General features: G+C 41.2%; 51 protein-coding genes and 7 tRNA genes (1 of these 58 running past the window's edge). 31 read left to right on the top strand and 27 right to left on the bottom strand.

Going from position 1 to position 57,671, the window contains the following annotated elements; genetic code table 11:
- From ald to ilvA, 4 genes are all read left to right on the top strand, one after another.
- Positions 1–220, top strand: partial view of an alanine dehydrogenase gene (gene ald, locus PE36_RS14050; protein WP_006032702.1) — the 3' portion only. 896 nt of this gene lie to the left of the window's left edge; 220 of the gene's 1,116 nt are visible here — the last part of the coding sequence; its start codon lies beyond the left edge, outside the window; the stop codon is at positions 218–220.
- Between the two features lie 61 nt (positions 221–281).
- The gene (locus PE36_RS14045; protein ID WP_043994544.1) at positions 282–1,253 is read left to right on the top strand and encodes a glucosaminidase domain-containing protein; all 972 of its coding nucleotides are present in this window, start codon (positions 282–284) and stop codon (positions 1,251–1,253) included.
- 496 nt (positions 1,254–1,749) lie between these two features.
- Positions 1,750–3,033, top strand: coding sequence for a dicarboxylate/amino acid:cation symporter (locus tag PE36_RS14040; RefSeq protein WP_006032700.1), 1,284 nt, complete (start codon positions 1,750–1,752; stop codon positions 3,031–3,033).
- Between the two features lie 163 nt (positions 3,034–3,196).
- A complete protein-coding gene (gene ilvA / locus PE36_RS14035; protein WP_006032699.1) occupies positions 3,197–4,762 on the top strand; it encodes a threonine ammonia-lyase, biosynthetic in 1,566 nt (521 codons plus the stop codon).
- 34 nt (positions 4,763–4,796) lie between these two features.
- On the opposite strand, the gene PE36_RS14030 is transcribed toward ilvA, so the two are convergent.
- On the bottom strand, positions 4,797–5,552 hold the full coding sequence (locus PE36_RS14030; protein ID WP_157517792.1) for a DUF4852 domain-containing protein: 756 nt from the start codon (positions 5,550–5,552) through the stop codon (positions 4,797–4,799).
- Between the two features lie 198 nt (positions 5,553–5,750).
- Here PE36_RS14030 and PE36_RS14025 point away from each other — a divergent pair, with 198 nt between their 5' ends.
- From PE36_RS14025 to PE36_RS14015, 3 genes are all read left to right on the top strand, one after another.
- Positions 5,751–6,593, top strand: a complete 843-nt coding sequence (locus PE36_RS14025; protein WP_006032697.1) for a 23S rRNA (adenine(2030)-N(6))-methyltransferase RlmJ — start codon at positions 5,751–5,753, stop codon at positions 6,591–6,593.
- A 69-nt stretch (positions 6,594–6,662) separates the two neighbouring features.
- Positions 6,663–7,529: an alpha/beta fold hydrolase gene (locus tag PE36_RS14020; RefSeq protein WP_006032696.1), complete on the top strand. Its 867-nt coding sequence runs from the start codon at positions 6,663–6,665 to the stop codon at positions 7,527–7,529.
- A gap of 6 nt (positions 7,530–7,535) precedes the next feature.
- On the top strand, positions 7,536–8,612 hold the full coding sequence (locus tag PE36_RS14015) for a potassium channel family protein (protein WP_006032695.1): 1,077 nt from the start codon (positions 7,536–7,538) through the stop codon (positions 8,610–8,612).
- A gap of 99 nt (positions 8,613–8,711) precedes the next feature.
- On the opposite strand, the gene PE36_RS14010 is transcribed toward PE36_RS14015, so the two are convergent.
- From PE36_RS14010 to ilvY, 3 genes are all read right to left on the bottom strand, one after another.
- Positions 8,712–8,948, bottom strand: coding sequence for an accessory factor UbiK family protein (locus PE36_RS14010; RefSeq protein WP_006032694.1), 237 nt, complete (start codon positions 8,946–8,948; stop codon positions 8,712–8,714).
- A gap of 93 nt (positions 8,949–9,041) precedes the next feature.
- Positions 9,042–9,653, bottom strand: coding sequence for an LA_2272 family surface repeat-containing protein (locus tag PE36_RS14005; protein WP_043994543.1), 612 nt, complete (start codon positions 9,651–9,653; stop codon positions 9,042–9,044).
- Positions 9,654–9,776: 123 nt separating this feature from the next.
- Positions 9,777–10,655, bottom strand: coding sequence for an HTH-type transcriptional activator IlvY (ilvY, locus tag PE36_RS14000; protein WP_006032692.1), 879 nt, complete (start codon positions 10,653–10,655; stop codon positions 9,777–9,779).
- A 340-nt stretch (positions 10,656–10,995) separates the two neighbouring features.
- On the opposite strand from ilvY, the gene ilvC reads away from it, so the two are divergent.
- Positions 10,996–12,471, top strand: coding sequence for a ketol-acid reductoisomerase (gene ilvC / locus PE36_RS13995; protein WP_006032691.1), 1,476 nt, complete (start codon positions 10,996–10,998; stop codon positions 12,469–12,471).
- Between the two features lie 133 nt (positions 12,472–12,604).
- Here ilvC and glpQ read toward each other — a convergent pair whose 3' ends face one another.
- From glpQ to PE36_RS13940, 10 genes are all read right to left on the bottom strand, one after another.
- On the bottom strand, positions 12,605–13,699 hold the full coding sequence (gene glpQ / locus PE36_RS13990) for a glycerophosphodiester phosphodiesterase (protein WP_006032690.1): 1,095 nt from the start codon (positions 13,697–13,699) through the stop codon (positions 12,605–12,607).
- Positions 13,700–15,312: 1,613 nt separating this feature from the next.
- The gene (locus PE36_RS13980) at positions 15,313–16,551 is read right to left on the bottom strand and encodes a RidA family protein (protein WP_006032687.1); all 1,239 of its coding nucleotides are present in this window, start codon (positions 16,549–16,551) and stop codon (positions 15,313–15,315) included.
- A 677-nt stretch (positions 16,552–17,228) separates the two neighbouring features.
- Positions 17,229–17,978 (bottom strand): glutathione S-transferase N-terminal domain-containing protein, encoded by a 750-nt coding sequence (locus PE36_RS13975; protein WP_006032686.1) that lies wholly within the window; start codon positions 17,976–17,978, stop codon positions 17,229–17,231.
- Positions 17,979–18,065: 87 nt separating this feature from the next.
- Positions 18,066–18,560, bottom strand: a complete 495-nt coding sequence (locus PE36_RS13970) for an arginine repressor (protein WP_043994542.1) — start codon at positions 18,558–18,560, stop codon at positions 18,066–18,068.
- A 153-nt stretch (positions 18,561–18,713) separates the two neighbouring features.
- Positions 18,714–19,178, bottom strand: a complete 465-nt coding sequence (pyrI, locus tag PE36_RS13965) for an aspartate carbamoyltransferase regulatory subunit (RefSeq protein ID WP_006032684.1) — start codon at positions 19,176–19,178, stop codon at positions 18,714–18,716.
- 15 nt (positions 19,179–19,193) lie between these two features.
- Positions 19,194–20,123 carry an aspartate carbamoyltransferase gene (gene pyrB, locus PE36_RS13960; RefSeq protein WP_006032683.1) on the bottom strand — a complete coding sequence of 310 codons (930 nt, stop codon included), beginning with the start codon at positions 20,121–20,123 and terminating at the stop codon, positions 19,194–19,196.
- Between the two features lie 299 nt (positions 20,124–20,422).
- Entirely contained in the window at positions 20,423–21,427 is a 1,005-nt protein-coding gene (gene argF, locus PE36_RS13955; RefSeq protein WP_006032682.1) for an ornithine carbamoyltransferase, read from the bottom strand.
- A gap of 81 nt (positions 21,428–21,508) precedes the next feature.
- Positions 21,509–22,420, bottom strand: a complete 912-nt coding sequence (arcC, locus tag PE36_RS13950) for a carbamate kinase (RefSeq protein WP_006032681.1) — start codon at positions 22,418–22,420, stop codon at positions 21,509–21,511.
- Between the two features lie 27 nt (positions 22,421–22,447).
- Positions 22,448–23,668, bottom strand: a complete 1,221-nt coding sequence (gene arcA, locus PE36_RS13945; RefSeq protein ID WP_006032680.1) for an arginine deiminase — start codon at positions 23,666–23,668, stop codon at positions 22,448–22,450.
- A gap of 796 nt (positions 23,669–24,464) precedes the next feature.
- The gene (locus PE36_RS13940; protein ID WP_006032679.1) at positions 24,465–25,910 is read right to left on the bottom strand and encodes a YfcC family protein; all 1,446 of its coding nucleotides are present in this window, start codon (positions 25,908–25,910) and stop codon (positions 24,465–24,467) included.
- A 626-nt stretch (positions 25,911–26,536) separates the two neighbouring features.
- On the opposite strand from PE36_RS13940, the gene tcdA reads away from it, so the two are divergent.
- Positions 26,537–27,337 carry a tRNA cyclic N6-threonylcarbamoyladenosine(37) synthase TcdA gene (tcdA, locus tag PE36_RS13935; RefSeq protein ID WP_006032678.1) on the top strand — a complete coding sequence of 267 codons (801 nt, stop codon included), beginning with the start codon at positions 26,537–26,539 and terminating at the stop codon, positions 27,335–27,337.
- A 265-nt stretch (positions 27,338–27,602) separates the two neighbouring features.
- Entirely contained in the window at positions 27,603–28,814 is a 1,212-nt protein-coding gene (locus PE36_RS13930) for an acetyl-CoA C-acetyltransferase (RefSeq protein ID WP_006032677.1), read from the top strand.
- Positions 28,815–28,915: 101 nt separating this feature from the next.
- Here the strand turns inward: PE36_RS13930 and csdE are convergent, their stop codons facing one another.
- Together csdE and PE36_RS13920 are read right to left on the bottom strand one after the other, a co-directional pair.
- Positions 28,916–29,404 carry a cysteine desulfurase sulfur acceptor subunit CsdE gene (csdE, locus tag PE36_RS13925; protein ID WP_232286589.1) on the bottom strand — a complete coding sequence of 163 codons (489 nt, stop codon included), beginning with the start codon at positions 29,402–29,404 and terminating at the stop codon, positions 28,916–28,918.
- Between the two features lie 32 nt (positions 29,405–29,436).
- Complete coding sequence (locus tag PE36_RS13920) at positions 29,437–30,657, bottom strand: cysteine desulfurase (RefSeq protein ID WP_006032675.1); 1,221 nt, start codon at positions 30,655–30,657, stop codon at positions 29,437–29,439.
- A 347-nt stretch (positions 30,658–31,004) separates the two neighbouring features.
- Here PE36_RS13920 and rpmB point away from each other — a divergent pair, with 347 nt between their 5' ends.
- The 3 genes from rpmB (at position 31,005) to rep (ending at position 33,549) form a co-directional block, all read left to right on the top strand.
- Entirely contained in the window at positions 31,005–31,241 is a 237-nt protein-coding gene (gene rpmB / locus PE36_RS13915) for a 50S ribosomal protein L28 (protein ID WP_006030956.1), read from the top strand.
- A gap of 11 nt (positions 31,242–31,252) precedes the next feature.
- Complete coding sequence (gene rpmG / locus PE36_RS13910; protein ID WP_006030957.1) at positions 31,253–31,408, top strand: 50S ribosomal protein L33; 156 nt, start codon at positions 31,253–31,255, stop codon at positions 31,406–31,408.
- Positions 31,409–31,533: 125 nt separating this feature from the next.
- A complete protein-coding gene (gene rep, locus PE36_RS13905) occupies positions 31,534–33,549 on the top strand; it encodes a DNA helicase Rep (RefSeq protein WP_006032674.1) in 2,016 nt (671 codons plus the stop codon).
- 42 nt (positions 33,550–33,591) lie between these two features.
- On the opposite strand, the gene PE36_RS13900 is transcribed toward rep, so the two are convergent.
- Positions 33,592–34,923, bottom strand: a complete 1,332-nt coding sequence (locus tag PE36_RS13900; protein WP_006032673.1) for a bifunctional diguanylate cyclase/phosphodiesterase — start codon at positions 34,921–34,923, stop codon at positions 33,592–33,594.
- A 182-nt stretch (positions 34,924–35,105) separates the two neighbouring features.
- Positions 35,106–35,525: a cytochrome c5 family protein gene (locus tag PE36_RS13895; RefSeq protein ID WP_006032672.1), complete on the bottom strand. Its 420-nt coding sequence runs from the start codon at positions 35,523–35,525 to the stop codon at positions 35,106–35,108.
- A gap of 241 nt (positions 35,526–35,766) precedes the next feature.
- Between PE36_RS13895 and PE36_RS13890 the strand changes: the two genes are divergently transcribed.
- The 8 genes from PE36_RS13890 (at position 35,767) to PE36_RS13855 (ending at position 40,285) form a co-directional block, all read left to right on the top strand.
- Positions 35,767–35,843: transfer RNA gene (locus tag PE36_RS13890), tRNA-Arg, on the top strand.
- A 39-nt stretch (positions 35,844–35,882) separates the two neighbouring features.
- Positions 35,883–35,958 (top strand) — tRNA-His (locus tag PE36_RS13885).
- A 27-nt stretch (positions 35,959–35,985) separates the two neighbouring features.
- A tRNA-Pro gene (locus PE36_RS13880) sits at positions 35,986–36,062 on the top strand.
- Between the two features lie 172 nt (positions 36,063–36,234).
- The gene (locus tag PE36_RS13875; RefSeq protein WP_006032671.1) at positions 36,235–39,603 is read left to right on the top strand and encodes a DUF6701 domain-containing protein; all 3,369 of its coding nucleotides are present in this window, start codon (positions 36,235–36,237) and stop codon (positions 39,601–39,603) included.
- A 279-nt stretch (positions 39,604–39,882) separates the two neighbouring features.
- Positions 39,883–39,959, top strand: a tRNA-Pro gene (locus PE36_RS13870).
- Between the two features lie 5 nt (positions 39,960–39,964).
- Positions 39,965–40,040, top strand: a tRNA-His gene (locus PE36_RS13865).
- Positions 40,041–40,119: 79 nt separating this feature from the next.
- Positions 40,120–40,204, top strand: a tRNA-Leu gene (locus PE36_RS13860).
- 4 nt (positions 40,205–40,208) lie between these two features.
- Positions 40,209–40,285 (top strand) — tRNA-Pro (locus PE36_RS13855).
- Positions 40,286–40,354: 69 nt separating this feature from the next.
- Here PE36_RS13855 and PE36_RS13850 read toward each other — a convergent pair.
- Positions 40,355–41,191, bottom strand: a complete 837-nt coding sequence (locus PE36_RS13850) for an HDOD domain-containing protein (RefSeq protein ID WP_198138618.1) — start codon at positions 41,189–41,191, stop codon at positions 40,355–40,357.
- Positions 41,192–41,448: 257 nt separating this feature from the next.
- On the opposite strand from PE36_RS13850, the gene PE36_RS13845 reads away from it, so the two are divergent.
- On the top strand, positions 41,449–41,691 hold the full coding sequence (locus PE36_RS13845) for a hypothetical protein (protein ID WP_006032669.1): 243 nt from the start codon (positions 41,449–41,451) through the stop codon (positions 41,689–41,691).
- Positions 41,692–41,859: 168 nt separating this feature from the next.
- Entirely contained in the window at positions 41,860–42,579 is a 720-nt protein-coding gene (locus PE36_RS13840) for a hypothetical protein (protein WP_006032668.1), read from the top strand.
- A 58-nt stretch (positions 42,580–42,637) separates the two neighbouring features.
- Here PE36_RS13840 and PE36_RS13835 read toward each other — a convergent pair whose 3' ends face one another.
- Both PE36_RS13835 and PE36_RS13830 read right to left on the bottom strand, forming a co-directional pair.
- The gene (locus PE36_RS13835; RefSeq protein ID WP_006032667.1) at positions 42,638–43,147 is read right to left on the bottom strand and encodes a CreA family protein; all 510 of its coding nucleotides are present in this window, start codon (positions 43,145–43,147) and stop codon (positions 42,638–42,640) included.
- A 151-nt stretch (positions 43,148–43,298) separates the two neighbouring features.
- Complete coding sequence (locus PE36_RS13830; RefSeq protein ID WP_006032666.1) at positions 43,299–43,679, bottom strand: TraR/DksA C4-type zinc finger protein; 381 nt, start codon at positions 43,677–43,679, stop codon at positions 43,299–43,301.
- A 560-nt stretch (positions 43,680–44,239) separates the two neighbouring features.
- Between PE36_RS13830 and rmuC the strand changes: the two genes are divergently transcribed.
- Positions 44,240–45,598: a DNA recombination protein RmuC gene (gene rmuC, locus PE36_RS13820; protein ID WP_006032665.1), complete on the top strand. Its 1,359-nt coding sequence runs from the start codon at positions 44,240–44,242 to the stop codon at positions 45,596–45,598.
- Between the two features lie 15 nt (positions 45,599–45,613).
- Here rmuC and PE36_RS13815 read toward each other — a convergent pair whose 3' ends face one another.
- From PE36_RS13815 to def, 5 genes are all read right to left on the bottom strand, one after another.
- A complete protein-coding gene (locus PE36_RS13815; protein WP_006032664.1) occupies positions 45,614–47,059 on the bottom strand; it encodes a TrkH family potassium uptake protein in 1,446 nt (481 codons plus the stop codon).
- A 21-nt stretch (positions 47,060–47,080) separates the two neighbouring features.
- Positions 47,081–48,457, bottom strand: a complete 1,377-nt coding sequence (gene trkA / locus PE36_RS13810) for a Trk system potassium transporter TrkA (RefSeq protein ID WP_006032663.1) — start codon at positions 48,455–48,457, stop codon at positions 47,081–47,083.
- A 138-nt stretch (positions 48,458–48,595) separates the two neighbouring features.
- Positions 48,596–49,891 carry a 16S rRNA (cytosine(967)-C(5))-methyltransferase RsmB gene (rsmB, locus tag PE36_RS13805; protein ID WP_006032662.1) on the bottom strand — a complete coding sequence of 432 codons (1,296 nt, stop codon included), beginning with the start codon at positions 49,889–49,891 and terminating at the stop codon, positions 48,596–48,598.
- Positions 49,892–49,943: 52 nt separating this feature from the next.
- Positions 49,944–50,897, bottom strand: coding sequence for a methionyl-tRNA formyltransferase (gene fmt, locus PE36_RS13800; protein WP_006032661.1), 954 nt, complete (start codon positions 50,895–50,897; stop codon positions 49,944–49,946).
- 22 nt (positions 50,898–50,919) lie between these two features.
- Positions 50,920–51,423 carry a peptide deformylase gene (def, locus tag PE36_RS13795; RefSeq protein WP_006032660.1) on the bottom strand — a complete coding sequence of 168 codons (504 nt, stop codon included), beginning with the start codon at positions 51,421–51,423 and terminating at the stop codon, positions 50,920–50,922.
- Positions 51,424–51,528: 105 nt separating this feature from the next.
- Here def and PE36_RS13790 point away from each other — a divergent pair, with 105 nt between their 5' ends.
- From PE36_RS13790 to aroE, 7 genes are all read left to right on the top strand, one after another.
- Positions 51,529–52,620, top strand: coding sequence for a LysM peptidoglycan-binding domain-containing protein (locus PE36_RS13790; protein WP_006032659.1), 1,092 nt, complete (start codon positions 51,529–51,531; stop codon positions 52,618–52,620).
- A gap of 22 nt (positions 52,621–52,642) precedes the next feature.
- Positions 52,643–53,749 (top strand): DNA-processing protein DprA, encoded by a 1,107-nt coding sequence (gene dprA, locus PE36_RS13785; RefSeq protein WP_006032658.1) that lies wholly within the window; start codon positions 52,643–52,645, stop codon positions 53,747–53,749.
- A complete protein-coding gene (locus PE36_RS13780) occupies positions 53,749–54,225 on the top strand; it encodes a DUF494 family protein (protein WP_006032657.1) in 477 nt (158 codons plus the stop codon). Before dprA ends, PE36_RS13780 begins: the two co-directional genes overlap by 1 nt.
- A 106-nt stretch (positions 54,226–54,331) precedes the next feature.
- Positions 54,332–54,901 (top strand): type I DNA topoisomerase, encoded by a 570-nt coding sequence (locus tag PE36_RS13775; protein WP_006032656.1) that lies wholly within the window; start codon positions 54,332–54,334, stop codon positions 54,899–54,901.
- A 61-nt stretch (positions 54,902–54,962) separates the two neighbouring features.
- Positions 54,963–55,472: a 5-(carboxyamino)imidazole ribonucleotide mutase gene (gene purE / locus PE36_RS13770; protein WP_006032655.1), complete on the top strand. Its 510-nt coding sequence runs from the start codon at positions 54,963–54,965 to the stop codon at positions 55,470–55,472.
- Between the two features lie 77 nt (positions 55,473–55,549).
- Positions 55,550–56,137 (top strand): L-threonylcarbamoyladenylate synthase, encoded by a 588-nt coding sequence (locus PE36_RS13765; RefSeq protein ID WP_006032654.1) that lies wholly within the window; start codon positions 55,550–55,552, stop codon positions 56,135–56,137.
- Positions 56,138–56,235: 98 nt separating this feature from the next.
- Positions 56,236–57,048, top strand: coding sequence for a shikimate dehydrogenase (gene aroE / locus PE36_RS13760; RefSeq protein WP_006032653.1), 813 nt, complete (start codon positions 56,236–56,238; stop codon positions 57,046–57,048).
- Positions 57,049–57,098: 50 nt separating this feature from the next.
- On the opposite strand, the gene PE36_RS13755 is transcribed toward aroE, so the two are convergent.
- Entirely contained in the window at positions 57,099–57,641 is a 543-nt protein-coding gene (locus tag PE36_RS13755; RefSeq protein ID WP_043994545.1) for a gamma carbonic anhydrase family protein, read from the bottom strand.
- Positions 57,642–57,671 lie beyond the last annotated feature (30 nt).

Here is a 57,671-nt window from a genome sequence, read left to right as displayed (position 1 = left end):
TAACATGCCTGGTGCTGTTGCGAAAACATCTACGTTCGCATTAAACAATGCAACACTACCGTACATCATCAAGCTTGCTAACCTAGGTTGGAAAGAAGCATTAGTACAAGATGAGCATCTACTAAACGGCCTAAATGTAATTGCTGGCCAAGTAACTGTTCAAGATGTTGCTGAAGCACATAACTTACCGTTTGTTGCACCAAAGAGCATGATTTTATAATCTAGCTTATTGCAATAACGTGTTAAATTAGCACCATTATTTATTAATGGTGCTTTTTTATATGCAAAAGAAAATAACCGCTTTCGTCCTTATTGCTGGACTGGGTCTGTTCGGACTTTCTACCTTCCTCCAATCTGATGACTCTGTTGACGTCGAAAAATCAGCTGTGCCAGACTTTGCTGCTATCAGTGATGTGAATGCCAAAAAAACTGCATTCTTTAATTATCTACAACCCGCATTTGATACCGTGACTGCTGAAGTATTAGCTGAGCGTGCACTGCTAACTCAATGGCAGGCTAAAACAACATTAACCCCACAAGAGCAAACGCAACTGCAAGATATGGCCAGTATGTATAAAGTCACGGCTGATAATGACCAGGCCTTGGTTAGTGTGTTGTTGTTACACGTTGATGTGATCCCAGAAGAGCTGGTATTTAGTCAGTCAGCGAATGAGACGGGTTGGGGCACATCACGCTTTGCGAAACTTGGACATAACTTTTTTGGCCAATGGTGCTTTAGCAAAGGTTGCGGCATAGTGCCAAACCAACGCGAGCAAGGCGCTGCGCACGAAGTTGCCAGCTTTGATTCGATAGAAGCGTCGGTGCGTTCGTATTTCCGTAATATCAATAGAAACCAAAGTTATTTACCGTTACGTGAAATCCGTTCTGAGTTACGTAAAAACGGCGATGTCATTAATGCCTGCGCACTCGCGGCTGGGTTAATTAATTACTCGGAAAGAAAAGAGGCGTACATTGCAGAGATCCGCGCGATGATCCGCCATAACCGTAAATTTTGGCGTAATAACAAGAATGCGGACTATGCGCTGTGTGCTGCGCCACAACCTGTGGTGACTGAGATTATTGTCGAAGATACTATTGAGTTACCAGAGACCATTAATCTGACTCCCGATTCAACTTTTGTTGAAGCGAAAAATAGTGATTCAACAAAAGTTGAGCCTAACAAGCCTGTGGATGTTATTGAAAATGACACTGTAACGGCAGAAGAACCAATAAAAACTCCTGTAGCAGAATAATTACCTAGTTTACATTTCGGGTGCTCAGAGCCTTTCTGAGTGCCTTCTTTACTTTTTATTCTCATCAATACTCTGCTATTTTTTACTCTGTTAGTCCGCAAGGGTAACTTAGGTTAAATTTACGCTATAAATCACTACCTTTGTTAATAAACGCTAGTTTTTTCTATTTACCCCATTGTCGATATACTGCCTACTTTTGAGTATATAAGGGTTTTTGGCGGTTTTATCCCAGTAAAATTGCTGTTTCTTAATTTAAAGTGGCTTTTATTGATGATTATATAGATGTTACATAGTCGTAAAAGCATAAAAAATGCTTGGATATGTGACCGACCTCAATTTTCCTAGCACTAGATGATTGAACTGCTTCCCATAGCTAATAGAGTTGTAATACTCTCCACCCATCAAATCTTGCAGTGCAAAGAATTGTAAAAATATAAAAAAAATATATAAGTAAAAAAACACACACTACTATGATAATTGAAAGGCTGAGTTTGTTATGGATAAATCACTAAGTTCGAAAATATTTATATCCCTATTTGTGGGCTTGTTACTGGGTACAATCGTTCAGTACGGCTTTGGTGCAGGATCGTTCCTTGATACTTATTTCGTCGGTACTGCTACAGCAGTCGGTACTATGTTTGTATCACTAATCAAATTAATGGTTGTTCCGCTAGTATTCATCTCTATTGTATGTGGTGTATGTGAACTGAAAGACATCAAAAGTTTTGGTCGCCTAGGTGGCAAAACGTTCTTCCTTTATCTAGCTAATACAGCAATCGCAATCACAGTTGCACTTGTTGTGGCAATGATCGTACAACCTGGTGTTGGCGCTAACCTGGCTGAACTAGGCGGAACTGCAGTACACCTGGCATCAACAGAAACACCTGATATCGGTCAAATGATTGTAAACATCGTACCAAGCAACCCTGTGCAAGCATTTGCTTCTGGTGACATGTTACAAATCATCTTCATGGCAATCATCACTGGTCTAGCAATTCAAGCGCTAGATACTAAAGGTGGCCCAGTTGTTAATGCATTCCAAATCGCGAATGACGTGATGATGAAGCTAGTTAGCCTAATCATGAGCTTTGCGCCAATCGGTGTATTTGCCCTAATGATTCAATTAGGTGCGACATTAGACGGCGCTACACTGGCTTCAGTAGCGGGTTATGTGGGTCTGGTTGTTTCATTACTTCTAGTATGGATCCTAATTGTATACCCACTAGCAGTATGGGCAACAACGGGTATCCGTCCAGCTACATTCCGTCGCCAAGTTCGTGAACAGTTCCTATTTTCACTATCTACAGCAAGCTCAAACGCAACTATCCCGGTAACTATGCGTACCCTTACGGATAAGATTGGTGTTTCGAAAACAGTTGCTGGCTTTGGTGTGCCACTAGGCGCAACAATGAACATGTCTGGTGTATCTATCTACATCTCAATTGCGACAGTATTTGCTGCCAACGCATACGGCACTCCACTGCAAGTTACTGATATGTTCACTATGGGTCTAACTATCCTACTACTATCTGTTGGCGCAGGTGGTGTACCAGGTGGCGGTATCGTGATGATCGGTGTGTTACTAACACAACTTGGTCTACCCGTTGAAGCACTAGCAATTATCGCTGCGGTTGACCGTATTAACGATATGTTCTGTACTTCTGCTAACGTAATCGGTGATACAGCAGTAAACACGATTGTTGCTAAGAGTGAAGGTGAACTTAACCTTGAAATAGCACATGCATCTGAAGAAACAAATGCAGTAGCTAAAACAGCTTAATCAATTAATATAAATAGTCAAAAGGGAGCTTAATGCTCCCTTTTTTATTTACTGCTAAAAGTTATCCTGAGTTAAACCTTTTTATCTGTTTCGATTGTTGCTATAACTAAATCATAGCGTTAACGATGGCATGCCAAACCGTTAACTTGTCAGTTATAATTCAATGGATGATCGAGTGACAGATAACGAACCCCAACAACCCCAATCGCTACTTACAGCAAATGATTATTTGTGTAAGATCTTATTATCACCAGTCTATGAAGCTGCTGTGGTCACCCCGTTACAACCATTAACTAAATTATCTGAACGTTTGGGCAATAGTATTTTACTGAAACGTGAAGATCGCCAACCCGTGCACTCGTTTAAATTACGCGGTGCATTTAATAAGTTGGTGCAATTATCTGAAGAACAAAAATTACGCGGTGTCATTGCTGCCTCTGCGGGGAATCATGCCCAAGGCGTCGCTATGTCAGCGAAGAAGTTGGGCATTAAAGCGATTATTGTCATGCCTGTTATTACGCCTGAAATTAAAGTGAGCGCTGTGCGTGGCTTTGGTGCGGAAGTTTGTCTGCATGGAGACAGTTTTGATGAAGCGTCACATCACGCTAAAAAACTCGCCATCGAAGACGGTTTGACACTGATCCCGCCGTTTGATGATCCGGATGTGATCGCGGGTCAAGGTACTATCGCGCGTGAATTACTCGAGCAGAATGCCCATTTAGATTATATCTTTGTGCCGGTGGGCGGTGGTGGCCTTGCCGCTGGTATTTCTGTGTATATCAAACAATTAAAACCGTCGATTAAAGTGATTGGTGTTGAGCCGCGAGACTCTGCCTGTTTACGTGCGGCGCTCGATGCCGGTGAACCGGTGACACTTGATCGCGTGGGTATTTTTGCCGATGGCGTGGCGGTAAAACGCATCGGTGTCGAAACCTTCCGTTTGTGTAATGAATTTTTAGATGATGTGATTACGGTGAGCAGCGATGAAATTTGTGCGGCGTTAAAAGATATTTTTGAAGATACCCGTGCCATCGCCGAACCATCGGGCGCATTAGCGCTAGCAGGGTTAAAGAAATATACCGAATTGAATAGTTTACGTGATCAGAACATGACCGCGATCTTAAGCGGTGCCAATGTTAACTTCCACTCCTTACGTTATGTATCAGAGCGCAGTGAATATGGTGAGAAGAAGGAGGCGGTGCTCGCGGTAACTATTCCGGAACGCCCTGGCGCATTTTTAAAATTCTGCGAGTTAATCGGCAACCGTGCGGTGACAGAATTTAACTACCGTTATTCTAATCGTGCCGCGGCGAATATCTTTGTGGGTCTGCGTACACCGCAAGGCACCACAGAACTCGCTACTGTGATCAAGCTATTGCAAGATGCAGAGTATCCAGTGGTAGATTTATCCGAAGATGAAATGGCCAAACAGCATGTGCGTTATATGGTTGGCGGTCGTCCTGCGGAAGCGTTGCAAGAACGCTTGTTTAGTTTTGAATTTCCTGAGCATCCAGGGGCATTACAAAAATTCTTATTAACCCTAGGTATGAATTGGAACATTACCTTATTCCATTACCGAAATCATGGCGCAGCTTATGGTCGGGTATTAACAGGATTTGAATTACCTGACGGTGAGATGAAAGCCTTTTCAGCGTATCTGGTTAAATTAGGTTATCAGTATAAAGAAGAAACCGATAACCCGGCCTATAAATTCTTTCTTGCTCACTAGCCAGTACTATTTATAAAGAGCTATTTAGTAAGTGTTATTGACTAAAATTCGCTATATTCGCCACTGAGAATGAATCAATTCTCAGTGGTACCTCTCTATTTTCATCACTATAAAAAATTACCCGGGTCATTATTGCCCCTAACCCCTGTCCCTGTGCGCCAGCAATTTGATTGATGCGGACTTCGATATCGACGGGTAGACTATTCATATGCCCTTGCTGAATATTATTAATGGTTAATAACCGCGCCAGATCGGGGGCTAATTTTAATTGCTTAAGTTGGGTTATGTTACTTATATAGAGATAGAAACTCTCGGGGAAGCTGCTGTTAATAGGTGACTTTTTAGTGAATTGATACTGGTAAGTTTGTTGCTCATTAACCAATTTTAAGATTTGTATTGGAAATGCCTGGCGTTGATTATCATAAGCCCCGAGACTCACGTTGGTCTGCAGCAGCAATGCTTGATTGCGTTGTTGTTCATTGTTGCTTATCCAGCTGCGCCGTAATTTAATTTTTTTCAATGCCAGTAATGCGGCGTCATCTTGATAAAGCTTTAATATATCGGGATGGTAAAGCGCTGTGTAAGCATCCATGTGTCGGCTAAAAGGATAATCTTTAGTTAATAAGACCGATGCTGTTAAGGCGCGATCCCAATTCAGATAGTGCTGGGGATTGGTGGTTAATAATGGATTTTTATTAAAGGCAGGCGACGATACGTTGAATAGCGTCAGGGGGTTAAGACTACAGGCCGATATTAAGCATGAAAATATGAGTATTAAGGTTCGCTGCATCGTCATCTCCTTGGGGTAAATTAATCAACAAATAGCGCAACGCCTGATTTTAGTCATCACTATAACAACTGCAAAGTTAACGAAAGTATGAATAAAGCATACTATTGCGGACTTGAAATATAGAATAAATAACCTAGTTTTAAGCAAATAGTGATACTCTTTACCGTATTAATTTATCTTTTTATATTGGAAAATATTATGCTGAGCTACCGCCACAGTTTTCATGCTGGCAACTTTGCAGATGTACTTAAACACGCTGTTGAAGTACTGATCTTAGAAGCGTTAAAACAAAAGGAGTCGCCTTTTATTTATCACGATACCCATTCTGCAGCGGGTCGTTATAGCTTATCGAGTGCACATTCAGAAAAAACAGCTGAATACGTTGATGGTATCGCCCGTATTTGGCAACAAGGTGAAGTTCCTGCGCCACTGATCCCTTATTTAAATGTGATTAAGCAGTTAAATAGCACGTCTACCTTGAAGCATTATCCGGGCTCACCATTAGTTGCGCGTTTACTGCTACGTGAACAAGATCGTATGCAAATGACGGAATTACACCCTGCAGATGTCAAATTATTAGAGCAAGAGTTTGCTGGTGATCGTCAAGCGCGGGTGTACAAGCAAGATGCTTACGAAGGGCTGAAAGCCTTGTTACCTGGACGTAATAAACGTGGTTTAGTACTGCTTGATCCATCTTATGAAATCAAAACCGAGTACCGTCAGGTAGTGCAAGAGATCGCACAGACTTACCGCCGTTTTGCAACGGGTACTTATGCACTTTGGTATCCGGTGATTGAACGTCGCACGATTGATCGGCTTATGCGTGACTTTGTGGGCACCGGTATTAAGAAGATTTTAGTTATCGAGCTCTGTGTTACAGGCGATAGTGCAGAACGTGGCATGACCGGAACTGGGATGGTGGTGATTAATCCACCGTGGAAACTATACTCGCAAATGGAAGAGTTATTACCTTGGTTAACCAAAGAGTTAGGCCAGGATAACCACGCGAACTTCCGTCTGGAATGGTTAGTACCTGAATAACTTAGGTTAATATCGAGTTATGATATCGGTGTGATATTGTAACTCGTGCAAGCATCAAATAGGTAGATTATGAAGCAATGGATAGCAGCACAATTATCAGCGCAGGGCGCTGTCGCGGCAGGATTACCCGCTAAGCATATTGGTGGTGACGGTGAACATGTGGTGTTTTTTCATGCCAATGGTTTTCCGCCCGCTATGTATCAACAAATGCTCCAACCCCTGACTGACACGTATAAAGTCAGCGCTGTTTATCAGCGTCCACTTTGGCCATTGCCGGTTCCCGATGATTTTGATAATTGGCGATTAATGATTGATGACGCTTGTCGTTTTATTGCTGCGCAGCCAGAACCCATTACCTTAGTCGGTCATTCGATGGGCGGCTTGATTAGTATCATTTGTGCGGTACGTGAACCTGACAAAGTAAAACAACTTATCCTGCTCGACCCGGTGATTCTGGCTCCTCACCTGATTTGGGTTATGCGTAATCTGCCCGATTTTCTACGTAAAAAACTGCCGTTAGTGGAAAAAACATTAAGACGTCCCGATACCTTCGTTAATATTCAGCAAGGTTTCGATTTTCATCGTAAAGTACGTGGATTTAAAGGCATTTCTGACAGCGTATTAGCAGATTACATGGCCGAAGGTTTGTACCAAACCGATGATGGTTTTAAACTGAGTTATAGCCGTGAGTGGGAAGCCACTATTTATCAGACCGTACCTTGGGTCTGGTCGAGCATTAAACATTTAACCACAGATACCGTGGTGATCAGAGGACGTGACTCCGATACGTTATCGACAGAAGCCGTCGCCAGATTATTGCGTAAGCAGCCACACATTAAACTGGTTGAAGTGGACGGTGGACATTTGTTCCCGTTAGAGCAACCGTTGCAAACGGCTGAACTTATTCGCCAACAGTTAGTCAATCATAAGCATTAGGTTAATATGTATATATCCCGACTCATTAGTTTAGCCTTACGTAAGCTCACTGCAGAGCTACGTTGGACTAATTTATTTTTGATCTTTTGTAGTTACTTGGCCGTTGTTTGGGGATTATTATGGCTGAGTAATGAAACTGCGTTAACCGAGCCGCTGACCTTCTTTTATTATACTGTGGTGGTGATCAGTACGGTTGGCTTTGGCGATCTTTCGCCAAGTACGGCCAATGGGCAATTGGTTGTTGCGCTAGTTCAGATCCCGTTTGGGTTGTTAATTTTTGGTGCGGCGATTGGTAAAACAACGCAAGCCATCGTTGCTATTGCAAGGAAAGGTATGGACGGAAAAAAAGATTTTAGTACTTATAGCGATCATATTTTAATTTTAGGTTGGCGTGCGCAGCGCACTAAACGTATTTTAGAATTGATATTGGCTGATAAAAAGCGTCATAAACGCAAGATAATTTTGTGTGTTGAGCGTGATATGAGTCATCCGTTCCCACAAATGCTGGATGTCGAATTTGCTAAACTGGAATCATTTACCCATCAAGTTGAGTTAACGCGTATTGCCATGGCGCAAGCGAGTTCGATTATTGTTGATGGCGAGAATGATGAAATGACGCTATCAATGGCATTAAGTGCGTCTTCAAATGCATCGAAACAGGCGCATATCAGTGCTTATTTTCATGACGAAAGCAAAGCTGAATTATTGCGTGCACATTGCCCTAATGTCGAATGTGCCAGTTCACGTCATGCTGAAATATTAGTGCGCACCATGCAATCACCAGGTGCCAGTATTTTGCATGAACAACTGTTTTCAACTTTGGATGAAGCGACGTTATATTGCTTAACATTAGAGAATGTACCAGCAATGACCGTGGGTGACGTATTTCAGCCGCTGCGAGAAAAATACAGTATGACTTTAATGGCGGTTGCGGATAATGAACAAGGATCTGGTTTTAAATTAAATCCAAGCATGGATACCCAACTTCACGCAGGGCAAGTATTGCATTATATCGCCAATGAACGTGTTCGTAAGCACGAGATCAACTGGGTCGATGTGTTACTGCTGAAAATAGATAAATAGATAAGTAAGGGAGTGGTGGGGAAGGCTCTCACATCTAAAAACGAGCCTGATACTGTCATCGCCAACGGCTGTCGTGGTTAACAGTATCAGGTCAGTGAACTATTTTTCTAGTTCTGTTAAACGTGCTTCTAACGCCGCTAATTTTTCACGCGTACGTAATAGCACTTTTGTTTGTACTTCAAATTCTTCACGGTTAACCAGATCAAGTTTGTTCAGTTGCGATTGCAATACTTGATGGATCTTTCTTTCTACTTCTGCACCTAACGATTTAACGCCAGATGGTAATGATTCATGTATTTGCTTGGCGATTTCTTCTAACTTTTGTGGTTTGATCATACGGCACCTATACGAGTGAGTTTAACTGGTCTTTAACTAGGATGTTAATTTTGCTTGATGTTAGTCTAGCATTTTAATTATCGATTAATCGATCTAAAATGAATGCTTAAAATTGATCAGGGGTAATATTTTAACCACCCCATTTTCAGCATAATTTAATAACCCGATCTGTAAACCTTGTAAATTTTCGGTGATATTAAACAGTCCAAATTGAAATTTCGCTGTTTTTGCGTAATTCATCACCCCAAAATCAACCAATGATAGTTTTTCACTGTAGTTAACCAAGCCGATGTTTGCGCCTGCGACTGTCTTGGATAAATTAACCATGGCGAAATTAACGCCTTTTACATGGGTAGTATTATTCACTAATGCCATGTTGAAACCAGTATCATGGCCTAAATGCCAATTGAGTAAACTAAATGATGCCCCAGAGAATTCATTATTTACCTTGCTGGCACCGAGTAATAAATTGAAACTTATACCCTCGAGTTTATCCACTTCAGATAAACCCAGTACCGCCATGTCAAAGCCTTGTACTGTTTCTGTTTGACCGTGGAACAGGGAGAAACGGAAACCATTAACTTGTTGGCTGGCTGGGGCATTAAGGCCAACCGTTGAAAATTGCGCGGCTACTTCATTCGCAACGGCTGGTTGACTTAAGCTTAGCGTGGCAAGCATTGCCAGGCATATTTTTTTGAATCCCATTAAAAACTCCATAGTGATCATGATGAGGGGAAGTCGTGTAGGCGATTATAACGGAATTAGGGCGCTAGTTTTAATCATATTTGACTTAGTTTACTCATATTTAATTTAGCTCCAAATAATGAATCAGTGCTTGATCATGGTAAAAAAAGCCGCAATCGACGGTTCGTCAAAGCGTTTACGCTGACAACATAACCCCAGATCGAAAGGGTCTATTTTATTGCTGTTCTCAAAGGTTAATACCCGATCGCGAACCGGGCTGTTATCCACCACGACCGCGGGCGCAATCCCAACCCCCAATCCTAACGCCACCATACTCACAATCGCTTCGTGTCCGGCCACCGTGGCATAAATACGGGGTTTAATTTTCATCTGCTTAAACCATTTATCAATACGCTTACGGGCGGGACCATGTTCAGGCAAAATAAACGGTACCGAGTTCCAATCAATCGGCACCTGCATGATCTGTTGCTGGACTTGGCAAGAGATCACCGGCGTAATAATTGATAATGGTACTTTGGCAATTTCGACAAACTTTAAGCGATTGGATATTTTGTCTGGATGTGCAGCAATGGCAATATCAATTTTTTCTTCATCAACGAGTTGCATGCCCATCGCGGCATCACCAGTAATCAGTTTTAGTTCAACATTTGGGTGTAGCAAACGGAATTTATCTAATATCGGTGGTAAATGACTATAGGCGGCGGTCACTGAACAGAAAATAGTAAGTTCACCATCAAGCTCGCCACTGTGGCTGTTTAGGTCTGCTTTAAGCTGTGTCCAATTTTCGAGGGTTTGTTGGGCGAAGCTGCGCAAGCGTTTTCCACTTTCGGTGAGGGCCACAGAACGATTATCGCGGGCGAATATTTGGCTGCCAACGGCTTCTTCTAACCGCTGCATGGTGCGAGTGAGTGTCGAGGTACTGACATGCATAGCGTCGGCGGTTTTACCAAAGTGTAATGTCATGGCCAAATGTAAAAAAAGTTGTAGTGAACGAATATCCATATTGCCATTTTCCTTACGGTATAGTTTATCTGTTGTTATTGTTACGGTTATTACTGCTGTTATTCATAATTGTGAAATATTAACCGAGTCCAATTCAGGCCAATAAGCTGCTTTTTATGTTTTATTTCGAAGTATTGGGTATTAGAACACTATTTTTCTGCTTTAAATTCTGACTTATTTCTAAATTGTACTGGATAAATGGTCACGTTGCATATAATGCAACACTGTATTGTAAATATATCATTTCCAGCAATGTGTAACTTAGCATATAGTGAATACATAGCGCATCACTGGATTGGTGATGGCACATTTAAATTACAAAATTCTCATGGAGAGCAACATGGCTAACTATTTTAACACTTTAAACTTACGCCAGCAGTTAGAGCAACTTGGTAAATGTCGTTTTATGGATCGCAGTGAGTTTGCTGACGGTTGTAACTTCATTAAAGACTGGTCAATTGTTATTGTAGGTTGTGGTGCACAAGGTCTAAACCAAGGCCTAAACATGCGTGACTCCGGCCTTAACATTTCTTATGCATTACGTGCTGCGGCGATCTCAGAAAAACGTCAGTCATTTCTAAACGCATCAGAAAATGGTTTCACTGTTGATACTTATGAGAATTTGATCCCACAAGCAGACCTAGTACTAAACCTTACGCCAGATAAGCAGCATTCAAATGTGGTTGAAACGATCATGCCACTCATGAAGCAAGGTTCAACACTGTCTTATTCTCACGGTTTCAATATCGTAGAAGAAGGCATGCAAGTGCGTGATGACATTACCGTGGTTATGGTTGCACCTAAGTGTCCTGGTTCGGAAGTACGTGAAGAATATAAACGTGGTTTTGGTGTTCCAACACTGATCGCGGTTCACCCTGAAAATGATCCAAAAGGCGATGGCCTTGCCATTGCTAAAGCATACGCATCTGCCACGGGTGGCGATCGCGCTGGTGTACTTGAGTCTTCGTTTGTTGCGGAAGTTAAATCTGACCTGATGGGTGAGCAAACTATCCTATGTGGTATGTTACAAACCGGTGCTATCCTTGCATTTGACAAAATGGTTGCTGATGGTAAATCACCAGCATACGCAGGTAAATTAATTCAGTTCGGTTGGGAAACCATCACTGAAGCACTTAAGTATGGCGGCATCACTAACATGATGGATCGTCTATCTAACCCTGCGAAACTTAAAGCATTCGACATGGCTGAAGAAATGAAAACTACGCTTCGCCCATTATTCGAAAAACACATGGATGACATCATCACGGGTCACTTCTCATCAACGATGATGGTTGATTGGTCAAACGATGACGTTAACCTGCTTAAATGGCGTAAAGAGACTGGCGAAACTGCATTCGAAAATTATCCTGAATCAGATATCGTGATTGATGAGCAAGAGTTCTTCGACAACGGTACCTTATTCGTTGCGATGATTAAAGCCGGTGTTGAACTTGCTTTTGAAAGCATGGTTGCATCAGGTATTGTTGATGAGTCTGCATACTATGAGTCATTGCACGAAACTCCGTTAATCGCTAATACTATTGCCCGTAAGCGTTTATACGAAATGAACGTTGTTATCTCTGATACCGCTGAATACGGTTGTTACCTATTTTCTCATGAAGCTGGACCACAATTACGTGACTACGTAAATGCGCTACCTGCTGAATTAATGGGTTCTGCATTCGCTGCTGAATCAAACGGCGTTGATAATGCGCGTTTAATCGAAGTTAACGACGAAATTCGTAATCACCCTGTTGAAGTTATCGGTAAGAAATTACGTGGTTACATGTCAGACATGCAAAAAATTGTTGGCTAATACCTGATGTGATCATCATGGTGTAAGTTGCTAAGCCCGGTAAACATGATGATGTTTACCGGGCTTTTTTATTTAATTTACAGTGTAGTATTACATTTGGTAATCTTGGCTACGTTTGTAAATACAGTTTAAATTATTGCTTATTGAGAAATTTCACTGCTTTATCTGTAAAGTCAGTAAACACCCCGTCAACACCGACTTTGTTATAGAATACATCCAACATATCATCAAAGTCTTTTGCATAAGCAGGCGTCCGACCATTATCTGCACGGAATGTGTACGGGTGTACTTCTAAACCGGCTATTTTAGCTTCTTTCATTAATGGTTTAACAATAATATTGTCATAGGTTGATTTATCATCAACCAGCATAGGCTTCCAAGGTCCGATACCATCTGCATACTTTGCAACCTCGGCCATTGCCCCTGGCTTAAACATCCAGTCATAGTTATACGGTTCAAATTTCCCCTGCTTATTCTGAACCATGGTTTCATTCCAGCTTGTCTCTGCCATCAGCTGAATAACTTTCAGGTCAATTTTCAACTCTGGCATAAGAACGTTCGCAATACGCTTGTTTTCAATAGGATCGAAACACTGTACATACACTTGATCATCAATTGAATCATAACCATATGCTTTTAGCATCGTCAATACGGCTTTCGAAATGTCTTTGCCTTCACTGCGGTGTAGCCAAGGGGCTTTGATTTCAGGGTAAATACCAACATTACGCTGAGTTGATTTGTTTAGCCCTTGGATCAGCTCAATGGCTTCTGCAAATGTGGCTATTTCAAAATTTGATTTCCACAGCGGGAAGCGCTGAGGGAAACCAGCCTGAGTCAGATCTTTAATCTGATTTTTTTCAGAATTATCAGGGATTTTAAAGCCTTCTGTGACACGCAATGTTTTAATTTCAGCTAAGGTAAAATCAATGGCAAACCAGCGTTTATCGCCATCAACCACACGGTAACGACTTGGGAACTTAGCCATAACATCTGTGGTACGATCCAGTGTATGATCATGCAATATGACCAATTTGTTATCTTTGGTCATCACCACATCTTGTTCAATGTAGTCTGCCCCCATAAAATATGCCGCTGAATACGCTTCAAGCGTATGCTCCGGAAGATAACCACTGGCACCACGGTGGGCAATTACAATTTTATCATTAGCTGCGAACACAGAGCCTGCCATACCGACCAATATGGCGGCAGTAATAAGCTGTTTTTTCATTTGTTATCCCTTGTTGTTTTAGGCTGATCAAACTGAAAATAATTCGGTTCAGCAAGAGCAGTACTTGTTAATTCCTGAATATAATTTATGTATAAAAGGCCACAATGTTTAGCCTTTCATTTGTGGACTAAATAAAGCGAAGTCTTTATGCCGTTGCCGAATTTTCAATAGTCCAAAGAGCTTATTACTGAACTCTCTTTGCTTCTTAGGTAAAGATACTATGTGCTCTTTGGGCTTGAAAATACCAAATGTTTATAACCTCTATGTTCAACGTAATTATGATTTTAAAGAACCATTTTAAATGGTAAAACACTCATTTATGGACAATATCATGAAGATAATGCTCGAATGTGTTCATTTATGACTAAGAGACGAAGGATGATGCTCGAATGGAGCCTGATTTTCTGTGACGAGGCTCTAAAAAACATCTTGTGTACATAAATATAATAAAATCAACATGATGGGCAACACGATTAGAGTCAATTATCATCTTTATTTTAGCTACGACAAAATAGCTTAATTTAGTGTCAAAAAATTGTAGTTGGTGATTATGAAGCGAGTCATGAAATGTTCTAAAAAACGAAAATTTAAGTCTAACGAATTATTGTTTGTGACATACTTTATTGAAGGGTATTTGCTTGGTGATAGTCAGGTAAATCGTTGTACCTGACTTATTAATGTTAGTTTAATTTAGATAATCTAAAGTGCAAACGTCGTAATTAAATACTTCACGATCGCTTTTGACTCAAACATATCAACATCGTGTTTGGATCTTTCAAGAACGACACTTGCACTGTGCCGTTTTCGGAAAAATGTACTACGTTTGGTTTCTGGTAACTGCGTGTATTCACCTGGATTGAGACGCTGGGTAGCCGGGCCGAGTTCGCCAAATTGTTGTTTACCTAAATTGATCAACAAATACGGCAGCTCTAATTAACATAACGTCTCCCGGACAGGGCGAGAATAAGGGCTACTTTCAAAGCTATATAATACTAATGGATCAGTTGGTTCTAATGCCGGTTTTTTGGTTTTACCCGCGTTCCAACGGTTCAGTGAGGCACTGGTTGAAGTGACATAATTAAAAATATTAGCGCGTAATCGGATCGGCGCACTGCTATTGGCGTAATGTTTGTATAAATAGTCGATGATCTTTGACGTTGAATTTAAGATGGTCTGGGTATTTTTATCGTTCAGGAACGGAATTTATCTGTGCTATACATTTCTCGTAGCTGTTGCTTATGACGCTCTCCACCTTTTGGACAAGGAATAATAAGCACATCTAAATTCAATTCTGAAATCGCTTCACGTACTAAGCTACACATTGGGCGGGCTTCGTTGTCATACATAATTAACGTATTTTTTATTTTAAATTTCGGTTGATTACAAAGATACTTTACATTGAAAAAGCTTAAAGTGAGGTTTGGTTTCAAACTGCAGAGTAGTTGATATTCATTGGATAGGCTTGATGGAAACATTAATCTTGAGATAGACGGTGAATCTAGAATCCTTTCCAGACTCTCACCTCAAGCCAATAATAGAGACTGACTCTCTCTTTGTAAGCAGCATTCAATTTATCGTAATTGCATTATTATTCAGCGGCAATTAAATGCCTGTTAAGCTTGTGGCGGTGTACTTTCAGCGTTAGAAACAACGGCATCAATTTGCACCAATGCATCCATCGGGATAGCTGAAACGCCAACTATGGTTCTTGCAGGAAGATCGCTGTTAAAGAATGCTGTGTAAATTTCATCTACAGCATCAATGTCTTCAATATTTGTAAGTTGGATATTAACTTTAACGACATCATCCATAACGTGGTCAACACTTTCTAGAATTGCTTTAATGTTGTTTAAGCATTGCGTAGCCTGTGCTTTCACATCTCCAGATACCATTGCATTGGTTTTTGGATCTAAAGGTAATTGACCTGCAATATGGTTGTAATGAGAAAACGCGACTGTGTGTGAACATGGCATTGTTGGTGCATTTTCTGTGTTGCTTGCTTCTATAACTAGAAAGCGAGTGTCTTCAGGAAGTTGTGGCGGGGTACCATCTCCGTGTGATATCGATGTATCAATTTGTACTAAAGCATCCATCGGTAAAGCTGCTGCATTAACTACTGTTCGTGCAGGAACATAGTTTGGAAAAAACGTGGCACAAACGTCGTTTACAACTTCAACATCTGCGATGTTTTTAAGGAATATAGTGGTTTTAACTATATCGCTCATATCATGATTGATACTTTCTAAAATGGCTTTGATGTTGTTTAAACACTGTGCAGCCTGCTCTTTTACACCACCTGCTACCAATACACCTGTTTTTGCATCGATAGGTAATTGCGATGAAATATTGTTGTAATGAGAAAAAGCTACAGTTTGTGTCGAGGTTGTACTTATTGGCGCATTTTCTGTATTTCTTGCCAGTTTTATAAGTGCGCAGGGAGCTTGTGGCGCTGTACCTTCACCGTTGGAAATCAGGGCTTCAATTTGTACTAAAGCGTCATTCAAAGGTAAAGCTGCTATTGCTACTGTTGTCCGTGTTGGAAGGTAGCTTTGAAAGAATGACGCATAAACTTCGTCTACAGCGTCCATATCTGAGATATTCTTCAGGAAGATAGTGAGTTTAATTACATCGTCCATCACATGGTCAGTACTTTCTATAATCGCTTTAATATTCGTTAAGCACTGCTTTACCTGATCTTTTATATTACCCACTACAATTTCACCCGTGTTAGGATCTACTGGTAATTGCGCTGAAATATTATTGTAATGAGAAAAAGCGACAGTTTGTGTTGATGCTGTATTTTGAGGTGCAGTTTCTGTGTTTCTTGACGCTTTTATGATGACGTTATTCATATGATATTTATCCTATTTGATATGATTATAGTTCGATGTTGTTGGCTCGAGTATACGTAATAGGGATGAACAATCTTTGAACTTAATCACAAAGTGAATTATTTGGTAATTTGTATCTAATTGATTTTGAAGTGTTTTATTATGCGTGCTAATGTTTTTATTATGGCCTTATAGCAGTATAAATACGGCATTGTTATTTAAATTATTGATTCTATTAAATTTGATATTGTACAAATTTGTTATTGTTAGGTTAATAACTTAAATTGCTAAATATTATGCAGGTTAACTGCGTATATATACATAAAGTAGTACATTTTTGTTTTTAATGATTTGCTAACTGGATCATATTTTTACGCGAGAGGCTATTTGACAGGGGGGCGGGATAAAGCCTTAAATTAGTCAATTAACAGGAAAATATAGTACTTATCCTTCACAGTATGTGGAAATTTATAGATGACTAGCTATTCACCTATTCACCTATTCACCTATTCACCTATTCACCTATTCAGAAAATCAGCATGTCTGCACTTAACTTGAAGATGTGCTTTAAAACGGCATTTACCATTGGTAATGGCGTGTGTAATCTTGGATTTAAAGTGGGGGGTGTTATCTATGTTTGAGCTGTTGTTAGCATGTATATCAATTGTTATACATGCTAATAATTGGACTACATTAACCTAGATTGCGTAAGTCGTAATGAGATATTTCACTATTGCTTTTGACTCAAACATATCCACATCGGTATTAGGATCTTTTAAGAATGGGACTTGTACTGTGCCGTGCTCAGCCAAAAATGCGCTGCGCTTGGTTTCTGGCAATGGGCTATATTCACCTGGACTTAAGCGTCTTGTTGCAGGGCCGAGCTCACCAAATTGCTGCTTACCTAAATTCACCAATAAATATGGCAGTTCTAATTCACATAACGTCTCACGAACAGGGCGTGAATAAGGGCTACTTTCAAAACTGTATAATACCAGTGGGTCGGTTGGCTCTAATGCTGGTTTTTTGGTTTTGCCGGCATTCCAGCGGATTAGCGATGCGCTAGTGGAAGTGGCGTAATTAAAAATATTCGCGCGTAAACGAATAGGTGCACTGCAATTACCATAATGCTTGTATAAATAACTGATGATCTCAGACGCTGAATTTAAGATGGTCTGAGTGTTTTTATCAATTAAGAATGGAATTTTATCTGTACTGTACATTTCTTGCAGTTGTTGCTTGTGACGCACTCCGCCTTTTGGGCAAGGAATAATAAGCACATCCAGATTCAATTCGGAAATTGCTTCACGTACTAAGCGACAAAGTGGGTCGGCTTCGTTGTCATACATGATTAACGGATCTTGATCATTAATCGTGGTTTTTGCCGCTTTGGTACCTGCCCATAAGCGGGTTTGTGAAGCCAGAGTCGAAGTCAATAGATTAAACATAGCGTAAATCCGTTCAGCTAAATTATTAGTCTAAATATTATTTTTAGAAAGAGCTATTAGATTAATCACATGAATCAATAAAGATAGTTAGTTTATTGATTCAGTATTTGGTTGCCCAAGGAGTAGTCTAACAACGTGCTCACAGTCTTCGATTCGATTGATGCTTTTAGGCGCAACCATAACCATATCATTACCTGCTACCGCCCCTAATATTTCGGGGTGTGGGCTCAGATCAAGTACACGAGCAATGAGTTGAGCACAACCGGGAGGCGTTTTTATGACGACAACGGACTGGTTATGTGTGATAAATTCAATCTTGGTTGATACAGACACATCGATATGTCGCGATTTATCTTCACATGGTAAGCGGTATATTTTTTTACCGTAAGCGTCAGTTACTTTGATTACATTCAAACGCGATAACATTCTCGATACTGTAGATTGATTAATATGATGATAGCCAAGCTTAATTAGCCGTTGACGAATATCATCCTGAGTATGAAATCGCTCTATTTTTAGAAGATTTATACATGCATCGGTTATGTCGCAATGACAGGTGGTAGATTGTTCAGTGTTATTCATTCATACCTCGATGGACTTATCTGGTACCTATAATTAGATATTCTTTTTTAGGTTAAGTCTATTAAGTTATTAGTATTATGTGGGATATATAGTATTTGGTGAGCAAATAATCCCGTAAATGTCTTCTTTTACAGGATTATCATCGAAATGTTTTTAGTTACATTCAGTCATGATTTTACGTGAGAATACTTTCTCACAATACTTACATTTTAATTGTACGGTCTCATGACTTGCCACAACAGCAAAGTGGCTATCTACGGGTTCATTATGAGTAATACAATTACTATTTGGACAAGCAAACACAGCTGTGATTTCATGAGGTAAAGCTAGTTTCAATTTTTTTGAAACCTCATAGTTTTCGATTTGGTTTACTGTCGCATGGGGAGCATACAATGCTAACTGGTTGGCTTGATCTTCATTGAGAAATACATTTTCTATTTTAATTAAATCTTTATGACCAAGTGCTGATGATGGCAAATTTAGACCTATGGTAACCCTTTGATTTGAAGCTTCTAGGTTGAATAGTTTTAATATTTTTATCCCTAAAGTTGCAGGGATATGGTCAATAACAGAACCATTTTTAATTGCTTCAACTTGCAATTGGTTTTTTGTAATCATCTGGTTTTCTCCTAATTAAAACTGTTCATTAAGGACAAGAGCAAGTAGCGCTTCGCGCGCATAAACACCATTTTCAGCTTGCTGAAAGTAGTAAGCATGTTTGGTTTTGTCTACCTCGACAGTGATCTCATCAATACGTGGTAAAGGATGTAGCACTTTAAGGTTATCTCGCGCATTTTTTAGCATATCGGCAGTCAGAATGAATGCTGCTTTCATGTGCGCATATTCTGATTCGTCAAAGCGCTCTTTTTGAACCCGAGTCATATACAGCACATCAAGTTCCTCTACCACATTTTCAATATCACTGTGTAAACTGTATTCGATACCTGCATCGCGTAATTCTTGCAGTATATAATCAGGCATTGCTAAGATATCGGGTGAAATAAAGAAGAATTTTGTGTTATTAAATTTAGCCAGAGCTTGGGTGAGTGAGTGTACGGTTCTACCGTATTTGAGATCACCAACAAAGGCTATATTTAGATTATCGAGGGAACCCTGTGTCTCATAAATACTGAATAAATCGAGTAAGGTTTGTGTCGGATGCTGATTAGAACCGTCACCACCATTAATGACCGGTACGCCATTCGAAAATTCTGACGCCAAACGCGCTGCACCCTCTTGTGGATGACGCATAATAAAGGCATCCACATAGGAGGCGATGACTTGTACTGAGTCAGATAATGTTTCGCCTTTCCTCGCTAATGAAGTATTACCAGCATTGTCAAAACCAATAATGGTACCACCTAACCTTTGTACGGCGGTTTCAAATGATAAACGTGTTCGCGTTGATGGTTCGAAAAAGCAACTCGCGATAACTTTATTTTTCAGTAGTGTTGGGCTGGGGTCTGCTTTGAGCTTTCTAGCAGTATCCACAATGAGTTCCAGGTCATATCTACTGAACTCTGGAATGGAAATTATATGCTTTCTAAACAAAGTATTATTCATGCTATCTCCTGCCTTATTTCGATACAGTTATAAATGTAATCACCTATTTTTGTGAAAAACAGGTAAAAAAAAGTCCTCTTAGAATAGAAGACTTTTTTTAGCAATTGGATAATGAAACCAATCGTGATTGATGTTGATTCGAGAGATAAATCTTGCTGAACGATAAGGTCATTTTTTGCTTCCTAAAATATTCACTGCATCATGCCAATTGATCATTAAAAATAAGTACGATAATCAAGGCTAAAAGTATGCATGAACTTACATGCATACTTGGATTTTCAAGTGTTAATTATTGAGTGTTATTGACCTAAGGTCGCAACCATAATGGCCTTAATGGTATGCATGCGGTTTTCAGCTTCATCAAAAACAATAGAATGTTTTGATTCAAAAACTTCTTCAGTAACTTCAAGTCCCTTCATATTATATTTCTCAGCTACTTCGGCTCCGACAGTTGTTTCATCATTGTGGAAGGCTGGTAAGCAATGCATAAACTTAACATCTGGGTTGCCCGTTTGTTTGATCATGTCCATGTTAATTTGATAAGGTGTCATTATTTTTACGCGTTCATCCCAAGCATCTTTTGATTCACCCATCGATACCCAAACATCGGTATAAAGGAAATCACAACCTTGGACGCCTTCTTGTACATCTTCAGTTAAGGTGATTTTAGCGCCTGTTTCTGCTGCTATTTCACGGCATTGCGCGACAAGTTCCGCATTAGGCCAGAATGCTTCTGGTGCCACAAGACGAATATCCATACCCATTTTAGCTGCGCCCACTAATAATGAGTTACCCATGTTATTTTGCGCATCACCCAGATAAGCGAAAGCAACTTCATGTAACTGTTTGCCTTGAGCGTGTTCTTGCATTGTTAAAAAATCAGCTAGAATTTGTGTAGGATGGAATTCAGTTGTTAAGCCATTCCATACCGGTACGCCAGCGTGAGCACCAAGTTCTTCAACGATTTCTTGACCAAAACCACGATATTCAATACCGTCGTACATGCGGCCTAACACACGGGCTGTATCTTTCATTGATTCTTTATGGCCGATTTGTGAACCTGAAGGACCGAGATAAGTTACTTGAGCGCCTTGATCGTGTGCGGCTACTTCGAAAGCACAACGTGTACGAGTGGAGCTTTTTTCGAAAATAAGCGCAATGTTTTTGCCTGTTAAGCGCGGTTGTTCATAACCGTTATATTTTGCTTTTTTTAATTCTGCAGATAATTCAAGCATGTGCTGGATTTCGCGAGGTGTGAAATCAAGTAATTTTAAGAAGTTACGGTTACGTAGATTGAAAGACATAATGTTATCCTTTTTATAATTAGGTTGGCGGCTACTGCGTAGGCTATGTAGCCGCGAATACTCTTGATATGTTGAAACGAATTAATCTGCCGTTATGTTGGTACCAGCTTCGCCTTTCAAGATGCGTAAGCCCGCATCTAAAGCACCAATTCCGACAAACTTGCCACCTTGCTTAATGAACTCACAAGAGGCCTCAATTTTTGGTCCCATAGAGCCCGCATCAAAGCTATATTGTGCGAGTTCAGCCGGTGTTGTTGAACGCAACGCTGTTTGGGTTGGTTTGCCCCAATCAATAAAGACAGCATCAGCATCCGTTAGAATCAGCAACGCGTCTGCTTGGAGTTGTCTGGCGAGATAAGCTGCTGACATATCTTTATCAATAACGGCTTCTACACCGACTAATTTGCCATTTTCATGTCTTACTGGAATGCCGCCGCCGCCAGTACAGATGACTAAATGCTGCTGTTGGATTAAGGCTGCAATTGCGTCATTTTCAATAATGCCAGTCGGCTGTGGGCTCGGTACTACGCGGCGGAAATATTCACCATCTGGTTTGATAATCCAGTTATGTTTTTCTGCTAATTCACGCGCTTCTTTTTCCGCATAAACTGGACCAATCGGTTTCGTCGGATCTGCAAACGCAGGATCATTGGGATCAACACTCATCTGCGTCAGTAAGCAAGATACATTCTGTTCAGGCAGTATATTTTTAAGTTCCTGCATTAAAATGTAGCCAATCATACCTTGAGTTTCAGAGCCTAAAACATCAAGCGGATAAGGGTTTACAGCTTTATATTCCAACCCTTGTAGTGCCAGTAAACCAACTTGTGGGCCGTTACCATGTACTAGTACAACATTATATTCTTTGGCTATTTCAGCAATTGCCTGAGCAGCCGTTGCGATATTTTTACGTTGAATCTCTGCTTCTAATGGCTCGCCACGACGTAACAGTGCATTTCCACCTATGGCTACAACAACAGTTTTTTTAGTCATAATAATTTATCTCAATGAATTAAATTGTTAGATACCGTCACGTTCAATTGGGCAACTCATGCAGCGAGCTCCACCGCGACCGCGACCGAGTTCATCGCCAGGGATTGGTAGTACGGTAATACCTGCTTTATCGTATTTTTCGTTAGTGTGAGAGTTACCTTCGTAACCAATTACTACACCAGGTTTCACCGTTAGTACGTTATTGGCATCATTCCATTGTTCACGTTCTGCAGTGAAACTGTCACCGCCTGTTGTGATTAGGTTTAGCTGGCCTACGCCTAGTGCTTTTTCGATAGCAGTAACGAAGTAACCTTCTTCTTTCACGTTAACTGCGCCAGACTCATCACCTGTTAGGCTCCAGCATTGCACATCTTTACGAACCACTTCTGGGTAAACAGAGAATGTATCTTCACGCAAGTGCGTCATTACTGTATCTAAGTGCATGCAAGAACGGTGTTTAGGAAGTTGCATTGCAATAACTTGCTTTGCTTGACCGTGCTTGAATAGACCTGATGCTAGCTGTTCAACACCTTGAGGTGTGGTACGCTCAGACATACCAATAAGTACAGCGCCTTTACCAATAACCAGTACGTCGCCGCCTTCGATTGTAGAGTTGTCGTACATTTTTTCTTCATTACCGTAGTACTTAATGAAGTCAGCACCAGCGAAGATTGGGTGCCAGCGATAGATTGCACGAACGTGGTTAGTTTCACGTTGACGAGCCGCTTTAGCCATTGGGTTGATAGAAACGCCACCATATACCCAGCAAGATGTATCACGAGTAAATAGGTGATTCGGTAGTGGTTCAATGATGAAGTCTGTTGGCGCGTGTATGCCTTGCATCATAGAAGATGATTTCATTGGCATTTCAGCGTAAGACAAACCACCAGTTAAGATTTTAGCAAGGTCGATGTTTGGTAAGTCACCTAAGTAACAGCGTACGTCATTAGCGAATGTAGCACCTAAGCGGTAATCAGATATTTGACTTGTTAACAGCCACTCTTTAGCTTCTGGAATTGCTAATGTATCAGCAAGAAGGTCAGTGAGAAGTAATACTTCTACGCCTTGATCACGTAATGTCTTTGTAAACACATCATGTTCTTTACCTGCACGCTCTACTGCTAGTACGTCATCAAATAATAAGTCGTGGCAGTTAGATGGTGTTAAGTGGCTTAGTGAGCGTCTTGGACGGTGAACTAGAACGCGACGTAATTGACCGACTTCAGAACCTACATATAAGTTACTCATAATTTTATCCTTCGCTAAAGCGTTTATGAAATACGATTAGTTATGTGAAAGTTTAAATTTATTTTGAATATTTATTGTTTCTATTCATGCTTTAAGTTGATGTGTGCAGTATACGATATAGGTTCTGTCAATCTTCGATCTTAGTCACACTTTTATATTGTTAATAGTATGTAACTAGTTGATTTAAATGTGTTTTATTATGCTTGGGAAAACTTGGTGTTATTATGCTAAAGCTGTTTTTTTGTCGGTTTTTTTATTAAGCTTTTGATTTTAAAGTATTTGCTTACTCTCTTTTTTTGTTGGTTTTAAAGAACTATTTGAATCGTTAAAATTTATGCAGTTGAAGTGAGTATATATCTAAATAGGTAGGTGGTTTTTCGTTGCTAATTTGCTAGTCCGATCATGTTTTTATTTGGGGTTATTATTGCTTTAAATCTTGCTGTTTTCGTTGTTTGTATAATAAGGCGATATTCTCTATTCGCTTCGCGATATTAAGGTCGATAATTGCACGTGGTTTGAAGTGTAAAATGAGTATTCCGCTGTATTTTTAACAGCAATTCTGGTGTGCTGAGGGTAAGTTTAATGCAACCAATATGGACACTGAGATCTATAGCGCGTCTTGCCAAAGTAAAGCGCAACATATGAAGGCGTTAACTGAGAAAATAAGCGTAGATAAAGGCGCGGTGATAAAGTATCAAGGACGTTCATAAGTGCTTAGAGAGAGGCAAAAAAAAACCCTTCCTTGAGATGGGAAGGGTATTTTAATTGTCAATAATGCTAATTTCTTAGCTTTAAATTAAGATAGGATGACGCCAATACTGAGCATCGCCATCACTAAAATAGTCAATATAGCAATGAGTGGGGCTACCCATTTTAACCAACGTACATAAGGTACTTTGGCAATGGCTAAGCCTCCCATTACAACGGCAGACGTCGGGGTAATTAAGTTCACAATACCAGAAGCTGATTGGAACGCTGTTACCACTAAATCGCGGCCAACAGAAGCAAAATCCGCTAATGGAGACATGATCGGCATGGTTAAAACCGCTAATCCAGATGTTGATGGTACTAAGAATGAAAGTAATATTTCAATCCAAAACATGACATTGATAAAGACAATACCAGATAAACCAGAGATCGCCATTTCAGCGGTATTGAGAATGGTATCAGTGATCATGCCTCGGTCCATGATCACTACGATGCCACGGGCAATACCAACAATGAGAGCAACACCCAGTAGGTCGCGAGCACCATCAATAAAACTAGATGTGAGTTCTTCTTCACTCATCCGAGCGACGAGACCGGTGATAATGGCTGCAACTAAGAATAGACCTGAAATTTCAGCCATCCACCAACCTGCCACGGCAACGCCGTAAATCATGATTGCGAAAGAAGCGACGAAGATCATTAGAATTAGTTTACGGGTTGTTGTAAATTCTAATTTTTCATCTGATTTATTTCCTAAGAAATGCGCGATATGTTCTTCACGTTTATCAAACATAATAGATTTTGTTGGATCGGCTTTTACCATTTTTGCATAACGCATGACGTAAATCACACAGATTAACCAACCGATAGCTAAGGTAGCGATACGTAAAAACATGCCATCAGTAAAAGGGATACCTGCAGTATTAGCTGCAATAACCGTCGCAAATGGGTTTATCGTGGAGCCTAATACACCAATGCCCGCACCTAACAATACTGTTGCGGCACCCACCACCGAATCAAAACGAGCGGCAAGCATGACGGGCACGATCAGCGAGTAAAATGGTAATGACTCTTCAGCCATACCGTAAATAGTACCGCCGGCAGCAAACATTGCCATTAGAATCGGGATCATCAATTCTTCACGACCATTTAAGCGCGTCGTCACCCGCTCAATACCCGCATCAATTGCGCCAGTTTTTGTTACTAGCCCAAGAAAACCACCAATAATAAGAATGAAAAGAGAGACATCAATTGCCGCAGCAGCATAGGTATTGTGATCGTAAAAACCATCGATAGGAGCAAGCACGATATCCACAAACCCTTGTGGATTATTCTCAACCGCATGATATGTGCCTGTGACCGGCACTTCTTTACCTATGTCTTCATTCATGACTCTATCGTATTGACCCGCCGGTATAATCCAAGTCATTAGGGCTACAATGGCAATAAGTGCAAATAGAATTGTATAAGCCGATGGGAATTTTAAATTAGCAAAAAAGCCTTTTTTTTCTTTCTCTAAAGTTGATGTTGTCATCTTTTATCCTCGCTATTTGTTATACCAATATCGGGTACAACATTAAATTTTTAGCAATTAGAATTGGGGTTTTTAGGTAGTAGAAATGAGAACAAGAATGTGGGTGATAGACGGTATCTATAAATAAAATATGATATGTTCATTATCATTTATCCAAATTAAAGGCAGAAGATTTAGCTGAAATAATAATGCAGTTTGGCTTTGTATAATTACTAAGTGATCACATTTTAAAGGATGTAACCATCTCTTAAGTGGTAGGTGTTTTTGTAATTAGTTTGCTTGTGGATATTTTTATTGAATAGTTGCAAATTTATGCAACTGGTAAAAAATGCGCCAATGAAGATTGGATTTTATTATATAATTAGCAGGGCTTTTAACTAAAAGGCTTGGGAAATATTTATTTATTCTCTATTGTTTTAATATGCTTTTATTTTGGTTAAGCATGCATTTATAGGGGTGAAGGTAGCTCGTTTTTTATTGTTTTATGCAATTCAATATGCATTTTACAATGATTAATTATCACAGTTTAATTTGATTTCAATCAAATTAAACTAAACGTTCTATCCTTTTTGTAGTTACCTGGTGTTATCGGTATAATGCGCCTTTGGTTTTATTTGAGGTAAGGTATGTCGGCCGAATATGACAATCGTTTTGGTGGTATTGCACGTTTATATGGCGTTAAAGCACTGCAATTTTTTAGTCAAGCACATGTGTGTGTGATTGGTATTGGTGGTGTGGGTTCTTGGGCCGCTGAAACATTAGCACGTTCAGGCATCGGCAAGATCACCCTGATCGACATGGATGATATTTGTGTGACTAATACCAATCGTCAAATTCATGCTTTAAAAGACACCATAGGTAAGCAAAAAATAGATGTAATGGCGGCGCGTATTCGTGCCATTAATCCGGAATGTGTAGTGACTGCTATCGATGATTTTATCACGGTTGATGATGTTGGTATGCACATAAGCAAAGATTTTGATTATGTGATTGATGCGATTGATAGCGTACGTTCAAAAACGGCACTGTTAGCGCACTGTAATCGACAAAAAATAAAATGCATTACCATTGGCGCTGCGGGTGGTCAAATCGATCCGACCCAAATCCAAGTGCTGGATTTATCTCGAACACATCAAGATCCTTTAGCTGCGAAAGTACGCTCTGATCTGCGCCGTTTGCATAACTTCAGTAAGAACCCAACCAGTCGATTTGGTATTGAATGTGTATTCTCAACCGAGCAATTAATTTACCCAGGTACTGATGGCGAAGTATGTTCGACCAAGAACTTCCTTGACGGCGCCACGGGCATGGATTGTTCAAGTGGCTTCGGCTCTTCAACCGCGGTGACGGCTAGCTTTGGTTTAATTGCGGCTTCGCGGGTATTGAAAAAATTAGCCGAAAGAGAAGCGCGTTATCGACCTGAATAACGGTATTGAGTAAACGCGTTTAACCAGCTGATACACCTTGTATTCGCTGGTTTTATGTTATTTAAAGCCATCCTCTATTTTTTGCCTCACTAAATCCCTTACGTTATAACCGCTACCTTATACGCTTACCTTAAAATCGCGCTCGTGGCTTTTCCCTATCGCTTAGCTTTGCTCGGGCTAAATTCGGTTATGTTAATCACTTGTGATACAATTCAAACATATGTTTGAAAAAATAAACTGATCACATCAAGTAAGGAAACAAGGTATGAGTAAAGTATTTATCGTTGCAGCAAAACGTACAGCGCTGGGTAGTTTCGGCGGTAGCTTAGCGGGTGTTGACGCCGCTACGTTAGGTGCTACGGCGATCAAAGGCGCATTGGCAGCCGCAAAGGTTAATCCAGAGCACGTTGATGAAGTGATTGTTGGTAATGTGATTAGTGCAGGACAAGGCATGGGGCCAGGCCGTCAAGCGGCGATGCAAGCGGGTATTCCTGCTAGTGTGCCTGCTTATACGTTAAATATGATCTGTGGCAGTGGCATGAAAACGATTATGGATGGTGCGGCGCATATTAAAGCCGGTGATGCCGATATCGTGGTGGCAGCAGGCATGGAAAGCATGTCTAACATTCCTTATTTGATGCCCGCAAAAACGCGCTTTGGTTCTAAAATGGGTAACATGACCATGGTTGATGCCATGGTTAATGATGGTTTGACCGACGTATTTAATAATTACCACATGGGCATGACGGCAGAAAATATCGTTGAGCAGTTTGGTTTAACCCGTGAGCAACAAGATACCTTTGCCGTTGGTAGCCAACACAAAGCGGTTGCTGCCATTGCGGCAGGCCGTTTTGTTGACGAGATAGTACCGGTTGAAGTGAAAGTACGTCGCCAAACACAAAGTTTCGCCACGGATGAATATCCAAAAGATAATGCCAGTGTTGCAGGTTTAGCGAAGCTACGTCCGGCATTTAAAGCGGACGGTTCAGTAACCGCGGCAAATGCATCGGGTATCAATGATGGTGCCGCTGCGATCATCTTAGCGTCAGAAGCGGCCGTGGAAAAATATGGTTTAGAACCAATGGCTGAATTAATTGCTTATGGTCAAGGTGGCGTCGATCCGCAAGTGATGGGACTAGGTCCAGTACCGGCGATTGAACAAGCGCTTAAACGTGCTGATATGTCATTAGAGCAGATGGAGTTGTTAGAGCTAAATGAAGCCTTTGCTGCGCAAGCGTTAGGGGTAATGACGAATCTGACTCAAGCACACAATGTGGATATGGATTGGTTTGCCGATAAGACCAATGTCAACGGTGGCGCTATCGCATTAGGTCATCCGTTGGGTGCATCTGGTGGTCGTATTACGGTAACGTTATTACACGAAATGCAAAAACGAGGTGTCGACTATGGTTTAGCATCACTGTGTATTGGTGGCGGTATGGGGACTGCTCTGATCGTTAAAAACTTGCAGAAGTAATGCTTAGCTAGTTTTTTTGATTAAGGTTTGATTAAGGTTTGATTAATATAGAGTGACTTGATCAAGTGGTGAACATTGATTCACCACTTGATGTCGGCCGATTAAGCCGCTTGTATTGCTGCTATCACGGCTTTTAAGCCATTGCCACGAGAAGGGCTAAGCTGTTGCATAAAACCAAGCTGAGTAAAATAGCCATCAATATCAAATGCCGCGATTTCAACGCGCGTTTTGCCATTCACTGCTGCTAATAGCGTCGCCATTAACCCTTTTACAATACGCGCATCTGAATCCAGACCAAACCATAAACGTCCGTCATTATCGCAACTAAATACTATCCACGCCTGACTTTCACAGCCTTTAATTTGATTTTCTGCTACTTTATAGTCATCCGTTAACGCTGGGATCTTTTTACCAAGCAAAATTAATTGGCGGTATTTATTTTGCCAGCCAGCTTGTGCGGTTAATAACGTCATTACATCGGTACTGGTAATTTCGTTGCCAAATGGGCTCGACGAGAAATCGGTCATGATCATTCCTGTATTGCTAACCAGACTTGCAGCCTGGCAGGATAAAGTTAATCTGTTATTCATTACAATAACGATGCTCTAGATACGGTAACAGATTAGAGTAAATCTTGTAGTTCATTCAATGCTTTAATAAAGAAGTCTATTTCTGCTTTGGTATTATAAATAGCCAACGACACGCGGATGGTGCCGGATAAATTAAGGCTCTGCATCAGAGGTTGTGCACAGTGATGACCGGTGCGAACCGCAATGCCTTGTAAGTCCAACAGCATCCCCACATCACTATTATGCGCATCACCCATAATAAAGCTGACGCCGCCGGCACGATGTTGTGGCGAACCAATAATCTTAATGCGCGGCATATTTTCGAGTTGTGCTGTGGTGTAGGCCAGTAATTCGGCTTCGTGAGCAGCCAGCACTTGTCGATCGTAACTGGTTAGAAACGTCATGGCGCGCGCCAGACTGATCGCACCAGCAATGTTGGGGGTACCGGCTTCAAATTTAAATGGTAGCTCGTTATAAGTGGTTTGTGCAAAGCTTACCGTTTTAATCATTTCGCCACCGCCTTGCCAAGGCGGCAGTTGATTAAGCGCTTCTTCTTTACCCCAGAGCACGCCGATACCAGTAGGACCATACATTTTATGCCCAGAGAACACATAAAAATCACAACCGAGGGCTTGCACGTCAACCTCCCAATGCGAAATAGCTTGGGCGCCGTCGATTAATACCTTCGCACCCGTTTGCTTGGCTAACGCAATGATGTCTTCAATCGGGTTCACGGTACCGATGGCATTAGAGACATGGCTAACCGCCACTAATTTGGTTCTATCGCTGAGTAATTGCTTATAGGCCTGTATATCTATGTCGGTTGACGGTAACAGCGGAATAATCTTGAGGATGGCGCCTGTGCGTTGTGCCAGCATTTGCCAAGGCACGATATTGGCGTGATGCTCTAAGGTGGAAATGATGATCTCATCACCGGCCTGAATACTGGTGGTTAAACAGTTGGCAACTAAGTTAATCGCTTCGGTGGTGCCACGCGTCCAAATGATCTCTTTACTGCTATTAGCATTAATAAATTGCGCGCAGGTATCTCGGGCATTTTCATAGGCAGATGTGGCTTGCGCGCTGAGTGCATGTGACGCGCGGTGGACATTGGCATTAATGTCACGATAATAGGTATTAATCGCCTCGAGAACACACAAGGGTTTTTGGCTTGTGGCGGCATTATCTAAGTAAATTAATGGGTGATCATTCACTTGTTGCGATAATACGGGGAATTGTTGTCTAAGGTCGGTTAATTCTATATCGTTAAGCATGGTGTAAACTCACTATCAAGGAATGGGGATTATAACCTGAAAGAAGGCCTTGCGCATTTGTCCATTTAGACGAATTGAAATACTTTTTTCAATTATTATGATTTAATTTTTATTGCTTGTTTTTGGCCTTTATTTTGTGTTTTAAACTGTTTTATTGCATTTGTGTTCACAAATCAACCGTTGACGTTTGTTTTTAGCGCTGTTTCCATGTGATTAAAGATGGTGATATTTTGCACTATTATTGATTTGTGTCTGGGTTTACTGTATAAACCGAGCATTAAAAGTATACCTAGTAGCTTCAAATGCGACTATGTAGACACTTATATTTGAAGTTATTGGAGCACACTATGTCAAAAGTATGCCAAGTTACTGGTAAAAAACCAGCTGTTGGTAACAACGTTTCTCACGCAAAAAACCGCACACGTCGCCGTTTCTTGCCAAACCTACATACACACCGTTTCTGGGTTGAGAGCGAAAACCGTTTTGTAAAGTTACGTCTTACTTGTAAAGGTATGCGTATTATTGATAAAAAGGGTATCGATTCAGTTCTTGCTGAAATGCGTGCCCGTGGTGAGAAGGTTTAAGGAGCTATATTATGCGCGATAAAATTCGTTTGAATTCATCTGCTGGTACTGGTCACTTCTATACCACTACTAAAAACAAAAAAAACATGCCTGAGAAAATGGAGATCAAAAAGTTTGATCCTGTAGTTCGCAAGCACGTTATGTACAAAGAAGGCAAAATCAAGTAATTCTTGATTGCGTATTCGATGTATAGAAAATGCCAGTTATTTATAACTGGCATTTTTTTTATGTTAAATTTGCTACAATCTAATTTCTACCTCTTTTCCTAATGTTTTAGTCTGGTGTTGCCCTTATGAAATTGAATCCCCGTCAGGATGAAGCTGTAAAATATATTTCTGGTCCGTGTTTAGTACTCGCTGGTGCTGGCAGTGGTAAAACCCGTGTTATTACCACCAAAATTGCCCACCTGGTACAAAACTGCAGTTACAAGGCCTGTAATATTGCTGCGCTAACCTTTACCAATAAAGCGGCGCGCGAAATGAAAGAACGTATTGCCAAGACATTAGGTAAGAAGGAAGCAAAAGGGTTAATGGTATCGACGTTTCATACCTTAGGGTTAAATATTATTCGTAAAGAATATAAAACCTTAGGTATAAAACAGGCATTTACCTTGTTTGATGATCAAGACCAGTTGGCATTATTAAAAGAACTTACCCAAGATACGCTAGAAGAAGATAAAGAGCTTATCGACCAATTGCGCAGTGCTATTTCGAATTGGAAGAATGAGTTGGTATTGCCGCCGCAAGCCATTGCGCGTGCGCAGATGCCCCAAGACAAATTATTTGCGCAGTGTTACGACGACTACCTCCGTCATATGAAAGCGTATAACGCCTTGGACTTTGATGATCTCATCATGATGCCAACACTGTTATTACGCTTAAATGAAGAAGTACGCGAACGCTGGCAAAACAAGATCCGCTATTTACTCGTGGATGAATACCAAGATACCAATACCAGTCAATATGAACTGGTGAAGTTAATTGTTGGCCAAAGTGCAAAGTTTACTGTGGTCGGTGATGATGATCAGTCAATTTATTCATGGCGTGGTGCTCGACCTGAAAATCTGACATTATTGCAAAAAGATTTTCCGGGTTTGAAAGTGGTGAAGCTCGAACAAAACTACCGTTCGACCCAAAGAATTTTGAAAGCGGCAAATATCTTAATTGATAATAATCCCCATGAATTTAATAAACGCTTATTCAGCGAGCTTGGTTATGGTGAGCCGATTAAAGTATTCACCACTAAAAATGAAGAGCATGAAGCTGAAAAAGTAGTATCAGAACTACTTGCACACAAGTTTATGGCGCGCAGTGACTATAAAGATTATGCGATCTTATATCGTGGTAATCATCAGTCGCGGTTATTTGAAAAAGCGCTAATGACTAACCGTATTCCGTATAAGATCAGTGGTGGTACATCATTCTTCTCGCGTGCCGAGATCAAAGATATGATGGCTTATCTGCGGTTACTCGTGAACCCGGATGATGATAATGCGTTTTTACGTGTGGTGAACGTACCTCGTCGTGAGATTGGCCCGACAACATTAGAAAAATTAGGCAATTACGCCAACATGCGTAATATTAGCTTGTTCGCTGCTAGTTTCGAAATGGGCTTAGAGCAAACCCTGACGGGACGTGGTTTACTTGCGGTGCGTGGTTTTACCCGTTGGTTAGTGGAATTAGCCGATCAGGAACAGCGTAGCGATAGCATTGATGCGGTACGTGACATGGTGCGTGATATTCATTACGAAGATTGGTTATACGAAACCAGTACCAGTGCTAAAGCCGCTGAAATGCGCATGAAGAATGTTTCAGAGCTGTATCGCTGGGTGACTGAAATGCTCAAGGGCGATGATCTTGATGAAGAGATGACGTTGGCGCAGGTTGTTACTCGCCTAACCTTGCGTGACATGCTGGAACGCAACGAAGAAGAAGACGATTCTGATCAAGTGCAGTTAATGACTTACCATGCCTCTAAAGGACTGGAATATCCGTACGTATTCATGGTGGGTATGGAAGAGGGCATATTACCGCATCAAAGCTCGATTGATGATGATCCGAATGTCGAAGAGGAGCGCCGTTTGGCCTACGTGGGTATCACCCGTGCGCAAAAAGTATTATTCATGATGCTTTGTAAAGAGCGCCGTCAGTTTGGTGAAGTAGTGAAGCCGGAACCAAGCCGTTTCTTGTTAGAGTTACCACAAGATGACCTCGAATGGGACTTACGTAAAAAACCGGATTCGCCAGTAGAAAAACAAGCAAAAGGTAAACGAGGCGTGGCGAATCTAAGAGCGTTATTTAATAAATAGCAAACTCACACTGGCTTCGACGTATCGATTTAAGCTCGCTTATTAGAGATCTAATAAGCGATTAACTTGCATGTAATCCATTGGCTGAGCGATATAACTGCCTTGGCCAAACTCGCAGCCTAACTCCACTAACTTTGCGTGTTGCTGCTGGGTCTCAATACCTTCTACAATCACCTTAAACCCCATATCGTGACTAATATCCCTAATTACCCGAATTAATGACAAGTCTTTTTTGGACATCAGCATACGATTGGTAAAACGGCTGTCTATTTTGACAAAATCAATTGGATACTGAAAAAAAGCGTTTAGCGAACTAAAACCGGTACCAAAATCATCTAACCCCACTTTCACCCCAATTTGCCGCAATTTTTCTAACGCACGGATGGCAAATTTATTGTGCAGCATGAATTCCTGTTCCCTAAATTCAAATACCAGGCGATGCGGGGGGATCTGTTGTTGCTGAATAATAAAAATTAAATGTTCAACAGCACCATTAAGAAGAAGGTGCTTGGCTGATAAGTTCATGGTTAATATGATTTGTTGATTATCTCTGTGGGAGCTATGCCACTTTTTGAGCTGTAAGCAGGCTTGATTAATAATATGTAAATCGAGCGCGATGATAATATCGGTGTTCTCTGCTAATGAGATAAAATTATTATCACCGTTCTGGTCTTTCTCATGCCAATGGGCAATTACTTCAAAGCCGATCAGTTGATTGCTGTTTAATTGAATAATGGGTTGGTAGTAAGGTAATATATCGTTGTTAATAATAGCGCGTGTGAGCTTCTCTTGCTGCAGTATGCCTTGGGTGTTTTTCATTGGTGTTGGTAATGCGGTGGAAAGGTGATATTGACCAAAGCCTTGGTGTCGTGCATTTTTTAGGGCGATATCGGCATCTTTTAATACTTGGCTAACAGAATGCGGTGCTTGCTGTAAGCTAATGCCGATACTACTACTGCAGAGAATTTTATAATTGTTAACTTGAAAACTAAACCGAAACTGTGACTGAATTTCCTTTGCCAGATCAATGGCGCTATCGGCATCGGTGATATCTGTTTTTAATAAGGCAAACTCGTCACCTTGTAAGTTAACTAAGCAGTCATTACTCGACGTTAATGATTGTAAATGGGTTTGGATGATCGTAATTAATTTATTACTGAGTTCACTGCCAAAGCTTTGTTCAACCTCGGCGATATTATCAACCTTGATCAGCAAGAGCACGAAGCTGCGTTGGGTCTGCTGCAACTCTTGTAAGGCCGATTTTAGCTGTGTTAAAAATAAGGCACGTTGCGTTCGTAAAGAATGAGATAAGGCTAAACTAATTAGCTCGGTGTTATTTGCTGGTTGTTGGTTTGGGAGACGATCCTTGCTCACAGTCGGTATCCTAATGGTCTTTAATCACTTAAAAACTAAGTTTTATAGTAATAAAGTCTAGCAGTGGATAGCTGTGGGTCAAAAAAAGCCACTAAATAAATTAGTGGCTTTATCGAAAGTACTTGTCGTTATAACGGATTTAGCGCTGAATATTTTTGTTATAACGTTATTTAGCCATGGTGTTACAGGCCTTGGATCATGTAATCAACCGCGGCTTGTAATTCGTCATCAGAACAGGTTGAACAAGTACCACGTGCTGGCATCGCGCCATTGAAACCTTCGATTGCATGGCGATAAAGTGTGTCTTTACCTTTTGCAATACGTGGAGCCCATTGCTCGGCGTTACCTTTAATTGGTGCGCCAGCAAGGCCACTACCGTGACACATGTTACAAGTAGCCGTATAAACTTGTTCACCAGAACGTGGTGCTGCTGGTGCTGTGCTTTTTGCAACAACTGGAGCAAGTTCACCGGGTAGATATACCTGACCAACTGGTGCAATGCGTTCTGCAACTGCTTCAGGAGAGTTGTGGCCAGCGTTTACGGTGAATGTAAATAGCAATGATGCTGTTAAAGTGATTAGAATATTTCGTAATTTATACATGCTCTTTTTAGCTCCCTAATTAATGGTATTGTCAGTCTGTGGATGACTTTTGTTATAATAAATTCCTACTGCTGTCAGGCATTATATCCTTACCTAGCCTTAGGTTAAATAGTTGTAACAGTGTTTGTTGCATTTTACTTGGTTATAAAAGATACAGGCAAGGTGGTTATCCGACATTTTGCCTCGGAATAAACGGATTTGCCTAGACGAGGTTGATGGTTGGACGTAAGATATTGTTTATGCGTCCGTAGCTCAGTTGGATAGAGCGCGCCCCTCCGGAGGGTGAGGTCGGAGGTTCGACTCCTCTCGGACGCACCATTATAGTTAATATAGTGGTGGTGTAATGAATGATAAATGGCGGTTGTAGCTCAGTTGGTAGAGCCCCGGATTGTGATTCCGGTTGTCGTGGGTTCAAATCCCATCAGTCGCCCCATCTCTTCTCGATGTAAAACAAGACTCTCGGTGATTAGCGCAGCTTGGTAGCGCACCTGGTTTGGGACCAGGGGGTCAGAGGTTCGAATCCTCTATCACCGACCAGATTAGAAAAGCCCGTAACACTTCAATGTGTTACGGGCTTTTTGCTTTCTAATACTTTACAATCAATTGTTGTCGAAATGCTTTGGTATTACGATTGCGGACACAATCTGAAAAATAGCTACTGAAAACTGGATCTGAATTGTACACTGGAACAAATGAGGGCTTATCACGGATGAATGTTAAAAACAGAAATTCATATTATCTGACTGTTACTCTGCTGTGGTTTTTATCAATATTTTCAGCCTCTGCGTTCGGCGAAACTGAGCGGGTTAGAGTTAGTTCCAGTAATGATGATGCTGAAGAGCGGATCCGTGATGGTGATATGTATAGGAATAGTACCGACCTTGAATTCGGTTATGACGGTTATGTAAGTGGCTTGCAAATCGTTGGCATGCGCTTTCAAAGGGTTGATATTCCACAAGGGGCAATAATTAATTCTGCCTATATTGAATTTACCGTGGATGAAACCGATAGCGGCACTACTAATCTTGTGATCTTCGGACAAGATTACGATAGTCCTGATCGATTCGAGAACAATAATGGCAATATCAGTGATAGAACGAAAACGGCCGCCTCTGTCAGTTGGGCCCCTTCAAGATGGAACCGTAAAAACGAGACACATCAAACCCCCGATATTAGTACTATTATTCAAGAGATTGTGGATAGATCAGGTTGGGTGGCCAAAAATAACCTTGTACTGATCGTTGAGCCTGGTTCGGGCTGTACAGGCTCAAGTTGTCAGCGTACCGCTGAATCATATGATGGTCGACGTAATAAGGCTCCGTTGTTAATTGTTGATTATACAGTTGTTCCTACACTGAAAACGCCAATATTCTCATCTTTAGACGGTATACTTGGTGGCCAATTAAAGGGGGTGAACTTTCACATTGGTACTGTCGGTAATGGAAATAATCAGTGGCCGAACAATGAAGGCCCTGAACATTTAATTGATGATGTAGGGCAGAAATATCTTAATTTTGGTGAGCATAATACCGGTGCTATCATTACGCCTAACATTGGTTGTTCAATTGTGGATGCCATTAAGTTTTGGACTGCAAACGATTTTGGATCGCGTGATCCTGCTAGTTATGAACTATATGGTACAAACAAAAGTATTAGTGGCTCTAAACATTATCTTTCAGATTTTTATCTCTTATCCGAAGGAAACCTTACTTTACCAGTATCGCGTAATAGCAATGGGAATAGTGCACTTGACGACTTAAACTCTCAAACTATTTCGTTTACAAATACCTCTTCATACACTTCTTATTTACTGTATTTCCCCTCAGTCAAAAATAAAAGTAGTGCTAACAGCATGCAGTTAGGTGAAGTACAGGTATTCGGCAGCACATGCTCAGACCCTACTCCTGTCATTCATCATTATGAAATTAGTCACGATGGGCAAGGTTTAACCTGTGAAGCTGAAGAAGTTACGATTAGTGCTTGTACCAATACCGACGGTGCTACTTGTGTGTTAAGTAATGATACTTTAGTGCTACTCGATGTTAAAGCTACAGGATCTCGTTCTGTAACTGTCCCTGTCTCCTCTACAGACCCTGGTACTGGTAAGGCCTACATTCCATATACGATTAAGGATAGTACCTTGTTATCGCTATTAGGAACGTCATTACCAACAGTATGTTTTGATGGCAGCGTTGCTAGTTGTAACTTGGACTTTGCTGATACAGGATTTCAGTTTACAAATAGCATAAACTCGAATGGTATTCCAGCGCAGTTATCTGGAAAACCATCGAATGTAGGCTATAACTCTTCGACTTTATCTTTACAAGCAATAAAAACGAATCCTGTAAGTGGAGCATGTGAAGCTGCCTTAATTGATGATAAACCTATTGAATTAGTAGCAAAATGTATTGATCCCGCTATTTGTAAAAGTAAAACCGTTATGATCAATAGCACCAGTATAAGCACTCTAGATGCAGCAGAACCTAATACCTATACTTCTGTTGAACTAGATTTTGGTGATAAAAATAATAATGCGGCAACGTTTTATTTAACTTATCTGGATGCTGGTAAAGTGCAGTTACATGCTAGATATAAAATTTCTGTGGATGGCTCTTCTCCTGTTGATTATATGCAAGGTGGTAGTAATAGTTTTGTGGTTCGGCCTTTGGGTTTTTATATTGATGCGACTGACAATCCTAAGGCTGAGTCTGCCGCAGATGCAAAATATAAAAAAGCAGGTGAGGAGTTTACTACTAGTGTAACCGCTGTGCAGTGGCAGGCTAGGGACGACTTAGATAATGACGGTATTCCTGATGATGGTAGTGATTTAAGTGGCAATAATGCGACACCAAACTTCGGCCAAGAAAGTGTTGCTGAAACGGTCGTTTTAGCTCATCAATTGATAGAACCTTTGGGTGGTGCATCTGGTAGTTTATCTGGCAATATAATTGCTGACTTTACTTCAGGTAAAGGGAACACGACTAATTTGTCTTGGTCCGAAGTGGGCATTATTAATCTAACTGCTAATTTGAGCTCATCCTCTTATATCGGTGCCGGTCCAATTACTGGAACTATTCCTTATGTTGGCCGCTTTATTCCTGATCATTTTAAGCAAACAATTAAAGCAACGTCAGGGAGCACTCTAGGTGATGAAGGAAGCCTAACTGTAAATCATAATAATGCTTTTAGTGAATGCCGGAGGGTTGATTGGGCTTACTCAGGACAATCAACCGATATAGGGGGCAATACACAAGGTAGCATTCGCTATTTTACCCCTCCAAAGTTAACGATAACGGCATACAATAGCGCTAGCCAAGTCACTATAAATTATACTAGTGACTTTGCTAAGTTGATGTCTTTAGGTTCGAACGGGAATGAAATTAGCTTCCTAGCACCTAAAACTATTCACAGTAATGGACTAAATTTAACGGGGGGGGCTGAGTTAGGTGAAATGGTCGATTTAGGTGGAGGGGTTTTAACATACCAATTATCAGAAAAAGATCACTTTGTTTATACCCGGGGTACGAGCAGTGAAATTGCTCCTTTTCAAGCGGAGTTTGAGCTACCTTTTGATGTGTTTAAAGACTCTGATGACGTCACGTTCAAAGCATCTAATTTAGGCATTGATTATTTTGAGTCCCCTGAATTTTATGGTAATGCCGATTTTAATAACACTGTAGAAATTCGATTTGGTCGCTTAGTATTGAAAAATAGTTTTGGCCCTGAAACGTCAAATTTAACGCAGCCGATGCAAGTTGAACATTTTGATGGCAATGATTTTATAGTTTCCTCAGATAATAATTGCGTCAGTTATGATGACGAGAAAATTATACTTGACGACAGTGCACCTACCATTGCTCTAGGAGGTGACGGAAAGTTCATTGCAGGTGAAACGCGGGAAATTCAATTGCAAGCGGCAAACGTTAAAGGCGATATAAATGTGATATATGATGCTTATGATTGGTTGGAATATGATTGGGATAGTGAGATTGGGTACGATGATCCTTTTGCCGTAGCCACTTTTGGTTTCTTCCGAGGTAACGACCGCGTTATATATAGACGAAGAGTTAATAATTGATATTGATCAGAGACTGCTGCAGACTTAATTGCGAATATATCTAACGTCAATCAATCCTACAGCTGATCATTGCTATCGGAACGAGTACATATAGGTAAATACAGTTCAGTCAGTGAATTATTTTCTTGATTGTTTTTTGCACTGACGCTGTTTGTTTTTATTCCGATTTAATTGAAAGCGACAAAAAATGTGTTTTTTAGTTAAAAAGACTTGCAGACTTATACACAATATCTATAATGCGCACACTTGTTAAGAATGATTCATTCTAATAAGTATGTTCGGTGATTAGCGCAGCTTGGTAGCGCACCTGGTTTGGGACCAGGGGGTCAGAGGTTCGAATCCTCTATCACCGACCACTATGGCGGTTGTAGCTCAGTTGGTAGAGCCCCGGATTGTGATTCCGGTTGTCGCGGGTTCAAATCCCGTCAGTCGCCCCATATTCGATAACGACGATATTCTTTTAGAATGGAGTTATCACCCTTGCTAGAGTTACCTGCTAGTAAGTTGAAAAATTGTGCGGAAGTGGCGGAATTGGTAGACGCGCTAGATTTAGGTTCTAGTATTGCAAAGTGTGAGAGTTCAAGTCTCTCCTTCCGCACCATGTTCGGTGATTAGCGCAGCTTGGTAGCGCACCTGGTTTGGGACCAGGGGGTCAGAGGTTCGAATCCTCTATCACCGACCACTTATATTTCCAAGTAATTGGAATCTGGAAAAGCCTGCTCATTGAGCAGGCTTTTTTCGTTTCTGGGTTTTATGCCACTTCCTGCATCAGCAGTGTTGCTAATTCGTTCCCTTGCTGCTGCATATCTTGTAGCTGCGTGGTTAATACCTGTGGGTTAATATTGAGATGCTGGGCTAAGGCTTGCGGAAAACGTTCGACGATCATAACCACGGGCACTCCGGCATTGGTTGCAAAGTTGACAAATACGGCAAGTCGAATAAGCACTGCCTCATCAGAAATTTGTCGAAATGACAGCGGATCGAGTTGCTGTTGGATAGCATTGGCAAAGGTATCGGTAAAGTTCCATTGTTTTGCAAGCTCAAGTCCCACATCCGTAAAGTCAAAATTGAGCACCGCATGTTGGGCTTCAATGCGACTCTGTCCTTGGGCTTGACTCAGCGCCACGAGACTCGCTTCTTCTGGTAATGCGCTTTGGATCAGTAGTTCGCCGATGTTATGCATCAAACTACACGTAAATACCACTTCCGGATCAAGTGATGTTTGACTGGCGATTGCTTTAGCAATTTGCGCTACTTGAAAAGAGTTACGCCAAAAATCACGAATATCAAAATCATTGTCATGGTGAAAATTATTGGTAAGGCTACTGGCGATGACGAGTGAACGGAGTTTATTTAACCCAAGTTTTACCGCTGCCTGTGCAATTGATTCAACATCTTGACCGCGAGAATAAGCGGCTGAGTTTGCCATTTTTAATACTTTTGCGGTGATCACCGGATCCATGGCAATTTTGCTGGCGATGCTATCGAGACCAATATTGCTTTGATTAAAGCTGGTCATCATTTCTTGCAGTAATTGCGGTATAACTGGCGCTTGCTTTAGCTTGGAGAATAGATGTTCTACATTCACACTGTGACTCCCTGTCATTGTGGTTATAGTGATGATTAGCAACAGTATAATACTAAAGAATGAATATAATATATTTTATCTAAGCCAAACTCACGTTTATAGTCTGTTACGATATGACACTTGGTCATTTATCCGTTTTACCTCTCAAACTCTCTATTTGGCTATTTCCCTGCGTAGGTGGATGTGGTTTTATAACCATTCACTATATTTCTAAGGGATAGAAATTAGGGGCAATTAGGGAGTTAGTAGGAGGAGTTATGGATGGGAAACTCGATGTTGAGCAAGGAAAATTAGGGGCGAATACAGTTATATCATCACTGCTAAAAACAGCGGGTGGCATGACGGGGATCTCGGCAGTATTACAACAAAGTAAATTTGAATCATTATTACTCAGTGTGCAATTAGCGGATGATGATGATCTTAACGAGGTAGATTTACTCTCTCGTATATTAGGTATTGAACCATTAATTTCAGAGCAAGAACATGGTAACAAAGTCTAAAGTAAGCAGGTAAAGCCCATTCTTCGGTAATGGGCTTTTTTTTATCATATATTTCGATTCTCTTAGTCACTTTCAATGCAATTTTCAATTTTAAGTAATTATTGATTATCACCTTCCGACGACACTGATATAATCTTGCACCTCATTAATTGACTAACGGGTTGTCGCGTGACTGAAATCAGTTTTTACCAACAAATTTATCCTATCATCGTAATGATGCCGATTGCGGCGGCTTGTTTTTTAGCGCTGGTATTAACCAAAGGTGAAGTATGTCCTGGCCAGCGTAAACGCATTACCGAAAATATGATCTCAGTCTGGGCTGTGCTGGCGCTAGGTCTGATGATTGGCGTTGAAGTTTATGCGACCACATTAACTCTGGTTATTGGTGGTATGGCGGTATTTATAGGTATCATGCAAAACTTAATTCAATCGCGTTTGCAAGGTAAGCGGGCTATTCCAAGTACTTGGTTGCGGTTACCCATTGCACTTGCGGTGATTACGGGATTATTAGTGTTGTGGCAACAGCAGCAAGCATTATTACTATTAGAAGCCGTACTGTTGGGTGCGGTATTTGCGCATGTCATCTTATTACGCGCTAAACATCGCTTACAGGCATTTAATGTGATTTTACCTGTGGTTGGTATCGCTAGCAGTGTATTGCTGATGGTAGGCTTGCTCGTTGTCGCTAGTATGCATGCTGACTCAAGCAATATGATGATGATCCAAGAATTTGTTATTTATCGTGCCGTTATTTTATTGTTAGCATTAGCGGTGTGGACTATTCCGCTTTATACCAAGCAAGAATACAGCCCTAACATAGTCTCATTAACCACTGTATTATTATTATTCTCTGAAGTGATTGGCATGGGTGTTATTGCGGCATTTTAATTTAAGCAGGTTTTGCAAACATGATAATAAAGCCACTGGTGACAGTGGCTTTATTGGTTTAATTAACCTGTGATGCTGGTGTTATTGGTGCCTGCCAGGCTTTTGTTGCCCATAATGGCACTGTTGATAATGAGTGTTTATAGCTGCCGTTTATTTCTTTTGTCGAGTACGATACATACAATAAGCTTTGGCTGTCGGCATCATAAATACGACGGATTTTGAGTGATTTAAACAAGATACTCTTCGATTTCTTGAAAATCACCTCACCACTTTTTGAAGTATCAATTGTTGCTAACATCGCGGCGGTAATATCACCCGTTTGACGACAGGCAATGCCCATATCTGATGGGTCGGAAAAGTCTAGGTCCGCTTCAATATGACTGACATGACAAGTAACCCCGGGTATAGCCGGATCAACGAAGCTGTTGATATTAATGTCTTTAGTGGTAAATAAGCCGAGGCTGATCTTACCTGATGCATCATCGCTACAACCGCTTAACGCAACACTGCTGACAAGTAATGACAATAAACTGAGTTTTTTAAAATTGGCTGACAATGGCTTTAACATCGATGCATTCCTAATGGCGGTTTGTGTGAGAGATGATAGATTAATACGGATCGACAAATGAGGAAAGCAATAACATAGGTTTGTTATTACCTTCCATCTTTTATCGTTTTATGGATAACAACCAGAGCTGGTTATTCGATTGTGCTTAGGATTAGCGGCGGTATAAGCTGTGGTCAGTAAATTCTTTAGTGGACTGACATTCTAAGCATAAACGCGACTCAGAACGAGCCTGTAAGCGTTTAATCGATATTTCATCGCCACAGCTATCACAATAACCATAATCCCCGCTTTCGATACGACGTAGCGCTTTGACAATTTTCTTGATGTGCAATTTATCGTGTCCGATACGGTTTAGTTCAAGCCTGTGTGCTTCTTCCATTGCCGCGCGATCAATTTCATCGGCCATTTCATTACTGTCTGAGACCACCACGTCTGTTGATTGGTGCTCGATGCGGGCTAAGATCTCTTGTTGTTCTGTTTCTAGTTTCTCTTTGAAATAGGCAACTTGGCCTTCATTCATAAAATCGCTCATATATATTACCTATTTCGTATTCGGATTATAATTAATTAGCATAATAGACATTTTAATTGTCCATAACATAGGGGCGTTAACCCTATTGTGGCAAAAAATAACTGAAAATTACAAGTTGGGGTATTTTGTCTCGTTTCAAGGGGGATAGCTAATTAATCCGTATTATTTTCTCGGAATTGTGCTCTGATTGTGATTATCCTTAGTGGATTAGTTTTAATCTTGAGCAGGTTAGGCTAACATCGTTATCTATTTTCAGCATAATTAACGCTGACATTTAAACGCCATTGTTAAGCGCTCTGGTTAAGGAGCATGTTGATGAAAGCGATAACCGTACACCGTCCGACGTTAAAAATCATCTGGAGACTGTTAGTTTTCTTATTTTTTCCACTCATAATCTGGCTATACAGCGTTATAGCCGACGTGCCATTTTCGCACATTGACAGTGGTGTTAATTTTCATAAGTGGCTCATATTTTTCCTGTATCTTGGTTGTCTTGCGGCGTGGTTATATATCGACCGCGCATTATCACGTAGCTCTTTTTTTCGTAGTTAATTTATTTTATGAGTATTGATTCTTTGTTTCCCGTATTACCCTACATTGCCGCGGCATGTGTTGCCACTGTCGGCGCGCTAATTGCGATCCGTAAGAGCCAACAAGCTACATTGTCGGTACAAACTTTAAATCATGAAGTTGAGCTGTTAGAACAGCAATTAGATAACGTCAATTATAGTCACGAGCAGTTGCAGCAAGCACATGATGGCAATAAATTAAAATTAGAGTCGCAAAACAATCAGCTGATCAAAGTCATGTCGCGATTGCGTGAAAGTGATATTCGTTTACAAATAGAACGCCAAGCCAGTGAAGAAAAATTGGCGCTGCAAGCACAATCAGAACAACGTCTGCAACAGCAATTTGAAAATTTAGCGAATAAGATTTTTGATAGTAAAACCGATAATTTCAAAGAACTAAATAAGTCTAGTGTGGAATTACTCTTGTCGCCATTAAAAACCCAACTAGAGGGGTTTAAGCAACAAATTCAAGATGTGTATTCTAATGAAGCCAAAGAGCGCCACAGTTTACAATCTGAAGTTGCAAGACTACAGCAAGTGTATCAATTGATGTCGAGTGAAACCGCTAACCTGACCAAAGCGCTAAAAGGTGATAACAAGCAACAAGGTAATTGGGGCGAGGTTATTCTCGCTAGGATCTTGTCAGAGTCGGGGTTACGTGAAGGTCATGAGTACGATGTACAAGTGAGTTTGAACAATGAACACGGTAGACGTTTTCAGCCAGATGTGATCGTGCATTTACCGCAAGACAAAGATGTAGTGGTTGATTCTAAGGTGTCATTAACGGCTTACGAGCGTTATTTTAATGCTGAGGATGAGGTAACACGTAAACAAGCATTACAAGAGCATGTGACATCGGTACGCAGTCATATTCGCGAGCTTGGTCGCAAAGACTATCATTTGTTACAAGGATTAAAAACGTTAGATTATGTGTTGATGTTTGTTGCTGTGGAACCGGCCTTTTTAGCCGCGTTACAAGCTGACCCAAGTTTAATGAAGTTCGCGTTAGACAATAACATTATGTTAGTTAGCCCGACGAATTTATTAATCGCCCTGCGTACCATAGATAATTTGTGGCGTTATGAACGTCAGAATCAAAATGCCCAGCTCATTGCCGAGCGTGCGGGTAAGATCTATGAGAAATTACGCTTGTTTAGTCATGATATGCAAGATATGGGCGTGGCGTTAGATAAAGCCCAAGACAGTTATGACTCGGCCATGAAGCGGCTAGCAACAGGCAAAGGTAATTTAATTAAACAAGCCCAGCAGTTTGTTGAACTGGGGGTTGAAGTTAAAAAACCATTACCTGCCGAGTTAATCGAAAAAAGCAGCGTTAATTTATTGGAATAACCTATTCGTTTAAGGCTAACCTTTCCAAAATGCCGGCGTGACAAGTACTAATACTGTCATGATCTCTAAGCGCCCCATGAGCATGCCCAAACTGAGTGCCCATTTTGCTGTATCTGGTAGGCTAGCAAAGTTACCAGATGGCCCTATGACTGGGCCGAGTCCAGGCCCAACATTAGCAACCGCCGTTATTGCGCCGGTAATACTGGTGATGGGATCTAATCCGATCATACTTAATATCGCCGCCAGTATCGCGATTGTCGCGATAAACGCACTGCCAAAAGCCACCACAGATCGCACAATAACATCATTCACATTTCGCCCATTGTAGTGCTGTCTAAATACCCCTGATGGATGGACTAATTGGGACATTTGTTTACGGAATAAGGTCAATGCGATTTGAAAACGGAAAATTTTAATGCCACCCGATGTCGAACCCGAACAAGCACCGGTAAACATCAACGCAGCAAATAATACCGTGGTAAATTCACCCCAAGTGCCGTAATCGGTTAAGCCAAACCCTGTCGTCGTCACTACGGAGACAATATTGAACATGCTGATACGGATGGCATCGGTAAAGCTAAACACATCTTTGTGCCATAAATACAGCGACATCATGACGGTCATAGTGAGCACGAGTTTAGCAAAACCGATGATTTGCGCATCCTTGAACAACATGGTTATATCACGCCGATGTAAGGCATTGATCAAAAGTAAAAAGGGCAATCCCCCTAAAAACATAAAGAAGGTGCCATTCCATTGTGCGCTATTGGAGAAGTGCGCCATGGATTGATCTGAGGTTGAATATCCTCCCGTTGATAAGGTAGTCATGGCATGATTAACCGCCTCGAAACTGCTCATACCTGCGGCTAAGTAACCAAAATAACATAATACTGTTAAGCTTAAATAAACATACATCACGTAGGCTGCAGTATGCTGGGTTTTAGTGGTGTTCTTATCAGACCAATCCGATGACTCAGTTTGGAATAAACGCATACCACCGACGTTTAAGTAAGGTAATACGGCCACGCCCATCACCACAAAGCCAATACCGCCCAACCACTGTAGAATTGAACGCCATAACAATACGCTATGCGCGGTGCTATCTAAGTTGGATAATACGGTGGAACCTGTGGTGGTGATACCAGACATGGTTTCGAAATAGGCATCGGTATAGCTAATATGTTGGATCAACATCAGTGGTAATGCGGCAAAGGCAGACGCAATTATCCATACGCAAGTGGTCAGTAAAAACATCTCGCGGATACCGAGTTTGAATATTTTGGAACGACCTTTATGCCAAAATAAACCCGATGCAATGGTGGTTATAATGATGGATTTGAAGAATTCGGATACGCCATGACCATCGGTATATATCGCTAATACCAATGGCGCGATCATAAACAAGGCGAGGGCGCGTAGCACCACACTCGCCATGAACAGTACGGGTTTAAAATTAACCATGAAACAAGTTTCTATGTGTGTTTATAAGAAAAATGGACTGGGTTGGAAAAGTTTTTCTACATCCGGAATAAACTTTTTATCAACCAGGAACATCACTACGTGATCATCTTGTTCGATCACCGTTTTATCGTGGGCAATTAATACTTCATCATTACGGACGATGGCGCCAATCGTGGTACCTTGAGGCAGTTTCAGACTGCCAATAGTCCGACCGACCACCCGTGATGTTAACTTATCACCATGGGCAATCGCTTCAATCGCCTCTGCGGCACCGCGGCGTAATGAGTAAACATTGGCAATGTCAGCACGACGTACATGCGTTAATAGCGCTGAGATAGTGGCCTGTTGCGGTGAAATGGCTATATCGATAGTACCGCCCTGCACCAGATCTACATAAGCACTGCGTTGGATCAGTACCATGGCTTTTTTCGCGCCCATGCGTTTGGCTAACATGGCAGACATGATATTGGCTTCATCATCATTGGTGACGGCGATAAATACGTCTGTTTGATCTATGTGTTCTTCACTGAGCAGTTCTTGATCGGAGGCATCACCGCAGAATACGATGGTATTATTGAGCATTTCTGACAGTTTTTCGGCTCGGTTGATATTACGCTCAATCAATTTCACTGAGTAATCACGTTCTAAACGCCCCGCTAATGCCGCGCCAATATTACCACCACCGGCAATAATAATACGGCGATACGGTTTTTCCAGTTTTTGCAATTCACTCATCACTGCGCGGATATTATTACTGGCCGAGACAAAGAAAACTTCATCATCGGCTTCAATAATGGTAGTACCGAGAGGGCGGATAGGTTTGCCTTGACGGAAAATTGCTGCTACGCGGGCTTCCACATTGGGCATGTGTTCGCGTAATGCAGCCAGTGCATTACCAACCAGTGGACCACCATAATAGGCTTTGACTGCCACGAGCCCCACTTTGTTATTGGCAAAGTGAACGACCTGTAATGCCCCCGGATAATCGATGAGGCGTTTAATATAGTCGGTCACTAGCTGCTCGGGTGCGATCAAATGATCGACTGCAATAGCGCCATTATTAAACAGGGTTTCTTTGTTATTGAGATAGTATTCATTTCTGATCCGAGCGATTTTATTCGGGGTATTGAACATGGTGTAAGCGATCTGACAAGCGATCATATTGGTTTCATCATTGTTGGTCACTGCCACCAACATATCCGCATCTTGGGCACCGGCTTCTCGTAGTACGTCTGGATTGGCACCGTGGCCTTCAACAACGCGCAGGTCAAATTTATCTTGTAAGTTTCTTAGGCTGTCGCCATCGCGGTCGATAATAGTAATGTCATTATTCTCACCTACTAAATTTTCAGCCAGTGTGCCGCCGACCTGGCCTGCACCGATAATGATAATTTTCATTTAACCTCGCATCAAATAAAATTGTCGTGATCTGTTTTGATAATACTATACTACGCTTATCTAAGCTAAAGTTGAATAACGCCAATAGTTTATAGCCAAATGATACTAATTCATCAGTTGGCTATAGATACTATTTGGTTATGCTTTCTTTTGTAACTTCGCGTAGAAGAAGCCATCCATACCTTGGGTATTAGGCAGGATCTGCCAGCTAAATGCTTGATCATTACTGTCTGCATTCAGTGGCACTAATACGGCATCCGGAGTTCGAGCCACAAACGAACTAATTTGTTCACTGTTTTCTGCCGGTAAAATAGAGCAGGTTGCGTATAGCAAGGTGCCACCTGGTTTTAGCTGCAGCCACATCGCATCTAAGATTTCTGCTTGCAGTTGTACTAATGGGGCAATATCACTGTCGCGACGTAACCATTTAATATCAGGGTGACGACGAATCACACCGGTTGCACTACAAGGTGCATCTAACAAAATACGGTCGAATTTATCACCTTGCCACCAATCTTCAGGCTTGCTGGCATCGCCGTGGATAAGCTCAGCGTCTAATTGCATACGGGTTAAATTTTCTTGTACACGGCTCAAACGCGTCGCATCGAAATCAACGGCAACAAGGTGTTTTAGTGCTGGTTGGCGTTCTAAAATGTGGGCGGTTTTACCACCTGGTGCCGCACAAGCATCAAGTACGAGTTCACCTGGTTGCGCATCTAAGAATTGCGCGGCAAATTGTGCTGCGCCATCTTGTACGGAACTATGCCCTTCTGCAAAACCAGCGAGTTTATATACGTCGGTTGGCTTGGCTAATCGCAGTGCTGAATCGGCACTATCTACTATTTCAGCCACGATCTCGTCAGCGGCTAATAATGCTTGATAGTCAGCTTGATTATGATGTTGTTGGTTAACACGGATCCACATTGGTGGTCGTTCGTTGTTGGCCATTAATACATCTTGCCATTGTTTTGGGTAAGCGGCTTTGATGCGTTTAATTAACCAACCAGGATGACCAAATTTACAGGCATCGTTTCCGTCTGCTAGTGTTTCTAGGTCGTCTTGTTGACGTTGGTAATTACGTAAAATAGCATTGACTAAACCACTCAACTTTGGTGATTTTAATACCTTAATTGCGTTTACTGTTTCGGCTACAGCTGCATGTGCAGGGATACGCATGTATTTTAATTGATATAAACCAACCAGGATTAAGAAATGCACAGGTCTTTGTTTACCGATTAATGGTTTACTCATTAATTGGCGGCTCATAAATTCAAGACGTGGTAGCCAGCGCAGTACGCCGTAACAGATCTCCTGTAGTAAAGCACGATCCTTGGCTGGTAATAATTGCTGAGCAATTGGTAAGGCTGTCGTCAATGACTGACCTTTATCAACAACTTGGTAAAGTACTTTTGCAGCGCTAGCTCTGGTTTTCATGTATATGTATCCGAGGTAAAACCGCCCAATATTATTGAACGGTTATAAGTAGTTAAATAGAATTAAGTAATTGACCAACAGTAAACCACTCTTTACGAGCGTTTAATATGTCTTGAACAGGCATGGCTTTCTTACCAGCCAGTTGCATGTTTAATAACGTTAACACGCCATTACCCGTCGCCACTTGGATGCCGTGTTTTGTTGCCGCTATTACAGTGCCTGGCTGTGCTTCCGTGGTTGCTTCACTGACACTTGTTTGCCAAATTTTAACATTCTGTTCAGCAATTTGTGTATAGCTTACTGGCCAAGGGTTAAAGGCACGTACTTGACGCTCAATCTCTACAGCAGATTGAGTCCAATCTATATTGGCTTCTTCTTTACTTAGCTTTGATGCATAGTTTGATAGTTCGTCATCTTGCACTTCAGCAACAGCGGTGTTGTTACTGATGTGTGCTAATGTTTCTAGCAGACCTTGTGGACCGAGTGCTGCTAGTTTGTCATATAAACTAGCACTGGTTTCATCATCAGCAATCGGGCATGTTACTTTGTGTAACATGGCTCCCGTATCTAGACCTAAATCCATTTGCATAATAGTGACGCCTGTTTCTGCATCGCCAGCCCAAATTGCACGTTGGATTGGTGCTGCACCACGCCATCTTGGCAATAATGAACCGTGTACATTAATACAACCTAAGCGCGGTGTATCAAGTACGATTTGTGGCAGGATCAACCCGTAGGCAACCACAACCATCAGGTCAGCATTTAATGCCGATAATGCTTGCTGTGCTTCTTCGTTACGTAAACTAATCGGCTGGAAAACGGGAATGTCATGGCTAACAGCAAGTTGTTTTACATCACTTGGTTTTAGTTTTTTGCCACGACCTGCGGGGCGATCTGGTTGGCTATATACAGCGATCACTTCATGCTCTGAATTGATTAATGCAGATAGATGTTTTGCGGCAAAATCAGGGGTGCCGGCAAAAATAATGCGTAATGGTTTGCTCAAGGTTAATTCCTACTTTGTATTCTTATTTGTTTTGACGTGCTAACTTTTCTAGCTTTTTCCGAATTCTTTGCTGTTTTAGCGGTGATAAATAGTCAATAAAGAGTTTACCATTTAGATGGTCCACTTCGTGCTGTAAACAAATGGCTAATAAATCATGGGCTTCTAGTGTAAACTCATTACCATCACGGTCTAATGCTGTTACTGTCACGCTTTCTGCGCGTGGCACAAAAGCGCGTGATTCTGGTACCGATAGGCAGCCTTCTTCAATACCTGTTTCACCGCATTTGTTGGTGAGCACTGGATTGATAAGGATTAGAGGCTCACCGCGTGTTCCTGACACATCGATAACGACAATACGTTGTAAAATATTGACTTGTACAGCGGCTAAACCAATACCTTCTTCGGCATACATGGTTTCGAGCATGTCATCGATAATGATTTGTGTCGCTGGTGTGATTTCCTGCACAGGTTGAGCAATTTTTTTTAATCGATCATCAGGAAAATGTAAAACTTCTAATATAGCCATGGTACTTTCTTATTTTGAATGGATTCAAATAACGCTTAATTTTGACGTAAAACGTTACAATAATCACTATAAATATAAGCGTTCAAACAACAATTAGGAAAGGATATGTCCATAAAACGTCGTTTGATCTTTGCTTTAGCTGCTATTTTACCCTTTTTAGCGCATGCTGATAGCTTAAACTTAAAAAACCAATACCCTACTGAATACATCGTCAAAGAAGGTGATACGCTTTGGGATATTTCGAGCAAATATTTGCAAAGTCCGTGGTTATGGCCACAGCTATGGGATGCTAATCCTGCGTTAGATGATCCGCATCTTATCTACCCCGGCGATAAACTACAATTAATCTTTGTTGATGGTCAACCGCGTTTAGTCCGTAATCATATACGTAAGCGTATCTTAAAAGTTTCTCCTAAAGCGCGACCTGAATTAAAAGGCAGTCGTGCTATTCCGACGATACCATTAAAATTAATCAATTCTTTTTTAAGTCGTGACTATGTTGCTGGCGATGATAAATTAAAATGGGCTCCAGTGATCTTAGGTAATAATGACGGCAATACCACCTTTATTGTTGGCCACAGTATTTTTGCATCAAGCTCGTTAAAACCGGGTCAATACGGTATTTATCGTCGCGGTCGTACTTATATTGATCCTGTGACGAATGAAAATCTGGGTAACGAAGTCGAGTTTATTGCGATTGCCCGTGTGGTGAATACCGGCACGGAAACCATTCCGGCCAAATTATCGATTTTGAAAAGCACCAAAGAAGCACGCAAAGGTGATCGATTATTGCCAATGCCTGAGCAAGACCGTTTGCCTGTTTACTTTCAACCGCGTAATTTCCAGCTGGCGAGCGATGGTTTGATTGTCGCGGCAGATGAAAAATACAGTGCGATTGGTAAAAATGATGTGGTGATCATAAATCGTGGTTGGCGTGACAACGTGGGTGCCGGTGATGTGTTTGCCGTATTCAAACGAGGTAAAACCATTATTCGTCATGAACAAGATCTAGATTTTGATTATGGTGATCAAATTAATCAATACGATAAACTATTTTCTGGCAAAAATGAGCTACAGCTCCCAGATGAACGAGTCGGAGAGATGATGGTGTTCAAAGTTTACGATAAAGTTAGCCTTGCGCTCATCACACATAGCTCACAAGTGATTAAGCTTAACGATAAGGTAAGTAACTTATGATAACTAGGGTGTAAGTGTAATTATGGTTAATGAGCATGATAAATATTGGTTAGCGTTATATGACGTCCCGAAAATTGGTGGCAGTCGGGCGCTAAAATTATTGCAAAAAACATCATTAACTAAATTGTTTTCTGGTTCAACGCGGTATCTACACTCTCTTGGTTTAGATACCGCACAGCAACAAGCCGTGCTCAATCCGGACTGGCAGAGTATTGATCGAAACCTACAGTGGCTTGCCGCAGAAGATAATCGTTACCTTATTCCTATTACAGCCAGCGATTATCCCATCACCTTGAAAAACATTGCTGCACCACCGTTACTTTTATACGTCGAAGGCAATGTTGAGTTATTATCGAAACCGCAAATCGCCATGGTTGGTACTCGTGCCCCGAGCTATTATGGCAAGCGTCATGCGCACAGCTTTGCTGCAGAATTAGTCCAACAGGGATTAGTTATCACCAGTGGACTCGCGATCGGTGTCGATAGTGAGTGTCATCGTAGTGTATTAGCAGCTAAGGGCGAGACGATTGCGGTATTAGGCACAGGTTTAGCCAATGTTTATCCTAAGCGGCATCTAAAATTAGCGCAACAGATCCGAGAAAAAGGTGCATTAGTGTCTGAGTTTAGTCCTTTTACCCAAGCCAGACCAGAGCACTTTCCCCGTCGCAATCGCATCGTCAGTGGTCTCTCTTTGGGGGTTGTCGTCGTTGAAGCCGCATTAAATAGTGGTTCATTGATTTCTGCACGTTATGCCCTTGAACAAGGCCGTGAAGTATTTGCTCTGCCTGGGGCAATTGATAATCCGGCGGCTGCTGGCTGTCATTATCTAATCCAGCAAGGTGCAAAACTCATCACCCAAACAAGTGATATTACCGATGAACTCACATATATAAATGTACGTACGAATTTTGAGCAAACAGACCTGTTCAACTCTGATCTCGAAACTGTTTCATTGCCAAACCAAACTATCTTAGATAATGTCGGTTATGAAGTAACGACAGCAGATCTAATTGCTGAGCGCAGTCAACAACCTGTTAGCCAAGTATTAACGAGTTTAATGGAACTAGAACTTGATAATTGGGTGAATGCTGTACCTGGTGGTTATGTGAGATCGCAACGGAGGGGCTAATGTTAGATATACTTATTTATCTTTTCGAAAACTTTTATGAACAAAATGAATCTGAGTTCTTAGTTGATCGAGATGACTTACTCAATGAGTTAATTCAGGCTGGTTTTGTTGAAACTGAAATACATAAAGCCATTACATGGATTGAAAATTTAGTCGAGTTACGCAATGGCGGCGTTCAAACTCACCTGCCAGTCTCCAGTATGAATTCGATACGAATTTATACTGAGGCTGAGCAATTCTACATCAACACCGAATGCCGTGGTTTTCTCTTATTTTTAGAACATATTAATGTGCTAAATATTGAAACCAGAGAAATGGCCATCGCACGTTTAATTGAACTTGAGAATACCAATTTGGACCTTGATGACATTAAATGGGTTATTTTAATGGTGTTATTTAATGTGCCAAACGGTGAAAAAGCATATTCGCAGATGGAAGAGTTAGTACAGGCTAAAACCCATGTTCACCTGCACTAAAAGTTGGTATTAGCGTGGCTGTGCGATTGAATTTGTATTAATTACTGGCATAATATGTCAGTTTTGTTAATATCCGCCCATCAATTATTTACTTAAAATTGTTCAAATGTCTAAACATAATGACAAACTATTTACAGTTCATGAACATGCCTTGGAAAAAGAGTACGAGACGTGCCCGCAATGCGGTGCTGAGTTAAGTATTAAAAATGCCAAATCAGGGCCTTTTTTAGGTTGTAATAATTATCCTACTTGTGAGTATTCACGCCCGCTATCAAATCAATCACATTTCGAAGATGACAAAGTGCTGGTTGGTTCAGAATGCCCAGAGTGTCAACATGAACTCGTATTGAAACGTGGCCGTTATGGCTTCTTTATTGGTTGTACCCAATTCCCCACTTGCACTTATATGTCGAAAACAGAAACGCCAGATGAGACCGGCATATCTTGTCCACAGTGTGAATCGGGTGATTTACTGCAAAAAAAATCACGTTTCGGAAAGATATTTTATTCTTGTAATAAATACCCTAAGTGTAAATACATTATTAATTTCAAACCAGTTTCAGAAATATGTCCCGAGTGTCACTGGGCCATATTAGTGGAAAAGAAAACCAGTAATGGAAAACAACTTATCTGTCCACAGAAACGTTGTGGCTATAAGCGTGCTTTATTAGAATAGTGATTAACACTATCAATTAATTTTAACGATTAAAAATAACTCATACGGAAAGGGAATAATTATGTCTACACCATTTGTTGCAGTATTAATGGGCTCAGATTCAGATTTGCCGGTTATGCAGGGTACACTAAAGGTACTTAAATCATTTGATATTCAGTACGAAGTAAAAGTAACTTCTGCGCATAGAACGCCTGCGGCGACACATCAGTATGTGACAGATGCAGAGAGCCGTGGTTGTGCTGTATTTATCTGTGCTGCTGGCCTAGCTGCACATTTAGCTGGCGCGGTTGCGGGTATAACTACTCATCCTGTTATTGGTGTGCCAATCGACGCGGGCCCGTTACAAGGTATGGACGCTTTATTATCAACAGTGCAAATGCCTGGTGGTGTACCTGTTGCTTCCGTTGCAATCGGGAGTGCGGGTGCTAAAAATGCCGGTTACCTTGCTGCGCAAATGTTAGCAATTGGTAATCCAGAAATGGCAGCTAAAGTTAAAGCTGAGCGCCAAGCAAATGCAGCAATCATTATTGCTAAAGACGAAGCGTTACAAGCTAAATTAAAAGAACTGTAATTGTAATTGGTAATAAACTCGTCTTATAACTGTCGTTATAGAGTCGGAAATGGTAGCGTGAGCTACCATTTTTGTTTATGACTATTAATAATAGATATATTACTGTGAATAATTCAGCAGCTATTAACAACGCGGTGGCAGCGTTACATACCCAGCAAGTTATTGCTTATCCAACAGAAGCTGTTTTTGGCTTGGGTTGCGATCCGATGAATGAGTTAGCGGTTCAACGCTTATTAACCATTAAACAACGTCCTGTTGAAAAAGGCTTGATCTTAATTGCCGCTAATTTAGCGCAGTTAAATGATTATGTTGATTTAACCCGATTATCTGCAACGCAAATCGACAAGATTAAGCAAACCTGGCCTGGACCTGCAACTTGGGTCATGCCTGCTAAAGCGCAAGTACCAAAATGGTTAACCGGACAATTCGATAGTATCGCGGTTCGTGTTTCTGCGCATCCGACAGTACAAGCATTATGCCTCGCTTTTGGCGGGCCAATAACCTCAACCAGTGCGAATTTAACCGGACTTACGCCGTGTATTACTGCCGCGGAAGTGGCGAGTCAATTAGAGTTACTCCTTGGCGCGATTGTTGATGAAGCGGTGGGTGAACTTGCGCAACCGACCACTATCACGGATGCACTTACCGGGAAAATATACCGTTAGTCATTGTTGTTCGCTGATCATTTCTATTGACGATAATAGTCCGATCATAGTTTACTAGGTCCTTTCCTTTATCTATCTCATTACAGGAGTTGTGCAGTATGGATCGTTATGCCGTATTTGGTAATCCAATAAATCACAGTAAATCACCTATGATCCACGGCTTATTTGCTCAGCAAACTGCACAGGATCTTAGTTATCAAGCAATCGAAGCACCAATCAATGGTTTTACCACTGCTATGAATGAATTTTTTTCTCAGGGGGGGAAGGGTTGTAATATTACCGTCCCTTTTAAAGAAGAAGCATTTACATTTGCTCAGCAATTAACACCGCGAGCTCAACTTGCTGGTGCGGTTAATACGCTGGTGCTTACTGATGATGGCCGTGTTATTGGTGATAATACTGATGGATTTGGTCTGGTGCATGACTTGTTGCAATATACGACTCTCACGAATAAGCGGATCTTATTGTTAGGTGCGGGTGGTGCTGCGCGCGGTGTAATTGGTCCGTTATTAGAACAAGGCGTGCAAGAACTGGTGATAGCTAATCGTACGGATGCCAAAGCGCAGCAGTTGGCGACATTGTTTAATGATAAAGGTAATATTACAGCATGTAGTTTTGGCGCATTAACAGACAATTTTGATCTTATTATTAACTCTACGTCAGCCAGTTTGTCTGGTTTGGTTCCTGCCATTTCACCAGCATTAGTGAATAAAAACACGATCTGTTATGACATGATGTATAAAGCGGATGCCACAGCATTCAATTTATGGGCTGCCGAACAGGGGGCGGAATTAGTTATCGATGGACTGGGTATGTTGGTTGGTCAGGCTGCTGAAAGTTTTAAAGTTTGGCGTGGCGTAATACCGTCGATGTCACCTGTACTTGAGGCATTAAGAAAAACCATTAAATAAATATAATGTTGTTACCCCCTAGACTCGGCTAGAGGGTATGCAGTACTTCATTACTGGCTATCTGCTATATACTCATTTTTAAGCAGCACATAGTTATCGGCTGATAGCTTTAAGAACGCGATCTCATCATCTGTTAATTTTCTTGCTTGTTTTGCTGGGCTGCCTATATAAAGGTAACCACTTGCCAATTTTTTTCTCGGTGGAACTAACGTACCAGCGCCGATCATGACATCATCTTCAATAATAGCCCCATCAAGTACTATCGCTCCCATACCGATTAGCACGCGATCACCAATAGTGCATGCGTGTAATAGTGCTTTATGACCGACGGTAACGTCATCACCTATAATAAGGGGAATACCATTTGGGTTTGCTGGGCTTTTACGAGTAACGTGTAATACGCAGCCATCTTGCACATTAGTACGTGCCCCAATGACGATTTTATTTACATCACCACGGGCTGCAACGAGTGGCCATATACTGGCATCTTCGTCTATAGTTATATCTCCGATTAGGACTGCAGACTTATCTACATAAGCTGAGTTGGCTAATTGCGGTAATATTCCTTGGTATTTTCGAAGTGAAGTACTCATTATTGCCCCTTTATAGTCATTAATGTTAGT

Source organism: Moritella sp. PE36, assembly GCF_000170855.1.
GTDB lineage: Bacteria > Pseudomonadota > Gammaproteobacteria > Enterobacterales > Moritellaceae > Moritella.
This window is presented reverse-complemented; position numbering and strand designations above follow the sequence as displayed.

What these genes read in the sequence shown, in the direction of transcription:
- PE36_RS14045 (WP_043994544.1), top strand. Translation starts at nt 282, where the DNA reads ATGCAAAAGAAAATAACCGCTTTCGTCCTTATTGCTGGACTGGGTCTG.
- PE36_RS14040 (WP_006032700.1), top strand. Translation starts at nt 1,750, where the DNA reads ATGGATAAATCACTAAGTTCGAAAATATTTATATCCCTATTTGTGGGC.
- ilvA (WP_006032699.1), top strand. Translation starts at nt 3,197, where the DNA reads ATGGATGATCGAGTGACAGATAACGAACCCCAACAACCCCAATCGCTA.
- PE36_RS14030 (WP_157517792.1), bottom strand. Translation starts at nt 5,552, where the DNA reads ATGCAGCGAACCTTAATACTCATATTTTCATGCTTAATATCGGCCTGT.
- PE36_RS14025 (WP_006032697.1), top strand. Translation starts at nt 5,751, where the DNA reads ATGCTGAGCTACCGCCACAGTTTTCATGCTGGCAACTTTGCAGATGTA.
- PE36_RS14020 (WP_006032696.1), top strand. Translation starts at nt 6,663, where the DNA reads ATGAAGCAATGGATAGCAGCACAATTATCAGCGCAGGGCGCTGTCGCG.
- PE36_RS14015 (WP_006032695.1), top strand. Translation starts at nt 7,536, where the DNA reads ATGTATATATCCCGACTCATTAGTTTAGCCTTACGTAAGCTCACTGCA.
- PE36_RS14010 (WP_006032694.1), bottom strand. Translation starts at nt 8,948, where the DNA reads ATGATCAAACCACAAAAGTTAGAAGAAATCGCCAAGCAAATACATGAA.
- PE36_RS14005 (WP_043994543.1), bottom strand. Translation starts at nt 9,653, where the DNA reads ATGGGATTCAAAAAAATATGCCTGGCAATGCTTGCCACGCTAAGCTTA.
- ilvY (WP_006032692.1), bottom strand. Translation starts at nt 10,655, where the DNA reads ATGGATATTCGTTCACTACAACTTTTTTTACATTTGGCCATGACATTA.
- ilvC (WP_006032691.1), top strand. Translation starts at nt 10,996, where the DNA reads ATGGCTAACTATTTTAACACTTTAAACTTACGCCAGCAGTTAGAGCAA.
- glpQ (WP_006032690.1), bottom strand. Translation starts at nt 13,699, where the DNA reads ATGAAAAAACAGCTTATTACTGCCGCCATATTGGTCGGTATGGCAGGC.
- PE36_RS13980 (WP_006032687.1), bottom strand. Translation starts at nt 16,551, where the DNA reads ATGAATAACGTCATCATAAAAGCGTCAAGAAACACAGAAACTGCACCT.
- PE36_RS13975 (WP_006032686.1), bottom strand. Translation starts at nt 17,978, where the DNA reads ATGTTTAATCTATTGACTTCGACTCTGGCTTCACAAACCCGCTTATGG.
- PE36_RS13970 (WP_043994542.1), bottom strand. Translation starts at nt 18,560, where the DNA reads ATGAATAACACTGAACAATCTACCACCTGTCATTGCGACATAACCGAT.
- pyrI (WP_006032684.1), bottom strand. Translation starts at nt 19,178, where the DNA reads ATGATTACAAAAAACCAATTGCAAGTTGAAGCAATTAAAAATGGTTCT.
- pyrB (WP_006032683.1), bottom strand. Translation starts at nt 20,123, where the DNA reads ATGAATAATACTTTGTTTAGAAAGCATATAATTTCCATTCCAGAGTTC.
- argF (WP_006032682.1), bottom strand. Translation starts at nt 21,427, where the DNA reads ATGTCTTTCAATCTACGTAACCGTAACTTCTTAAAATTACTTGATTTC.
- arcC (WP_006032681.1), bottom strand. Translation starts at nt 22,420, where the DNA reads ATGACTAAAAAAACTGTTGTTGTAGCCATAGGTGGAAATGCACTGTTA.
- arcA (WP_006032680.1), bottom strand. Translation starts at nt 23,668, where the DNA reads ATGAGTAACTTATATGTAGGTTCTGAAGTCGGTCAATTACGTCGCGTT.
- PE36_RS13940 (WP_006032679.1), bottom strand. Translation starts at nt 25,910, where the DNA reads ATGACAACATCAACTTTAGAGAAAGAAAAAAAAGGCTTTTTTGCTAAT.
- tcdA (WP_006032678.1), top strand. Translation starts at nt 26,537, where the DNA reads ATGTCGGCCGAATATGACAATCGTTTTGGTGGTATTGCACGTTTATAT.
- PE36_RS13930 (WP_006032677.1), top strand. Translation starts at nt 27,603, where the DNA reads ATGAGTAAAGTATTTATCGTTGCAGCAAAACGTACAGCGCTGGGTAGT.
- csdE (WP_232286589.1), bottom strand. Translation starts at nt 29,404, where the DNA reads ATGAATAACAGATTAACTTTATCCTGCCAGGCTGCAAGTCTGGTTAGC.
- PE36_RS13920 (WP_006032675.1), bottom strand. Translation starts at nt 30,657, where the DNA reads ATGCTTAACGATATAGAATTAACCGACCTTAGACAACAATTCCCCGTA.
- rpmB (WP_006030956.1), top strand. Translation starts at nt 31,005, where the DNA reads ATGTCAAAAGTATGCCAAGTTACTGGTAAAAAACCAGCTGTTGGTAAC.
- rpmG (WP_006030957.1), top strand. Translation starts at nt 31,253, where the DNA reads ATGCGCGATAAAATTCGTTTGAATTCATCTGCTGGTACTGGTCACTTC.
- rep (WP_006032674.1), top strand. Translation starts at nt 31,534, where the DNA reads ATGAAATTGAATCCCCGTCAGGATGAAGCTGTAAAATATATTTCTGGT.
- PE36_RS13895 (WP_006032672.1), bottom strand. Translation starts at nt 35,525, where the DNA reads ATGTATAAATTACGAAATATTCTAATCACTTTAACAGCATCATTGCTA.
- PE36_RS13875 (WP_006032671.1), top strand. Translation starts at nt 36,235, where the DNA reads ATGAATGTTAAAAACAGAAATTCATATTATCTGACTGTTACTCTGCTG.
- PE36_RS13845 (WP_006032669.1), top strand. Translation starts at nt 41,449, where the DNA reads ATGGATGGGAAACTCGATGTTGAGCAAGGAAAATTAGGGGCGAATACA.
- PE36_RS13835 (WP_006032667.1), bottom strand. Translation starts at nt 43,147, where the DNA reads ATGTTAAAGCCATTGTCAGCCAATTTTAAAAAACTCAGTTTATTGTCA.
- PE36_RS13830 (WP_006032666.1), bottom strand. Translation starts at nt 43,679, where the DNA reads ATGAGCGATTTTATGAATGAAGGCCAAGTTGCCTATTTCAAAGAGAAA.
- rmuC (WP_006032665.1), top strand. Translation starts at nt 44,240, where the DNA reads ATGAGTATTGATTCTTTGTTTCCCGTATTACCCTACATTGCCGCGGCA.
- PE36_RS13815 (WP_006032664.1), bottom strand. Translation starts at nt 47,059, where the DNA reads ATGGTTAATTTTAAACCCGTACTGTTCATGGCGAGTGTGGTGCTACGC.
- trkA (WP_006032663.1), bottom strand. Translation starts at nt 48,457, where the DNA reads ATGAAAATTATCATTATCGGTGCAGGCCAGGTCGGCGGCACACTGGCT.
- rsmB (WP_006032662.1), bottom strand. Translation starts at nt 49,891, where the DNA reads ATGAAAACCAGAGCTAGCGCTGCAAAAGTACTTTACCAAGTTGTTGAT.
- def (WP_006032660.1), bottom strand. Translation starts at nt 51,423, where the DNA reads ATGGCTATATTAGAAGTTTTACATTTTCCTGATGATCGATTAAAAAAA.
- PE36_RS13790 (WP_006032659.1), top strand. Translation starts at nt 51,529, where the DNA reads ATGTCCATAAAACGTCGTTTGATCTTTGCTTTAGCTGCTATTTTACCC.
- dprA (WP_006032658.1), top strand. Translation starts at nt 52,643, where the DNA reads ATGGTTAATGAGCATGATAAATATTGGTTAGCGTTATATGACGTCCCG.
- PE36_RS13780 (WP_006032657.1), top strand. Translation starts at nt 53,749, where the DNA reads ATGTTAGATATACTTATTTATCTTTTCGAAAACTTTTATGAACAAAAT.
- PE36_RS13775 (WP_006032656.1), top strand. Translation starts at nt 54,332, where the DNA reads ATGTCTAAACATAATGACAAACTATTTACAGTTCATGAACATGCCTTG.
- purE (WP_006032655.1), top strand. Translation starts at nt 54,963, where the DNA reads ATGTCTACACCATTTGTTGCAGTATTAATGGGCTCAGATTCAGATTTG.
- PE36_RS13765 (WP_006032654.1), top strand. Translation starts at nt 55,550, where the DNA reads ATGACTATTAATAATAGATATATTACTGTGAATAATTCAGCAGCTATT.
- aroE (WP_006032653.1), top strand. Translation starts at nt 56,236, where the DNA reads ATGGATCGTTATGCCGTATTTGGTAATCCAATAAATCACAGTAAATCA.
- PE36_RS13755 (WP_043994545.1), bottom strand. Translation starts at nt 57,641, where the DNA reads ATGAGTACTTCACTTCGAAAATACCAAGGAATATTACCGCAATTAGCC.